Raw genomic sequence first — 56,227 nt, 5'->3', positions numbered from 1 at the left:
GTGCTGATGGGTGAGGACATCGGGCGGCTCGGCGGCGTGTTCCGGGTGACCGACACCCTGCAGAAGGACTTCGGCAACAATCGCGTCATCGATACGCCGCTGGCCGAATCGGGCATCATCGGAACGGCATTCGGCATGGCGCTGCGCGGATTCCGGCCCGTGTGTGAGATCCAGTTCGACGGATTCGTCTACCCGGCCTTCGATCAGATCGTCTCCCAGGTCGCCAAGATCCACTACCGCACCCAGGGCAAGGTCCGGGCGCCGATCACCATCCGTATCCCGTTCGGTGGCGGGATCGGTTCGGTCGAGCACCACTCGGAGTCACCTGAGGCCTATTTCGCACATACCGCCGGGCTGCGGGTGGTGTCGCCCAGCACGCCTGCCGACGCCTATCAGCTACTGCGCCAATCGATTTCGTGCGACGACCCGGTGATCTTCTTCGAACCGAAGCGCCGCTACTGGGACAAGGCCGATCTGGATTTCGCGGCACTGGACGCCGACCCGCTACCACTCGACCGGGCTCGCATCCGCCGCGCCGGCCGCGACGCCACCGTGGTCGCCTACGGCGGAATGGTCTCCACCGCCCTCGCCGCCGCGGAAATCGCCGCCGGTGAGGGGCATTCGCTGGAGGTCATCGACCTGCGCAGCCTGTCGCCGATCGATTTCGACACCATCGAGGAGTCGGTGTGCCGCACCGGCCGGCTGGTCGTCACACACGAGGCGCCGGTATTCGCCGGGCTCGGCGCGGAGATCGCCGCCCGGATCGCCGAGCGATGCTTCTACTATCTCGAGGCGCCGGTCCTGCGCGTCGGAGGCTTCGACATCCCGTATCCCCCCGCTAAGCTCGAACGGCATCACATACCGGACCCCGACCGCATTCTCGACGCGGTCGACCGAACGCTCGCTGCCTGAGGGAGTGAGGCCCGAAGGCGGCAGCGGAGCACCATCAGGCCGGGCCGCGCGCGGGCCCGGCCACACCGACGCTCGTTCAGACATACGCTCGTTCAGACAGAGGTGCCCGTTGGAAGACCCCGCTGCCGATGACAACAGCCGCATACTCGAGTTCCGCCTGCCCGATCTCGGAGAGGGACTGACCGAGGCCGAACTCGTCTCGTGGGCGGTGGCCGTCGGCGATACCGTCGAACTCAATCAGACCATCGCCGAGGTGGAAACCGCCAAGGCGCAGGTGGAGCTACCGTGCCCGTTCACCGGAGAGGTGACCGAACTCCTGGCCCGGCCCGGCGAGACGGTCGCGGTGGGCGCGCCACTGATCCGCGTGCGCGTCGATGCGGCCACCGCGCCCGCCGAGCCGCCGGAACGGACATCGGTGCTCGTCGGCTACGGCCCCGAGTCCGAAACGGCGACCCGTCGCCGCCGCCCGGGCGCGAAAAACGGTGCCACCCCGCAGCATTCGGGTACCGACGAGATGCCGCCGGAATTTCCGGGCCGGCCACCGGCCACCCCGGCCGCGCGGCAATTGGCGCGTGAGTTGGGCATCAATATCGCATTCGTGGCCGGGTCGGGGCCCGGCGGCGCGGTGACGGTCGAGGATGTGCGCCATGCCGTGCCGGTCTCGGCGCCGCCGCGCCGGGTGCGCGCCGAGGAGGAAGGAGCGGACGCGCCGCGGCCGACCGCCCCGCCGGTTCCGACCATGCGGCCCGACGGCGGGATCATCCGGCCGGCGCCCAGCGAGCGGGAGACCCGGACACCGGTCAGCGGCGTCCGCAAGCGCATCGCCGCGGCCATGACCACCAGTGCGCGGACGATTCCGCAGGCCAGCGCCTTCGTGACCACGGATTTCACCGCCTCGATGGAACTGCTCGACCACCTGCGCAACACCGATTCCTTCACCGGGCTCTCCCTGACCCCGCTGGCCCTGGTGGCCAAGGCGACGCTGGCGGCGATCGCGGAATTCCCGGGGATCAACTCCTACTGGGACGCCGAGGCGAATCAGATCGTCACCAAGCACTACGTCAATCTCGGCATCGCGGTCGCCACCGAACGCGGGCTGCTCGTCCCGAACATCAAGGAGGCACACTCCCTGAGCCTGCGCGAACTGTGCCGGGAGATCGGATGGCTCGCGGATGTGGCGCGGGCCGGGTCGGCCACCCCGGCCGATCTGCGCGGCGGCACCTTCACCATCAGCAATGTCGGCGTATTCGGCGTGGATACCGGTGTGCCGCTGGTGAATCCGGGTGAGGGCGCGATTCTGTGCCTCGGTTCGATCCGCAAACGCCCGTGGGTGTATCGGGACGAACCGGCGATCCGCTGGATCACCACGCTCGGGGTGAGCTTCGATCACCGCATGATCGACGGCGAACTCGGCGCGCGTTTCCTGTCGACGGTGGCCGCGCTGCTGGAGGATCCGCTGACGCTGCTGGGCCGGGTCTGAACCGTCCCTAGTCCTCGGTGACCAGGGTGGCCGCAGCCGCCCTGATGACCGCCGGAATCTCGACGGATTTGCGGGTCTCGTTGTCGACGTAGACGTGCACGAAGGTGCCCTTCGCCGCGAGTTCCAACTCCGCCCCGGCGGTCGTCCCGGCGTCGCCCGGGTCGAGGACGCGGAAGATCGCCAGGTCGTAGGTGATGCTGGAGCGTCCCAGCCGGGTGATCCGCAAGCCGACCCGCAGTTCGTCGGGGAAGCTCAGCGATCCCAGGTACTGACAGGACGTCTGTGCCACCACCCCGATGGCCGGCAGCTCGCGAATATCGGTGCCGGTAGCGGCCATCAGCCAGGCGTTGACCGCGGTGTCGAAGTACGAGTAGTAGGTGACGTTGTTGACGTGGCCGTAGTGGTCGTTGTCGGCCCAACGCGTCGGCACCGGCCAGAGCACCGGATAGTCCTGCTGTGTGGTCACCGGGACGACTCTAGCGATCGGAGCGACGCGGGCGGAGGCGGCAGCCCGCGTCACCACGAAGCCCGCCGCGCAGATCGCCGGCCAACACAGCGATCGGAGCGACGCGGGCGGAGGCGGCAGCCCGAGTCACCACGACAGTGAACCCGGCGCGTCGCAGAAACGTGTCGGTGGTAGGTCATACACTCGAATCGAAACCGGTTACATCCGGGGCCCGTGCGGTGACGTCGACGATGCCGTGATCGTTCGGGATACGGGGAGCCGCCGGCCGCGGCCGGCGCCGCCGAATCGACGACGCTTCGACGCACTCCTCCGCTCCGGAGTCGTACTCGCGGGGCAGGCGCTTCGGGTGTTGGGCCCCAATGGGTTCCGCGCCATCCGGCGCGGTGTGTCGAGCCGCGGCGTGTCCTGAACATTCGGTGCGCGCCCGGTACCGTCGAATCGGTGAATTCATCGGTGGAGGTGGCGCGGCGCGGTCCGGTAGCTCCGGCCGCCCGCCGCGCACGAGCGGCTGTCTTCGCGGTTTTCGCGCTCAACGGATTCCTGGCCGCGATGTGGGTGGTCCATATTCCGGTCATCACCGAGCGCACCGGAGTCGCACACGGGACGCTGGGTCTGCTCATTCTGGTGATGGCAGGCAGTGGCATCGTCGGCATGCAGGCGGCGGGGCCGCTCGCCGACCGCTTCGGCAGCCGGATTCTGGTCGGCGCGGCCGCGCTGTGGCTGACGCTGGCCGTGAACGGGCCGGCATGGGCGACCGGTCCGATCCAACTCGGCATCGCGCTGGCGCTTTTCGGCTTCGGCAACGGCGCGCTCGACGTGTCGATGAACGCCCAGGCCGTCGAGGTCGAGCGAGTCTACGGCCGGCCGATCATGGCCGCCTTCCACGCGCTGTTCTCCTGCGGCGGGCTGGTGGGATCGCTGGCGGGCGCGGCGGCGATGCACGCGCAGGTGGATATTCGGGTGAGTTTCGCGGTCGCGGCGGCCGGGAGCCTCGTGGTCGTGGCGGTGACAGTGCCCGCGCTACTCCCCCGTCTCCGGGCGACATCGCAGCCGGAACGGGCCGATGCGGGAGCCGACGCACCGGTTGCCTCCCGCCGTGCGGCAGCCCCGCGGTACGACGCCGGAGGAACCGGATTCGTCTCCGCTGCTGGGCAACTGGTGCACCGCTGGTTGCCGCCCCGGGTGCTGGCCCTGGCCGCGATCGCCTTCGCCATGTTGATGGCCGAGGGGGTGGCCAATGACTGGAGCGCACTGCAAACCCATGAGCACCTCGGGGTCAGCGATGCGACGGCCGCGTTGTCGTTCGGCGCGTTCTCCGTCGCCATGACCGTCGGTCGCTTCGGCGCGGATCGGGTCAGCGGCCGATTCGGGCGCATCGCCGTCGTGCGTTGGGGTTCGGTGCTGGGAGCCGCCGGGCTCGCGGTCATCATGGCCGCACCGTGGCTACCCCTGAGCCTCGCGGGTTGGGTTCTCGCCGGGCTCGGCCTGGCCGGCGGCGTGCCGCAAATCTTCACCGCGGCCGGCAATCTCGGTACGGCCACCGCCGCCACCGATATGTCGAAGGTCTTCGGGCTCGGCTATCTCGGCTTTCTCGCCGGCCCCTCGGTGATCGGCTGGCTGGCCCAACTCACGTCCCTGACCGTCGCCTTCACCTTCCCCCTCGTCGCCGTCCTGCTCTGCGCCTGGTTCGCCGGCACGGTGGGCGACCGAGAATAATTGTTGACCTTGAGGACAAAAACTCGTAGAGTCCTCGATGTGGGCAGGCCGCGGAAGTTCGAGACCGATGCAGTGGTGGATCGGGCGATGGACGCGTTCTGGACGCACGGATACGCCAACACCTCGCCCGCGCAGCTGGCCGAGGCGACCGGAATCGGGAAAGGGAGTCTGTACCACACGTTCGGCAGCAAACGGGAGCTGTTCGAACGGGCACTGGACCGATACGACCGCATGGGTGCGCAACTGGCCGGGGAGTTCATGGCCCGGCCGGGGACCGCGCGCGAGTGCATCGGCGAATTCCTCCGCTTTCTGGTGGATTCCGATGTGGCGCAACCGGTTCGACGCGGCTGCCTGGCGGTGAACACCGCCACCGAGTTCTCGGGCCAGGATGCCGAGATCACGCGCGCGGTGCGGACCATGCAGGAACACACCATGTCGGCACTGGCCGAGCGGATCGAGCGGGGCCGGCGGGAGGGTGACGTCGGTCCGGAGGTCGACCCCCGGACCACGGCGGAGTTCCTGATGAACACCATCGTCGGTTTGCGGGTCATGGCACGAACCAGCGATGCCGAGACACTGCATCGGATCATCGACACCGCGCTGCACACACTTTGAGGCCGGACCGCTGTCGCGGCCTTTTTTCACACCACAATTTTTGACCTGTAGTTCAAGAAAGGAACGTTCATGGAACTCGAACTGACCGGCAAGACCGCCGTCGTCACGGGCGCCGGCCGCGGCATCGGACTGGCGATCGCCGAGGCGCTGACCGCCGAGGGCGTACAGGTGGTCGGCGCCTCCCGGAATGTGACGCCGGAGCTCGAAAAGGCCAGCGTCGCAGCGGTTTCCGCCGACCTCAGCACCCCCGAGGGAGTCACCTCGCTGATCGATACCGCCCTGCGCGAGCTCGGCGGTATCGATATCCTCGTCAACAACGTCGGCGGCGGCGATGCCGATCGCCTGGGGCTGGGCGGATTCCTCGACACCAGCGACGAGCAGTGGAAGACCCTGTTCGACCTCAACTTCTTCAGCCAGGTCTGGACCACGCGGGCAGCGCTGCCCAGTCTGCTGGAGCGGCGGGGCTCGATCGTGAACATCTCCTCGATCAATGCGCAGCTGCCCGGAGCCGGCCCGTTCGGCTACAGCGAGGCCAAGGCCGCCCTCACCGCGCTGAGCAAGCACCTCAGCGAGGAGCTGGGGCCGCAGGGTGTGCGGGTCAACACCGTCTCCCCCGGTGTCGTCGGGAGCTCGCTGTGGCGGTCCCCCACCGGCTTCGGCGCGAAACTCGCCGCGGCACAGGGGGTCTCCCACGAGGATCTGCTGGCAAGCATCGGGGAGAGCTTCGGCATCGCCTCGAAGCGCATCTCCGAGCCCGAGGAGGTGGCCGCGTTGGTCACCTTCCTCGTCTCGGACCGGGCCGCCAATATCGTCGGCGCGGATTTCGTGATCGACGGCGGGACGTTGAAGCAGTCCTGATTGCTACCGTTCGTGCTTGTGCCGCAGTCCGTTGCCCAGGGCGACGGCTGCGGCCAGGAACGCGCCGACGCTGAGCACCGCGAAGCTGATCACATAGGCGTGCAGCGACGGCACCCCCGTGTGTCCGATGGTGAAGGCGCTGAGGATCGACGCGGTGATCGCGCCGGCGATACTGCCGCCCGCGGTCCGCACCAGCGAGTTGATGCCGCTGGCGATTCCGCTCTCGGTCATCGGAACATGTTGCACGGCAAGCGTTCCCAGCGCGGCGTAACCGATCCCGAAGCCGATGCCCTGCAAGGTGTTCGAGATGATCATGTCGTAGCCGTGCGCATTCGACAGCGCCAGCCATCCGGTTGCCGCGCAGGCGAATCCGGCGCCGATGGCGAGGGTGTAGGCCGGGCCGATCCGGGCGACGATCCGCCCGGTACGGAAGGAGAAGAAGGTCATCAGTACCGAGCTCGGAATGCCGTAGAGACCCACCGCCAGCACCGAGCCGGACAGGCCGTAGCCCGCCTTGTCCGCCGGGGTCTGCACGAAATTCGAGATCAGCGTGAAGGATCCGAACATCGCGAAGCCGAGCAGCGCCGAGGCGAGATTGGCCGACAGGGAGCGCGGGCCGACCAGCAGCGGCAGTCGCACCAGCGGCTGGGCGACGGTGCGCTCCACCAGTACCCATGCCACCGCCAGCACGGCGGCCGCCGCGAAGAGCCCGATCACACTGGTCGCACCCCAGCCCCAGCGCGGCCCCTCGCTGATCGCCAGCAGCAGGCACACCAGCAGCGCCGCGAGCAGGATCGCACCGAGGAAGTCGGGACGCCCGCCGTGACGTTCCCCCACATCCCGGGCACTCACCCCGACCAGCACCGTGGCGACCACGGCCAGTGCGGCGGTCATCCAGAACACCGGATGCGGATCGGTGGTCTTGTCCGCGATCACCCCCGTCACCAGCATGCCGATGGTGCCGCCGACGCCCATCGTGCCGCTGATGACGCCGATCGCGGTGGTCAACCGCTCCCGCGGGAAGGTATCGCGAATGATGCCGATGCCCAACGGAATCAGGGCCGACGAGGTGCCCTGGAGCGCGCGGCCCACGATGTAGACACCCAGCGAACCGGCCAGCGCGCAGATCACCGAACCGATGATCAGCAGCCCCATACAGAACATCACCATGCGCTTCTTGCCGTACATATCGCCGAAGCGCGACAGCAGCGGGGTGGCGACGGCTCCGGTGAGCAATGCCGCGGTGAACAGCCAGGTGACGCCCGCGACGTCGGTGTGCAGTTGCCCGATCAGCCTGGGCAGCAACGGAATTACCACGGTCTGCTGCAGTGAGACCACCAGGCCGGCCGCGCACAGCGCGAGCAGCGTCAAGGCCAGGTGCGCCGGCGCCCCGGATGTGGTCTGGGTACCGGTGGATCGGCCGGTGACGGTCGACGTCATCTGTTTCCCTCATCCCTAAACTTACCTAACTTAAGTAAGTTGGGTTGTAGGATAACCTTGTGCCGCGTTCCGAAGGAAGCCCCGAAACCCTGGTCGATGCCGACTACATCGTGGAGCTCGAACGCGCCCTCACCCGCATCGCCCATCTGCTCACCCGCGCCCGGCGCCACGACCGGACCGTGGCCGCGGCGGGGGTGAATCTCGACCGGGCCAATGTGCCCCTGCTGCGGATGCTCGCCGATGCCGAGGAACCGATGCGCATGGGCGAACTGGCAGCGTGTCTGGATGTGGAGGCGCCGCACGTCACGCGGCAGATTCAGCGCCTCGAACGCGAGGGCCTCGTCGACCGGGTGGTCGACCCGGACGACCGCCGCGCCCAGCGGGTGCGGATCACCACCGAGGGTCGCGCGTCGGTCGACGCGATCCGCCGCGTCAGCCGCCGGCACATGCGGGAGGCATTGGCGTCCTGGTCGATCGAGGACCTACGGCAACTGGCGGCGCTCAACCACCGGATGGTCGACGACTTTCTCGCGAATGCCGAACGCACCGAGGCGTTCGACCGGCGCTGGACCCGGACTACTACGACGCCGGCCGGTCCCGATGCACCGACACGGTGACATCCGGCCACGGCGGACGCCGGACCACCGCGGTCAGCGACAGCGCCGTCGCCACCAGGCCGACGGTGATGCCGAGCAGCGCGATCGCGGTGTCGTTGGTGACCGCATGCCAGGACGCCTTGCCGTCGGCGACCACGAAGACACCGAGCGGCCGGGCCCGCCGCCACCTTCCGCCCGGACGCGTCACCGGGATGACCGTCGCGCCCTCCGGTGTCCGGTACGGGTCTCCGTAGATCGCCGAATCCTCGTCCACCGCAGGCAGATCGAACTGCTCCCGCACTGTCATTCCGGTCCCTTCCCTGCTGCGCGGCGCGCCCACCCAACCGCGGCGCGTACCCGAGCCACTGTAGCCCGGTGCGCGGGCTCGGGAACCACACCGAGCCGCTTCGGCCCTGCGCGGTCACGAACGGCCGGGAAACGACGGCGGCCCGCGACATCCTTCGTCGCGGGCCGCCGAGCGGATCCGTTATCCGCCGATCACGGCTGCACAGTCGTCACAGCTCCGCGGTCGGCACTGCGCCACAGCCGGCATTGCGGTCACAACGCCTTGAGTTCCTCGGTGACGGCGCCGACGGATTTCTTGGCGTCGCCGAACAGCATGGAGGTGTGGTCGGCGTAGAACAGCGGGTTGTCGATGCCGGCGAAGCCGGAGTTCATCGACCGCTTCAGCACGATCACGCTCTTGGCCTGATCGACGTTGAGCACCGGCATGCCGTAGATCGGGCTCGAGGAGTCCTCGCGCGCGGCGGGGTTGGTGACGTCGTTGGCGCCGATCACCAAAGCCACATCGGTGCGGGCGAATTCGCCGTTGATGTCGTCCATTTCCTTGAGCGCGTCGTAGGGCACCTCGGCCTCGGCCAGCAGCACGTTCATATGACCGGGCATGCGGCCCGCCACCGGATGGATAGCGTATTTGACCTCGACACCCTTGGCCTCCAGCAGCGACGCCATCTCCTTGACCGCGTGCTGGGCCTGCGCGACGGCCATACCGTAGCCGGGCACCACGATCACCTGGTTGGCATAGGCCATCTGGATCGCGGCATCCGCGGCGCTGGTGGCCTTGGCCTGCTTCTGCTCACCACCACCGGCCGCGGCGGCACCGCCGCCGCCACCGAAACCACCCGCGACGATGGCGGGGATGGACCGGTTCATCGCCTTGGCCATCAGGTTGGTCAGGATGGTGCCGGACGCGCCGACGATCATGCCCGCGACGATCATCGCGGTGTTGTTCAAAGCCAGACCGGCGGCCGCGGCCGACAGACCGGTCAGCGCGTTCAGCAGCGAGATCACCACCGGCATATCCGCGCCACCGATCGGCAGCACGACCATCAGGCCCAGCACACCGGCGAGCACCAGCAGCAGGATCATCCACCACCACGGCGCACCGTCTTTCGTGGCGCCGATGCCGATCACCACGGCCGAGGCGACCGCGCCCGCGAGCAGCAGCAGGTTCAGCGGCTGCTGCAGTTTGCCGACACCGATCGGGCGGCCGGGCAGGATCTCCTGCAACTTGCCGAAGGCGATCAGCGAACCCCAGAACGACACCGAACCGATGATCGCCGCGAACAGCGAACCGATCACGATATGCACGGTGGGCTGTTCGTGCAGCGACGAGAATCCGTCGCTGTTCAGGAATTCCGACCACGCGATCAACGCGACCGTGCCACCACCGACACCGTTGAACGCGGCCACCAGCTGCGGCATCGCGGTCATCTTGGTGAACCGCGCCGGCGGAACACCCAGCGCCACACCGACAACCAGGCCCGCGACGATGATGATCCAGTTCGAGGTGTCACGGATCGAGATGAACGTCGCGATCACCGCGATGCCCATACCGACCGCCGCGATCCAGTTACCCCGCACCGCGGTCTTCGGGCCCGTCAAGCCCATCAGACCGTAGATGAACAGCGAAAAGGCAACGATATAAAGGATATTGACCAAATTATCCATGACTCAGCGGCCCGCCTTCTCAGTGCTTCCGGAGCGCTCCGCGCCCGACGCAGCGGGCTTCTTACCCTTGAACATCCCCAGCATCCGGTCGGTCACCACGAAACCACCGATCACGTTCAGCGTTCCGAACACCACCGCGACGAACAGAATGATCTGCGTGATCACCGACGGGTGCTCGACCTTGCCCAGCGTCACCAGCGCGCCCAGCACCACGATGCCGTGAATCGCGTTGGTGCCCGACATCAACGGGGTGTGCAAGGTGTTGGGCACCTTGGAGATCACCGCGAAACCCACGAATCCGGACAACACCAGAATCGCGATATTGGCCAACAGCTCGGTATACATCAGCCCTGCTCCTCGGAGTCGGCGGGACGGCTCGGCGCACCGGCCACACAGGAATCGGCGAGCACCTGATCGGAGAAGTCCGGCTCGAGTTTGCCGTCGGTCAGCATCAACTCCAGCAGTGCCGCAATATTCTTCGAGTACAGCTCCGACGCGTGCTCCGGCATCGTGGCCGGCAGATTCAGCGGCGAGCAGATCGTCACACCGTGCTTGACCACCGTCTTACCGGGCTCGGTCAGCTCGCAGTTACCGCCGGTTTCACCCGCGAGGTCGACGATCACGCTGCCGGGCTTCATCCCCTCCACCGCGGCCGCGGTCACCAGCCGCGGCGCCGGCCGACCCGGTACCAGCGCGGTGGTGATCACCACGTCGAAACCCTTGATCGCGTCTTCCAAAGCCTGCTGCTGCTGGGCCTTTTCGTCCTCGGTCAGCTCGCGGGCGTAGCCGCCCTCACCGGCCGCGTCGATACCCAGATCCAGCCACTGCGCGCCGACCGACCGCACCTGGTCGGCCACCTCGGGCCGCACGTCGTAACCGGTCGTGCGCGCTCCCAGGCGCTTGGCGGTCGCCAAAGCCTGCAGACCCGCCACACCCACACCGAGCACCAGCACGGTCGCCGGCTTCACCGTGCCCGCAGCCGTGGTCAGCATCGGGAAGAACCGCGTCGACTCCGATGCCGCCAGCAACACCGCCTTGTATCCGGCGACGTTCGCCTGCGACGACAACGCATCCATCACCTGCGCCCGCGAGATCCGCGGAATCGCCTCCACCGCGAACGCCCGCACGCCCGCACTCTGCAGCGCGCCGATCTTGTTGTCCGCGTTGCGCGGAGCCAGGAAACCGATCAACGTCTGGCCCTGCGACAGCTTGGCGATCTCGGCATCGTTGGGCGGGGCCACCTTCACCACGACCTCGGCCTGCCACGGATCACCGATCGTCGCGCCCGCCGCCTCGTAGGCTTCGTCGGGGATCAGTGCCCCGACACCCGCGCCGGCTTCCACGACTACTTGCACGCCCTGCTTCACCAGGCTCGGGATGATCTTCGGCACCAACGCGACGCGTCGCTCGTCGGCACCGGTCTCACGGACCACACCGACACGCGTGCTGTGCGAAGCACGACCGTCGTCGCTGCGCGGCGCCCCCTCGTTCGCGCTTTGCGTTGTCTCCACTGGTCAACTTCCTTACTTGTGACGGGCAAGCTGGCCCCCTGACAGTCAGGTGGGCCGCCTGTTACCGGTCTGGCCGAGCAGAACTTACTCTGCAGTAAGTTCCGAAATAATTCTCGCAACTGTACCCGGCAGGCCGGTGAGATTAGTTGAGATCAACATCACACCATATGGCCGCTTTCCTCCCGAATGCCCGTTCACGCAGCTGAGGCGCGGGTCTATACCCGTTGCCTCGTACGCCGTAATGTCTGGCGGGTGAGTGGCTGTATCTTCTGCCGGATCGTCGCCGGCGAGGCCCCGGCGACCCGGGTCTACGAGGACGAGCGAGTGCTCGCCTTCCTCGATATCCGGCCGATCACCCGGGGCCACACCCTGGTCGTGCCCAAGCGTCATGCCACCCACCTCGACGATCTCGATGCCGAGCTCGGCGCCGACCTGTTCCGGGTCGGTCATCGCCTCGCAAAAGCGTTGCGCCGCAGCGATTTGGCCGCCGACGGCGCCAACCTCGTTCTCAACGACGGTACGGCGGCATTTCAAACGGTGCACCACGTCCATCTGCACGTGGTGCCGCGACGAGGTGGCGATCTGTTCACCTTCGCACGCGGGTTTCTGCTGCGCCGCCCGCACGAGCCGGTCGGTACCGCGTCCGCGATCCGTGCCGGACTGGATCGCCTGGCCGCCGACCCGGAGCCGCGCGACCAACCCGCGCCGGAATTCGACGATACGAATCGGGAGACTCGCTCATGACCGCACCCGCACTCGACCGCACCGAATTGACCCGCGCCCTGTCCGATCAGTGGGATGAGCTGGCGCGCGTTACCGCCGGGCTCGACGAGGATCGGTGGCGGCTACCCTCACCGCTTCCGGGCTGGACGGTCTTCGATGTGCTCGCCCACGTGGTCGGCACCGAATCGATGCTGCTCGGCGAGCCGCTGCCGCAAGCCGGCAATGACGTGCGCGCCTTCGACCATGTCCGCAACGACACCGGCGCGCTGAACGAGATGTGGCTGGAATCGCTGCGGCCACTGCCCGGCGAACAGCTGCTGCGCCGTTTCGTCGAGGTGACCGACCGCCGCCGCGCCGCGCTGGCCGCCACCGACGACGACGCCTGGCAGGCCGATATCCGCTCCCCGATCGGGGTGGTGCCCTACGGCCGATTCATGCGGGTGCGCCTGTTCGACTGCTGGATGCATCAACTCGACATCACCGACGCTCTCGGTGGTGATGCCGCGGCGCTCGGAACGAACGAGGGCGGACGGCGCGCCGAGCTGGCCGTGGACGAGATCGAACCCTTCCTCGGGCGGGTGGTGGTCAAACGCGGTAAGGCTCCGGACGGGGCCCGCATCACGATCGAATTGACCGAGCCCGTCGCCCGCGCGATACACATTCGAGTCGACGGCCGCGCAGAGGTCGTCGCGGAGTTGGATCGCCCGGCCGACACCACCATCCGGCTGGGTTCGAGCCTGTTCGCCCGGCTGTGCGGCGGGCGGAGCACCGCGGCGGACCACCGCGCCGAGATCGAGATCGCCGGCGATCGTGAACTCGGCGTACGGGTCGCGGACAATCTCGCCTTCACCCTCTGACCGGCCGTGCGGCTTTTCCTGTCCAGCTACCGCTTCGGCGCCCACTACGACCGGTTCGCCGAACTGGTCGGCGGCCCCGGGCCGATCGCGGTGATTCCGAATGCCTGCGATGCCTGGCCGGCCGCCTGGGCCGGTGCGGTGAACAGCGACCGGGCTCCCTTGCGCCGCTGCGGATTCCGTCCCGACGTGGTCGACCTGCGCGACTATATCGGCCGTACCGCGGAGTTGGAGCGCGTGCTGCGGCGGTATCCCGCACTCTGGGTGCGCGGCGGGAACACCTTCGTCCTGCGGGCCCAATTCGCCCGCAGCGGAGCGGATCTCGTGCTGCCCGCACTGCTGGCGGAGGACGCGCTGGCCTACACCGGCTACAGCGCGGGCGCCTGTCTGTTGGCCCCCGATCTGCACGGGTTGGAGGACGCGGACGATCCCGCCGAAGTGGCGCCCGCGTGTGGCATCGAAACCCGATGGGACGGTTTGGGTTTGGTGGACCGCCCGATCGTGCCGCACGTCGATTCGCCGGGCACCGATCCGGAGGGCCACGGCACCCGCCTGGCCGCGCGCCTGCGGGCGGCGGGAACTCCGCACTGGGCGCTGACCGACGACGATGCGGTGGCGGTCCATGGTGATCGCCTCGAGGTGCTGACCGGCGCCTGATACCGGTCCGCGTCGGCTCCGAACTCCGGCTACCTCAGCCGAGCGCGATACCGGCTCGCTCGCATCGCTTTTCGCCCCATTCGTACAGGGCCGTCAACACCGGTACCAGACTGCGGCCCTCGGCGGTCAGATCGTATTCCACCTGCGGCGGAACCGTGTCGAAGACGGTCCGGCTGATCAGACCGTCGGCTTCGAGCTCGCGCAACTGCTGCACGAGCATCTTCTCGCTGGTCGAGGGCATGGCCCTGCGCAGTTGCCCGTAGCGCCGCACACCCTCTTTGAGATGCGCGAGGATCACCGGTTTCCACTTCCCGCCGATCAGATCGACAGTGACCTCGACCGGGCAGTAATACCGCCGCTGCGACATCGCGCTCACCTACTTACCGAAAAGTGCGCTCTTGTAACACTGTAATCACCGGACTTGCATGGACTCATGAAAGTTATCGCCTTCGACCGCTTCAAACCGGGGGTCACCCTCGAGACCATCACACCGTATCTGCCCGAGGAGGTCGCCAATGTGTGGCGCCTCTGGAAGGCCGGTATCGTCCGGGAGAACTACGCCCGTGCGGACGAATCGGGCGTGGTGATCGTCTTCGAGGTGGACAGCGTCGCGGAGGCACGTCGCTATGTGGACGATTTCCCCTTGTCCAAGAAGGGCTTTCTGGATTGGACCTACATTCCCGTGACCGCCCCGCTTCCGCTCGAGGCGCTCATGGACGCCTCGGTCGACACGGCCGAGCCCTACGATCGGACCAGGTGAGCACATGCGCCATGCATTCGGACTCGACATCCCACTGACTGTGGCGGACGCCTGCGATCCGGCGCGGACCGCAGTGCTGATCTACGACATGCAGGTCGGCATCGTCAGTCAGATCAGCGCGGGACAGCAGATCGTCGATGCTTGCGTCCGGCTTCGAGACACCGCGCGAGCCAACGGTTTTCGCGTGTTCTACACCCGGCACATGTCACTGCCGCCGGCCGCGTCCGGGGTGGCGCAGCTGCGGACGGCCATGGCGTGGCAGCACGTGGACGATCCCAGCCGGGTGCGATCGATGTTCCCGCAGGGTTCACCGCAGTATCAGCTGGTGCCGGAACTGACCCCCGGCCCGGACGAGGTGGTCTTCGACAAGATCACCATGTCGGCCTTCGCCGGCACTCCCCTGGATATCGCCCTGCGCGACCTGCGTCTCGATACCGTCGTGATCGCGGGGATCGCCCTCGAGGTCGGTATCGAGCCGACGGTGCGGCATGCCATCGATCTGGGCTATCTGCCGATCATGGTGACCGACGCCTGTGGCGCCGGACATCCCGAAGCGGCCGAACGGTCGTATGCCGCAATGGCTTTCTCCGGCGGATCGCTGACCACGGACCTGGCCGGCCTCGAGACGGAGATCGCCGCGCGCCGTTAGCGAGCTCAGGCGTCCTCGCGCGGCGCCACGATCCGGCGCGCGGCGTCGCGCACCCAGTTGCGCAGCTCCGCCGGATCGTCGGGGCCGCCGACGACGAACCGCCGGGATTGGGGAAGCGCCTGCTGATAGTTGATCAATCCGGTCAGCAGGGTCAGCAGATATCCCGGCGGCATATCGTCGCGCAGCAGCCCGCGCCGCTGCGCGGCCTCGACCTTCTCGATCTTGTCCCGGTAGCGGCGCGCCCGGGCCTCGCCGGCGGTCACCTGATCCGGCGCGAGTTCCAGCGCCTCCCACATCTGGAGCCGGAGAAACTCCGGATGTTCGCGGTGGTAGGCGATATGGGCGTCCACCCAGGCGTCGATGTCGTCGATATCGGTCGACACCGCTGCGGCCACGTCGAGCATCGCCTTCTCCAGCACCTGCTCGAACAGGTGCTGTTTGTCGCCGAAGTAGGCGTAGATCAGCTGCTTGTTCGCCTTGGCCTTGCGGGCGATGCGATCGACGCGGGCACCGGCGATCCCATGGGCGGCGAACTCCTCGGTCGCCGCCTCGAAGATGCGGGCCTTGGTGGCCTCGGGATCGCGCGGGGGCATGACAACGATGCTAACCAACTAATCGGTTGACATGATGCGGTGGGCGCTGGAATAGTTCTAACCAACCGGTTAGTTACATCCTTCGCGGACACCGATCCGCATCCCTCGGCGCAGCGCGGCGCCATCGACACCCTCGACCGATTCCGGGGAGCTTCCTATGCCAATCCTCGAAACACCCACCGCCCCAACACTTCCGAGTCCACCGGCAACCGACCGCGTGCCCTACCCCGCGCGCTGGCGGGTGCTGCCGGTGGTGCTGAGTGCCATGTTCATGGCGATGTTCGATTGGTTCGTCGTCAATGTCGCCGCCTCGTCGCTGCAACACGATCTGAATGCCAGCGAAGCGGCGCTGGAACTGATCGTCGGCGGCTACGGCTTCGCCTACGCCTCCGGCCTGATCACCGGCGGCCGGCTCGGCGATCTGTTCGGCCACCGGCGCCTGTTCGTCATCGGCATGCTGGCCTTCACGCTGGCGTCGCTGCTCTGCGGCCTCGCACCCAACGCGTGGGCGCTGGTCGGGGCGCGCGTGCTGCAGGGCGGCACCGCGGCGCTGATGGTGCCGCAGATGCTGGCGCTGATCAACACGCTGTTCCCGCCGCTCGAGCGCCCGCGGGCGATGGCCGCGTTCGGCGCCACCATCGGACTCGGTGCGGTCGCGGGCCAGGTGCTCGGCGGTGTGCTGCTCGACGCCGACCTGTTCGGCTGGGGCTGGCGCACCATCTTCTACATCAATGTGCCGATCGGACTGGTCGCGGCTGTACTGGCCGCCCGCTGGCTCCCCCGAACCGGAAGCGCCCGCCGGGCGCGGCTGGATCCCGTTGGCGCCGTCGGGATTTCCGCGGCCCTGGCACTGCTGCTGATTCCGATAACGCTGGGCCGGCCGGAGGGCTGGCCGCTGTGGACCTGGATCTCCATGGCAGCCGCGGCGCCGGTCCTGCTGGCGACACTGCGCTACGAGAACCGGCTACGGCGCCGCGGCGGCGAACCGGTGCTCGACACCACCATGGTGCGCGAACGAAGCTTCAGCCTGGGACTGGTGATCGCGGGCGGGTACCTGACCTTCTTCGCCGGCTTCATGCTCTGCCTGACGCTGATGCTGCAGGGCGGGCTCGGCCTGTCGCCGCTGCGGGCGGGCCTGGCCTTCGCTCCGCTGGGTCTGTGCTTCGCGGGCAGCTCGCTGTTCCTCGCTCCTCGGGTCGCCAACCGGTTCGGCAACCGGGTCATGGCGATCGGGACCTGCACCAGCCTGACCGGCCTCGCGATCACGCTCGCCGTACTGGCCGGGATGGGTTCGCAGGTCGGCGCCCTCGCCCTGATCCCCGGCATGATGATCGTCGGCACCGGCAACGGACTGACCATCCCCTCCGTCGTCTCGGCGGTACTGTCCTCGGGCATACCGGCACCCCAGGCGGGAATGGCGGCCGGCGTACTCACCACTGCGCAGCAGTTCGGAAATGCCATCGGCGCAACGGTTCTCGGTGCCATCTTCTTCTCGACGCTCGGCGCCGGGCAGGCCACCGGCAGCTACGTCAGCGCCATGGAGGCGGCCGCGGCGGCCGGGGTCGCGGTGCTGGCCGCGGTGCTGGCCGCCGCGCTGGCGCTGCCTCGGCAGGCCCGTTGACGCACTCGCCCCCGGCCGCCCGGCCGGGGTCTCGGCCGTCCCGCAGACCGGAACAGGTTGCGGGGCGGTCGCGGCTACAAGTACAGGCCGGTGCCGTGTTCGGGTCGCTCGCTGGCGACCGCGTGCAAATCGCGTTCCCGCAGCACCAGGTAGGCCTGCCCCTGCACCTCGACCTCGAATTGGTCCTCGGCGCTGAACAGCACCCGATCACCGACGGTCACACTGCGCACATGCGAACCCACCCCACTGACCTCACCCCAGGTCAGCCGCTTGGCCACCTGCGCGGTGGCGGGAATCAGAATGCCGCCGCTGCTACGCCGTTCACCCTCCTCCGGCGAGACGCGAACCATGATCCGGTCGTGGAGCATCTGGATCTCTAGCTTGGCATCGGACACCGCGGCAGTGTACTGCGTACGGTCTCGGCTCCCGGCAGCGGTATCGGCTGCCGTCGGGCACCTTGATTAGGGGCAGAGGTGGTAAGGGCAAGAGGCGTTCCGTTGCCGTTCGCTTAGCGCGGTAATTTCTGCCCGATCGCACCGGTTTTGCCTGCAGACTGGAACCGCAGCGACACCCGGCAGCCCATAGACTCTGGGACCGATGCCGCCGACGGAGGGGAACTCATGAAGCTCGGACCGATCGCGATGGCCACTGCGTGCGCCGCAGCCGCATTCCTGGCGGGGTGCTCGTCCGATGGGACGGCAACGCCTGCCGCATCGCCCACGGCGGCCGGCCCGGCCACCTCATCGGCAGCGGCTGCCACGGCCACCACAAACACCAAGTGGAATCCGTGTTCGATCCCCGATGCCGACATCGCAGCAGCCGGACTCAACCCTGCCAAGCGTCACACCGATACCGACAAATACGCGGTCAAGTTCCCCGGTTGGGACGTGTGCGCGTGGGACTCTGGCAATTGGATACGACTGCAAGTCTTTTCGACAAACACACACACGTTCGACGAGGTGCGTAACAACACCGTGCTGTTCAACAACCCGCGCACGGTGAGCATCGGCGGGCGCGATGCGGTGATGATGGGCCGCAATGCAATTCCGGACGGATGTGTAGTTGCCTTCGACGTTCCCGGTAATCCGGTGACTTTCGAGATCAACCCCAGTCTTGCCGCCGACTCGACAGGCGACGCGTGCGCCGAATTGACCCGCATTGCAACAGTTCTCGTGAAAGATCTACCGTCCGGAAAGTAGGGGGAGGCCGTGTCCGATACGGGCGTCTGGCGGCAGCTGGCTACCGAAGTCGATGCAGGAAATCTGTCGCTGCGCGTCGACAGAGAATCACTCGATGCGGCAATCAAGGGACTGCAGGATTTCATCGACCACGTCAACGACCTGAGTATCCACGTCGAAACGGTCGGCTTCGTCACGGGGTTCGGCGGGTTCAAAATGGGCCAAGACCTGGCCGCCAAGTTCACCCAAAAGGGCAGCGGCGAGGGGTCTATTCGGCAGCGGCTGAAAGAACTCATCGAGGAAGCCAAAGCCGCGCAGGACGTGCTGCGTAAAGCTGCAGCAGCCTACGCTCAGGCCGAGCACGACAATACGCAGGGAATAGCGGGAACCGCACCGACATGAGACGCGCGGCGGAATGCCGCCGGAACTGGCCCTTGCCATCGGCTCAGCACCGGGTATGCGCTTCGCTGCATCGCCGCAGGTCGGCGAGCTGCACAGCAGTAGCGGAGTTGCTTGCAGCTGCCCCAGGCGCGGCGGCAGGGGGACCTCTTCTTCGGCTTCGATGACATGTCGATCTTCTTCGGGGTGTACGCCGTTCCCTTAGCGTTCCCTCCAGGAGTTGATTTGTGGCCGTTTGTGGCCACCTACGAGCGGTGGTGTCCCGAGGTGTTTCTGCTGGTCAGGGACTGTTTTAGTGTACCTACCTGCGGCGACGGGTAGACCCCTTCGGCAGCGGTATCGGCTGCCGAGCACGGCCCCGAGCACGTAGGTTCGCACTGTGGATATCGCAACGCTCGCCGCCCAGCTGCCCGACGGCATGGTCGTCACCGATCCCGACATCCTCGCCGGCTATCGCCACGACCGCGCTCTCGATCCGCATGCGGGTATGCCCGCCGCGTTGATTCGGCCGCTCACCACCGAGCAGGTCGCCACCGTGGTCGCCTGGGCACACGAACGCCGCGTTCCGCTGGTTCCGCGCGGGGCCGGTACCGGCCTGTCCGGCGGTGCGACGGCACAGGACGGCGCCCTGCTGCTGAGCACCGAGCGGATGCGGGCCATCACCGTCGACCCGGTGACCCGCACCGCGGTCACCCAGCCCGGGCTGCTGAATGCCGAGGTGAAGCGGGCCGCCGCGGAACACGGGCTCTGGTATCCGCCCGATCCGTCGTCGTTCGAGATCTGCTCGATCGGCGGGAACGCCGCCACCAACGCGGGCGGGCTGTGCTGCGTGAAATACGGCGTCACCACCGACTACATCCTGGGGATGGAGGTGGTACTCGCCGACGGCACGGTGGCCCGGCTCGGTGGACCGCGGCTGAAGGACTCCGCCGGATTGTCGCTGACCAAGCTGTTCGTCGGCAGTGAGGGCACGCTCGGCATCATCACCGAGTTGACGCTGCGGTTACTGCCCGCACAGCCGCAGCAGAGCACCGTGGTCGCCACCTTTTCCACCCTCACCTCCGCCACCGCGGCGATCGAGGCCGTCACGGCCCGGCTCCGGCCCTCGATGCTGGAATTCATGGACGCGGTGGCGATCAACGCCGTCGAGGACGAGATGCGGATGGGGCTGGACCGCGGCGCCGCCGCCATGCTCGTCGCACGTTCCGACGCGCCCGGCGAATACCGCACGCAGGAGGCGGCGATCATCGCCGCCGCCTGCGAAAGCGCCGGGGCCACCGAGGTGTTCAGCACCGAGGACCCGGACGAGGGCGAAGCCTTCTGCGCCGCACGGCGATTCGCGATCCCGGCAGTGGAACGCAAGGGGCCGCTCCTACTCGAGGACGTCGGCGTCCCGCTGCCCCGACTGGGCGATCTGGTGACCGGTATCGCCGAGATCGCCGAGCGCCGCGCGGTGCTGATCTCGGTGATCGCGCACGCCGGTGACGGCAACACCCATCCGCTGATCGTCCACAACCCGGCCGACCCGGACGAGACGGCCCGCGCCCACCAGGCTTTCGGCGAGATCATGGACCTGGCCATCGCGCTGGGCGGCACCATCACCGGCGAACACGGGGTCGGCCGCTTGAAGAAGGCGTGGCTGCCCGACCAGGTCGGCCCGGAGGTGATGGAGCTGACGCGGCGCATCAAGGACGCGCTGGACCCGCACGGCATCCTCAATCCGGGCGCGGTGCTCTAGTCCGGGCGCGGAACAAACAGGGGTGCGAAGGGAGTTCTACCGGACATGACGACCAGGCTCGAGCACAACACGACCGCCGGCCGCTACGAGATCTACATCGACGACACGCTCGCCGGCTACGCCGACTACACCGAGACCGTCGACGGGGACAAGCGGATCCGCGATCTCAACCACACCCTCACTTTCCCGGAATTCCGCGGACGCGGGGTGGCGGCCCAGGTCGTCGAGTACGCGCTCACCGATTGCCGGGCGTCCGGCTTCGCGGTCGTACCGACCTGCTGGTACGTGGAGCAATACATCGGCGACCATCGCGAGTACGCCGACCTGGTGGCCTGACGCCGCTCGCGCGGTGCTTCAGGCGCGGCACCGCCACACCAGGAACTGACGGTCGCCGACGGTGCCCATCGCGTCGATCACCTTGGCGTTGTCGAAGCCGGGGAGCTTCTGCAGCCGGCCCAGGAACTCGTTGTCGGCGGCGGAATGCGGGACCACACAGCCGTTCCCGCGGGCACCGATGAGCACGAAGAAGACGTCGTCGGCAAACGGGCCGTCGGCCGTGGTGATGATGCGCACCTCGGCCAGTTCCTGCCACGTCACCTCTTCGATCCGACCGTTGTCCAGGGTGCGGCGAACGAACCTGTCGGTGATCTCGACGCCAGCCATGCATCAATATTGCGCTGCGAAAGCCGTTGGGACAATTCCGAATTCGCCCGATTGCGACTGAACGAACATTTGCGATTGCAGATGTTCGTACTCTTCGGACTCCTTCGCGGCAACACCGTTCTACCAGCGAAAATTGCCGGTAGTTCACTGGAATTCGACGGTTCGGTACCGTAACGCACCCCGGCGAACGGGCCCGGCGTGACGCGCCGCGTGCTGTCACACTTCGGTCGATGTCACAAGGCGTCGACATCGCAGCGGCGCGGCCGGGCCAACGGCCTCCGAAATACGTTGTGGCAGTTGCGGTCAGCTCACTCGGGTACAGTAGGCACACCTCCAGCCGAGGGGCGGTGGACCTGGTCCACACACCGCGCCCAGGAAGGAGGTGGTGGGGATGGCGAAACATCGCCGGAAGAAGAGCAAGGCCCCGGTCGACTACGGCATCATCTTGACTGCTGCTGCCGTGATCGCCGGGGCGCTCATGCTGGTCCGCTGGATGTGGACTAGGTAACCCACCAGGTGGGGCGTCGTTCCCGCGGCGTCCCACCGCCAGCATCACTTGCGTGACCACATCATGCTATCAACGAAGCATGCTGTCATGCCAGCATGATTTGTACGCCGGGATCAGCGCAGCAGCTGACGCGACATGACCAGACGCTGAATCTGGTTGGTGCCCTCGTAGATCTGGGTGATCTTGGCGTCGCGCATCATCCGCTCCACCGGGAAGTCGGTGGTGTAGCCGGCGCCGCCGAACAGCTGCACGGCGTTGGTGGTGACCTCCATGGCCACATCGGAGGCGAAGCACTTGGAGGCGGCGGAGATGAAGCCCAGGTTCTTCTCACCACGCTCGGCGCGGGCGGCGGAGGTGTAGACCATCAGGCGCGCGGCCTCGACCTTCATGGCCATATCGGCGAGCATGAACTGGGTGTTCTGGAAGTCGGCGATGGCCTTGCCGAACTGCTTGCGATCCTTGGTGTAGGCGATCGCGGCGTCCAGCGCACCCTGGGCCAGGCCGACGGCCTGCGCGCCGATGGTGGGCCGGGTGTGGTCGAGGGTCTGCAGCGCGGTCTTGAAACCGGTGCCCTCGGCGCCGATGATCCGGTCGCCCGGGATGCGGCAGTTCTCGAAGTACAGCTCGGCGGTCGGCGAACCCTTGATACCCAGCTTGTGCTCGAGCGGGCCGACCACGAAGCCCTCGTCGTCCTTGTGGACCATGAACGCGGAGATGCCGTTGGCGCCCTTCTCCGGGTCGGTCACGGCCATCACGGTGTACCAGGTGGACTGGCCGCCGTTGGTGATCCAGCACTTGGAGCCGTTGATGACCCAGTCGTCACCGTCGCGGCGGGCACGGGTGCGCATGGACGCGGCGTCCGAACCGGCCTCGCGCTCGGACAGACAGTAGGAAGCCATCTTGCCCGCGACGATATCGGGCAGCACCTGCTGCTTGAGCTCCTCCGAGCCCTGCAGGATCAGACCCATGGTGCCGAGCTTGTTGACCGCCGGGATCAGCGAGGACGACCCACAGACGCGGGCAACCTCCTCGATCACGATGCAGGTGGCGACGGAGTCCGCGCCCTGACCGCCGTAGGTCTCGGGTACGTGCACCGCGTTGAAGCCCGCGGCGTTCAGCGCGTCCAGGGCCTCCTGCGGGAACCGGGCGTTACCGTCGACATCCTTCGCGTACGGCGCGATCTCCTTCTCGGCCAGGCCGCGAATGGCCTCGCGCAGCTCGTTGTGGATGTCGTCCAGTTTGAAGAGATCGAAATCGGGGTTGCCCGCCATGGGTTCACTCCTGGTCGTCGGATTTCGGATTACGCCGCGAATTCCAGTACTGCCACGCTGCGGCACTCAGTGCCAGTCGGCTTTCAGTATACGCCGCGAAGTAGCGACAACATGAGAGGATACCCCCACACTAGCGTGGCACTCAGTGCCAGTTGCGGCGATGCGCTCACAGATTATCGAGTCGATCGGCCAGCAGCTCCGCGACCTGCCGCGCGGGCATCTCCCGGGGGAATACGGCGACCACCATCTCGCTCGACGCCGAAGCCGACGATGCGGATGCCGATGCGGGCACGATCGCTCGCACGGCCGCCCGCAGATCCGCCACGCTCGCATCCGACCGCCCCCGCACCATCCGTCGCAGCAGATAGTTGTGGGTGGCGGTCACCGCCGCGCTGAACTGGATGAGCTCCAGATCGGCCACCTCGGGCAGACGACTGCGCAGATAGTCGGTGAACAGCCGCTCGTACCGGAACACGGTGACGATCTCGCGATCGCGCAGCGCCGAAGCCTGCCGGACGACCCGATAGCGGCGCGCCGCCAGCTCCCTCGTCTCGGTGAAACGCTCGAAGATGCCGACCACCGCCTCCCGCACGGCTTGCCACGGATCACCCTGCGCCGCAGCGAGATACGCCTGCGCACGGGCGAGCTGCTCCTCGTGATCGGCGAAGACCACATCCTCTTTCGATCGGAACTGCCGGAAGAACGTCCGCCGCGAAATCCCCGCCGCCTCCGCTATCTCGTCCACGGTCGTCGCCTCATAGCCCTGTTCGGCGAACAACCGCAACGCCTGGCCGACCACGGCCAGCCGGAACTCCGCGGAGTCGGCGGCACGAACGGGAGTCGAATTGTCGCTGGGCACTCCCCAACGGTAGCCGTGCGGCCTCCCGCGAAACTCCACGTGTCGTCGGCGCGGGGGCGAGTGCCGGCGCGCAAGAACTGTCCCCACCCCAGGGAACTGCGGATAATAAAACAGTTCGGGACATAAACGGATGGGCGCGGATCATCGCGGGTGACCGATCGCGACTGTCGCCGCCCGTGGAGGTGCGGATGATCGTGTACGTGCCACACTGCAGCACTGGGGGGCGGCGATGAGTCCCACGGATCACTATTGGGTCGTTCCGAAACTGGAAGACCTGCTGCCCAGCTATGCCTCGCCGACGTTGAAGGCGATCGTCGCCACCACCCGTTCCGCCATCCAGGCCAATGTCGACAATCTGGGGGCGGGCACACCCTCACGCGCCCCGAAGTACATCAAAATGCTGCGGGACAACAACCTGATCGACGAGAACAACCGCGCCACGTCGACCGAGGATCACAACGCCGTCGTCCGGTCGCTGACCGAGATGAAAACCACCCTCGACAACAACGACAAGGGCGTCGACAGCTCGACCTTCGGAACCTACTCCGCGGCGGGATCGGCCAACGAAGACATCCAGGATGCGGTCGAACGCCTCCGAAACACCATTTCCGACACCGCTCGCGCCAACGGTCCGAGTGTGAATCGCGATACCGGCGAGCAGTTCTGGCCCGAATCGGTGGAGGGCCCGCTGCGCACCGCCTGTGCCACCGCCGCGGCCGATGTGGAGGACGCCATCGAGACCGCGACGACCGATATCCGCCGGCACGCCGACCACATCACCGGGTCACGCCCGGACAACCCGACGCCCGTCGGTTACGGCGGCACCGCCGTCCCACTGACGACCCCGTGGAGCGGCCACAACTACGTCCCGCCCCCGAATGCCGACACGCTGCAGAAGATCGAGGGCTTCGCGCGCAACGAACTGGGTGTCACCGAAGGGCCGAACAACCATGTGGACCGCCCGTACAACATCGACGACGCCTGGTGCTCGTCGTTCGCCACCTGGGTCTGGAAACAGGCCGGCATCGACGTGCCGTGGACGAACAAGAATCTGGTGTCCGCCGTATGGTCGGATGCGGTCGCCCGCCGGCTGGCCGACAACATCGCCGACGCCCGCCCCGGCGATCTCGTCGTCTTCGGCGGGCAGAACCACATCGGCGTGATCGTCGCTCGTAACGGCAACACCATCACCACGATCGAAGGCAACTCCGGCGACGCGGTCCGCCAACACACCTACGACCTGTCCAGGAGCAATTTCACCGGCGTCGTTCACCCGCCGGCCGACGCTCGCGTCCCGGTCACCGCCTGACGGTTCCGCGCTGTTCGAACCGACCGGGCTAACCCAGCAGGCGGGTGCGCAGGGCCTCGTCCTTGTCGAGGACGAGCTTCTCCAGGTCGGACTGGAACCGTTCCATGCGGCTGCGCAGCTGGGGGTCGGCGGCGGCGAGGATGCGGACCGCCAGGAGCCCGGCGTTGCGGGCACCGCCGATGGAGACGGTGGCGACGGGGACACCGGCCGGCATCTGCACGATCGAGAGCAGAGAATCCATACCGTCGAGGTGTTTCAGCGGCACCGGGACGCCGATCACCGGCAGCGGGGTGGCCGAGGCGACCATACCGGGCAGATGGGCGGCGCCACCGGCACCGGCGATGATCACCTTGACGCCGCGACCGGCGGCCTCACGGGCGTAGTCGAGCATGCGCTGCGGGGTGCGGTGCGCGGAGACGACACCGACCTCGAAGCGAATTCCGAACTCCGCCAACGCTTCCGCGGCCGCCTCCATCGTGGGCCAGTCGGAGTCGCTGCCCATGATCAAGCCGACCGCCGGAGCGGAGCCCGCGGAGCGACCATCGATTCCGTTACTCATGGGGATCCCATCCATCGGTCCACACCGCGTGCGACATCCAGTGCGCCGCCCGTTCGGCCTTCTCCCGCACCTCGGCCACATCGTCGCCGAGGATGTTCACATGCCCGATCTTGCGCTTCGGGCGCTCGCCCTTGCCGTAGAGGTGCACCTTCGCCTCCGGGATCCGGGCGAACAGGTGATGCAGTCGCTCGTCCATCGACATCGTCGGCGCCTCGGGGGCGCCGAGGATATTCGCCATCACGGTCACCGGCGCCAACGGTGTGGTGGCGCCGAGCGGATAGTCCAGAACCGCGCGCAGGTGCTGTTCGAACTGGCCGGTGACGGCACCGTCCATACCCCAGTGGCCGGAGTTGTGCGGGCGCATGGCCAATTCGTTGACCAGCAGCTCACCGCCGTGGGTTTCGAACAGCTCGACCGCCATCGCGCCGGTGACGCCGAGTTCGGCGGCCAGCCGCAGCGCGAGCGATTCGGCCTCGGTCGCCGCGTCGTCGGACAGGTCCGGCGCCGGCGCGATCACCACGGCGCACTGCCCTTCGCGCTGCACGGTCTCCACCACGGGCCAGGCCGCGGCCTGCCCGAACGGCGAGCGGGCCACCATCGCGGAGAGTTCCCGCTTCAGATCCACCCGCTGCTCGGCGAGCAGCGTCACCCCGCGCCCGAGCTGATCGGTGACCAGACGCTCGGCCTCGGCGGCCTCGTCGATCATCCACACCCCACGCCCGTCGTAACCGCCACGGACGGCCTTGAGCACGAACGGTCCGTGCTCGGCGAGGAAGCCGATGGCGTCGGCGACCGACTCGACGGCGGTGAACGCCGGAACCGGCACTCCCATCTCGGCGAGTTTGCGCCGCATCGCGAGTTTGTCCTGCGCGTACACCAGCGCGGCCGGCGGCGGCTGCACATTGACGCCCTCGGCTACCAACGCGTGCAGATGTTCGGTCGGCACATGTTCGTGATCGAAGGTCATCGCGTGGGTTCCGACGGCAACCTTGCGAAGCGCCGCGAGGTCGGTATGCGATCCGAGCACGACCTCGGGGCTGACCTGAGCCGCCGGATCGTCGGGCCGCTCGGCCAGCACCCGCAGGCACTGCCCCAACGCCACCGCGGCCTGATGCGTCATCCGGGCCAGCTGGCCGCCGCCGATCATCGCGACGGTCGGCATGCCACCACCCTCGAAACTACGCGAAACCGGCATCGGTTCACCTTCGGCAACTCCTTGCACCCCGGTGGAGGGGTCCATCGATGGCCCACTACGCTCGCTCACAGCCCACCATGTTGTCATGGCCGCCGAAGTCACAACGAGTGCGGGTTGATTGCCCGCGGGAGCGCGGACGTAGACTCGTCGGGTGTCATTTGTCGACGATGTGGTCAACATCCTGCCCAAAGCACTCCGGGACCTGGCAATCCGCCATCACGAGCTGATCAAGTTCGCGATTGTCGGAGCGACCACCTTCGTCATCGACAGCGGCATCTTCTACATTCTCAAATTGACGGTGCTGTCGCCGAAACCGATCACCGCCAAGATCATTTCCGGCGTTATCGCGGTCATCGCGTCCTACATCCTCAACCGGGAATGGTCCTTCAAAGGCCGGGGTGGGCGGGAACGTCACCACGAGGCGCTGCTGTTCTTCGTCGTCAGCGCCATCGGCGTGCTGCTGTCGAATCTGCCGCTGTGGATCTCGCGCTACGCCTTCCACCTGCACGTTCCCGATGTCAGCCTGACCGTGGAGAACATCGCCGACTTCGTCAGCGCCTTCATCATCGGCAACATCCTGCAGATGGTGTTCCGATTCTGGGCGATGAAACGCTGGGTGTTCCCCGACGAAATCGACGCGCTGGTCGAGGAATTCGAGGATCTGTACGAGGAAGAAAGGCCGCTCGGCAGCAGCTGAGCCCCGTCGCGGAAACCGGATGATTACCGGACGATCCGCGTATCCGTCGGCATATTTCCGGGCCTGCGATATTCGTCACGAATGCGCGCAACGGCCGGTTGGACCACATTCGTTCAGCGCGGTTCGCCGACCACTCCGTTACCGGATCGCCCGGCCGTCGGCTTTCCCAGAAATACCGCGAACAGCGCCGGCCGTCGGCGTTGCAGTTCCAATCGACCGCCGTCGGCCTCGATCAGCGCACGCGCCAGCGCCAGCCCCACCCCGGTCGATCCGGCCCCGGAAAAACCACGGTCGAAGATGTGCGGAGCGAGCTCGTCGCTGACTCCCTCGCCCTCGTCGGCGACCTCGACCGCCACCAGCGGCTCCCGATCCGGACCGCCGTAGACCGTGCGGACCGACACCGTGCAGTCGCCGCCACCGTGGACCAGGGCATTGTCGACCAGCACCGCCACCGCCTCGCGCAGGCGTGAACCGGTCACCGGCGCCCGCAGCGCGGGATCTCCGGACAGGACGAGTTTGCGCCCGGCCTCGGCGAACGGATGCCGCCACTCGGTGACCACCGCGCGCAGCTCCGCCACCACCGGCACCGGTTCGTGATCGGCGGCATCCTGATCCCGGGAGTCGCGGACCAGTTCGTCGATCGCCTCGGTGAGCCGGTCGACCTGCGCCATCGCCTCCTCCGCCTCCTGCACGACCGCGGGATCGGAATGCGCCGACAACTCGTCCAGCCGTAGCCGCACGGCGGTCAGCCGGCTGCGCAACTGATGGGAGACGTCGGCGACCAGCGCGTGCTCACGCTGCAGCCGGCCCGCGATCTCCACCGTCGCCGAATCGAGAACATCGGACACCCGGTCCAGTTCGGTGATGCCGTGCCGTCGCGGGTCCGGCCGGAAATCGCCCTTGGCCAACCGCGCCGCCCGGGCGGCCACGTCCCGCAGTGGGTCGGCCACCCGCCGCGCGGTCACCACCGCCACCGCGGCGCCCGCCGCCAGGGAAGCCAGCGCCACCAGGGCGACCGCGCCGACGGCCTGCCGCTGCATCGAATGCATCGGGGCGGCGGGCACCTCGAGCCGCAACGAGCCGGAGGTGCCCATCGACAGCGATTCCACCACCGGGTTCTCGACCTCCGGCGCGCCGGCGTCCACCCGCAGTGCCGCGTCCTCCGGGGTGGGATAGATGATCGTCAACCGGCCGTCGGGCGGGATCAGCGGACGCACCGACCGCAGATCCAGCACGCCGTGGACCAGGCCGTCCTCGCGTTCCTGCCCGACGATCTCCACCGACATCCGGTCCAGCCGGGCACGCAGATCGCTGCGCGTGATGTCGGCGACCCACTGCCACGCGGTGAACGCCAGCGGAATGCCCAGCACCACCGTGGTGAGCGTCAATGCCGCCAGCATGGACAGCAGAATCCGGCGTCGCATGCGTGATCAGTCGGTATTGAAGCGGAAGCCGACACCGCGGACGGTGACGATGCGCCGCTCGGCCACCGGGCCCTCGTCGCCGATCTTGCGCCGCAGCCAGGACATGTGCATATCGAGGGTTTTGGAACCACGCAGATCCGCGTCGCCCCACACCTCGCGCAGAATGGTCTCGCGCGGCACCACCTGCCCGGCACGGTCGATGAGCACCTTGAGCAGTTCGTATTCCTTGTTGGCCAGGTTCACCTCGTGCCCGTTGACCAGGACCCGCCGCGCCGCGGGTTCGAGCCGCACCCCGCCGATCTCGACGGCCTCGTCGCCGATTCCGCTGCGCCGCAGGAGCGCTCGCACCCGGGCCAGCAATTCGGCGAGCCGGAAGGGTTTGCCGACGTAGTCGTCGGCGCCCGCGTCGAGGCCGACGACGAAATCGACCTCGTCGGTGCGGGCGGTCAACATCAGCACGGCCAGATCGGCACCGCGAGCGCGCACCTGGCGGCACACCTCGAGGCCGTCCATACCCGGCAAGCCCAGATCCAGGATGAGCAGATCGTGTTCACCCTCGAGGGCCCGGCGCAGCACGGCGGGACCGAAACTCTCGACGGTCACCGAATAGCCCTCACGCCCGAGCGCTCGCGAGAGCGGAGCGGCGATGGCCTCGTCGTCCTCGGCCAGCAGTACGGCGGTCACTGCACCAGATTACTGGCGAACCGGGCCGATCGGGCCGAGCGGGCATCGCGGACTCGCTACCGAGCGGTCCTACGGGCGGTGGCCGTACCGCGGGTCTTGAAATTGGTCGTAGCGCGGATCGCCGTGCGGATTGTCGAACACCTGGTGGTACAGCAGCGAATGCACCCGCTGCACATTCGGAATGTCGTCGTACTCCAGCGGATCACCCGAGGCGGCATCGATGATCAGGGTGCCGGTGCCGAGCAGACGGTCCGACAGTCCGTGGCGGAACTGCACACTGGAGATCCGATTCATCGGGATGTCGATGCCGGTATGGGTCAGCACCCCTTCGCGCACGAGCACCCGCCGGTCGGTGATGATGAAATGCGTTGACTTCCAGCGAATCACCGGGCCCAGACAGCGCCACAGCACCAGCAACACCCAGACCGCGACGATCACCAGCAACACCACGGTGCGGGTGCTGCCCTCCGTGTTCCGCCACGCCAGCCCGCTCAGGAACCCAGCCAGCGCAGTGGCGAGGATGAAGGTGAGCGCCGGCAAGAACAGCATCTTCCAGTGCGGATGACGGTGCAGTAGCAGCTGCTCGTCCGGCGCGAGCAACTCCTCCGGATAACCCATACGCGAACCCTACCCCCTGTCGATGCGGGAACGGCTGACAGCGAACGCCGTTGTGCTGCACAATCAGCAGCTGTCTCGGTCGACGGTACCGGACCCACGGGTCCGGCGAACCGACAACGCCCGTGGCAGCGGTTCCGGGCCGCGGCGCTGCTTCGATGCGGCCGGCCCGAGGTGTTACCGGAAGTCCCCCTTTGTGAACGTGTGATGTGCGACAGCGGAGGCGTGTGTGACCAAGGATCTGACCCAGCTGGAAATCCTGACCGAGCTCGAGCCGGTGGCCGAGCAGAACCTGAACCGGCATCTGTCGATGGCCAAGGAATGGCATCCGCACGACTACGTGCCGTGGGACCAGGGCCGCAATTTCGCCGCGCTGGGCGGCGTGGACTGGGCGCCGGAGCAGTCGAAGCTCAGTGAGGTCGCCAAGGTCGCGATGATCACGAACCTGCTCACCGAGGACAACCTGCCCTCGTACCACCGTGAGATCGCCGAGAACTTCTCCCAGGACGGGGCGTGGGGCACCTGGGTCGGCCGGTGGACCGCCGAGGAGAACCGGCACGGCATCGTGATGCGCGACTACCTCGTCGTCACCCGCGGCGTCGACCCGGTCGCCCTGGAACAGGCCCGCATGGTCCACATGACCAACGGTGTGCACTCACCGGAGGACTGGGGTGGGTTCCTGGAAAACGTTGCGTACGTGACCTTTCAGGAACTCGCGACACGGGTGAGCCACCGCAATACCGGCAAGGTGTGCGACGACCCGATCGCCGACCGCATGCTGCAGCGCATCGCCGCCGACGAGAACCTGCACATGATCTTCTACCGCACGCTGTGCGGGGCGGGCCTGGATCTGGTGCCGGATCAGGCGATGGTGGCGATCACGAAGGTCCTCACCAATTTCGTCATGCCCGGTGCCGGGATGCCGAACTTCCGCCGCAACGGCGTACTGATGGCCAAGCACGGCATCTACGATCTGCGCCAGCACCTGGAGGAGGTGGTCCAACCGGTGCTGAAGAAGTGGAATATCTTCGACCGCAACGATTTCGGTGCACGTGGCGAGCGGGCACGCGACGAATTGGGCGCCTTCGTCGCCAAACTCGAACGCGATGCGGCGCGTTTCGAGGAGCAGCGTGACCGGCTGCTCGCCCGGGAGGCCGCCCGGGAACTGGCGAGCGTCTGACCGGCGGCGGCCATCACCTCCGCGTACGCAGGCGAGGTCCGCCGATGTGCCTGCGCCCCAGGTCTAAGAGGGCGTCTGAGATCTCATTCGCTTGGCCCGCTGGTGCGGGCCAGGCGACGTGTGAGGGTGTGGATGGCGGCGATGTAGACCATGGCTTCGTGGTGGTCGGGCCGGGTTTCGTAGTCGCGGACGCATCGGCGGTGTTTGACCAGCCACCCGAACGTCCGTTCTACCACCCAGCGGCGGGGCAGGACTTCGAACCCGGTCGCGGTGTCGCTGCGTTTCACGATCTGGATCGTCTGGGAGAGCACAGTTTTCGCCCAGATGACCAGTCGTCCGGTGTAGCCACCGTCGGCGAACACGTGTGTGATGGTGGTAAAGCGGGACGCCACAGCGGCCAGCAGCCGGTGCGCGGCATCACGGTCCTGGATCGAGGCGGCGGTGATCACGACGGCCAGCAGCAGCCCGCTGGTATCGGTGGCGATATGCCGTTTGCGGCCCTTGATCTTCTTGCCCGCGTCGTACCCGGCCGTGCCCGCGGCGACAGTATCGGCGCCGCGGACGGTCTGCGAGTCGATCACCGCCGCCGTGGGCTGCGCATTACGCCCAGCGCGGACCCGGGCGCGATCACGCAGCGCATCGTGGATGCTTTGCCACGCACCGGTTTTCGTCCACCGCCGGTAGATGTCGTACACGGTTTTCGCGGGCGGGAAATCGTGCGGCAGCAGCGCCCAGGCGATCCCGCCGCGCGAGAGGTAGAAGATCGCATCACACACCAGCCGCCGCGGCCACTTCTCCCGCCGACCACCCTTGCCGCCGCAATTCCCAGGTGGCGGCAGCAGCGGCTCCAGGATCGCCCACTCCTCGTCGGTCAGCGACGAGGACGGATAGAACGGGCACTTCGGCGCCTGGCCGTGGGCCGGGCACGACAAGCACAAGCAGGTAAGCGACACTGGCACAGGGACTCTCGGATAGCGGCTACAGGTGTGGTAACCCCAGTCGTACCGGGAGTCCCTCTACACACCTGCCGTCACACGCCGACCAGTGACCGAGATCTCAGACGCCCTCTAACGATCAGACCGGGCGCAGGTGCGTGACATCGCCGGCCGTGACCGCCCGATCGCCGATGATCAGCCGGCCGCTCGGGTCGATATCGGTGGCGACCCCGGTGAGGACCTCGCCGCCCGGCAATTCCGCGCGCACCTGAGCGCCGAGCGTGGCGCAGCGGTCCCGGTAGGCGGCGGCCAGTGCCGTGACATCCCAGTCCGCCGTGCGCCATTCGTCGAAATGCTTCGCGAACGCACGCAGCAATGCCAGCGCCAGTTCGGTCCGGTCGACGTCACGAGCACCGGCCAGCTCGAGCGAAACCGCATGCGGCACCGGCAATTCCGCTTCGGTCAGGCTCACGTTCAACCCGACCCCGACGACCACGGCGGGCTCGCCCGAACCCGACGCCACCTCGGCCAGGATGCCCGCCACTTTCCGGCCCTCGATCAGAACATCGTTGGGCCATTTGAGATTGGCGTCCAGACCCGTGGTGGCGCGGACCGCGTCCACGACGGCAACGCCGGTCAGCAACGGCAGCCAACCCAACACGGCCGCATCGATTCCCCCGAGCCGGACCAGAATCGACATCGCGATCTGGGCGCGGGCCGGGCTCACCCAGGAGCGCTCGTGCCGGCCACGGCCGCTGTCCTGGAATTCCGCGATCAATACGCGGCGGTCCAGTTGCGGGTCCACCGCCCGGGCGATCAGATCCGCATTGGTCGAGCCGGTCGACTCGACGACCTCGACATCGGAGAAGAACGACAGATCGAGTTGCTCGGCGACAGCGCGTCGCAGGGTTTCGACATCCAACGGTGGCCTCTGCACGCCTGCAGGCTACTCCTGGGTCCCGGCGTCACCGCTACGCCGCTCCGCTCTCGGTCCGCCGGCGGCGGACCGGCCCGGTCCCGAGCCGGTCCGCCGCCGGTTACGTCATCGAACCAGGCCGTAGCCCGTCTCGAGGCGGTCCCCGATCGCCATATCGTCGTACGCCGGTTCGTCGAGCTCGGCGCCGAACTCCGCGCCGGGCTCGGACCGGACGTCCGGGTCCACCACGGTCGGCGTGGATTCCCCGGCCGACCGGGTCCATGCGGTGGCCGCACCCCGCTCCGCGACCGCCCTACTCCATTCCCACATCGCGCACCTCCTCCCCGGTGCTGGTTCGGAGTCTTCACGGTACGGGGCCCTACCCGCGGCAGGCCACCGATTTTCCGCGTAACAGATGCGCGGCACGGCGAAAACCACTGTGCCGCAGCTGGTTCGGCGACTATTACAGCGGTTGCAGGCCGAGCGCACCGGCGACGAACCGGCTCACTGCCGTACGCCCGGACTCGAGCGCGGAATCGAATCCGTCGCGCGCCCAGCCGGAGATTTCGGCGGTACCGTCGGGTTTCGGGGTCACCACGATCTCGGCGACCATTTCGGCGGTGGTCGGCTCACAGACCGCCCACGAATATCCGGTCTGCTCGGCCCATTCCCGCGCCCGCCGCTCGACATAACCGGGGTCGGTGATACCACCCGCGGCCAGGGCGGGACGGTCGTCGATCCGCTCGTCGGCGCGCAGCGCGCGCAGATACCAACTCCCGGCGTTGATCTCGATCGGTTCCATCAGCGCCCCCGTCGCCGGTCGCGTCGTTGCCGGCGTTCCAGCCGACGCTGCTCGCGATTGCACTGCTGCAGACCACCGGTGATGATGCCCACGGCCGGAATCAGCAGGAACCACAACCACGTGTGGGTGGTGAAGAACAGCACCAGCGCGATGATGACGACCAGGCCCATCGCCGGTCCGGCGAATTCCCGGCGCCCGCCGGGCTGCGCGGCCGCCGGTTCCGCGGGCTCCGGAGCCGGGATCGCCGCCGGCAGATCGCTGAACACCGGCGCCAGGTCGCCACGGGTGACGGCGTTGGCGATCAGGCCGCTTCGCTCGTCGAATTCCGCGACCGACAACCGCCCGGCGGCGAAATGCTCCGACAACCGCTGCATCGCCTGCTCACGCTCCGCGGTGCCGATGCGGACGTCGGGAGAATCAGCCATGGCACGAGATTACCGCGCGATATCCCCGTGAGCGGGCCGACCGCCGGCCGCCCGGCCACCCACCGCCGGCCGTGCCCCCGGGTACCGCCGGCGGCCCGACCGCACTATGGTCGGGTTATGTTCGGCCACCGCGGCATCGGCTCCGCTGTCGCAGCGTCCGTCGCGGTCGCACGGCCCCGGTTCGGGGGTGGACGCGCGCGCGGATTTCGCCCGGCGCGGCTGTGGCGGCGAGACCCGGTCCGCCGGGTTCGCCACCGCGACTCGCGTTCGACCGTTACGTTGCGGCGGCTGCGGTGAGCGCGCGGGAATTCGGCCGGTATCGGCTCGATCGGCGGCTCGGCCGTGGGGCGGCCGGCGAGGTGTGGTTGGCCTACGATCCCACCGACGCCCGCACCGTCGCCCTGAAGATCCTGTCGGGCAGCGCCGCCGAGGATGCCGATTACCGACGACGCTTCGAGCGGGAAGCCCGCATCGGCGCCCGCCTGACCGATCCGCATATCGCACCGATCCATCACTTCGGCGAGTACGGCGGCCGGCTGTATCTGGATATGGCCTACATCCCCGGTCTGGACGTGGCCCGGTTGATCCGCTCGCGCCCGATGTCGGTGGCCGAGGCCGTCGACATCGTCTCGCAGGTCGCCGAAGCGCTGGATGCCGCACACGCCGCCGGGCTGGTCCATCGGGATGTGAAGCCGGCCAACATCATCGTGCACACCAGCGGTTTCGCCTACCTCATCGACTTCGGCATCGCCCGGGCGGCCGGCCAGACCACCATCACCGCAACGGGTTTCACCGTCGGCACGCTCGCCTATATGGCGCCGGAACGCTTCACCGGACACGGCGACGGGCGGTCGGACGTCTACTCCCTCGCCTGTGTGCTCTACGAATGCCTCACCGCGCGTAGACCTTTCGGCGACACCGATGCGGTGCAGCAGTTGCACGCCCATCTGCATCAGCCGCCGCCGCGCCCGTCCGCGGTCGACGGCCGGATTCCGGCCGCCCTGGATGCGGTGATCGCGCGCGGGATGGCCAAGCGACCGGACGACCGGTACCGCACGGCCGGTGAGTTGGCGGGCGCGGCCCGGGCGGCGATCGGCGCGACCCCGGTCCCCCGCACACCCCCGGTCCTGCAACCGGAGTCGGCGGCGGATACCACCGCTGCGCTGCCGCCCGAGCCGGTCGGCCCCCGGCCGACCCTGGTCCTGCCCGGAGCCGTCACCGAGGGTGGAGCGCAGGCCGCGCCCCGCCGACGCGGCACGCCGCCGACCGCCCCCGGACCGGCCGGCCACCACGACATCCCGGTACCGCGAGGTCCGGTTCCGCCCGTTACCCGACACCCGCGACCGGCCCCGGCGCGCAGCGGCACGGCCACACCGGAAACGCTTGGAGCACAGAGTTTTTCACGTCCGGCCCGCCGACGGCCGCGGTTCGCTCCGGTCGTCGCGCTGATCGGCGCCGCCATCGTGCTCCTCGCGGTCGTCGCCGGGTGCACCGCACTGCTCAACGGTGGCGGAATCTACGTCCGCACCCCCTCCGATCCGGGTGCGACCACTCTCCCCGCGGCCCCGCCCACCGAGGCACCGACCACACCCGAGCCGGAGTACACGACGGCGGTCGTCCCGCCCCGCTGGACCATTCCGCTACCCACCGGAATACTGCCGCCGTTCCAAATCCCCGGCGCCGCGGCACATCCCGCCGATCGGTGACGCCACCGGGCGTAGCGACGGCCCGGCTCGTACGGCGACCATGGCCGGCGCGACGGGCGGGTCTCCCGAAACTGCCGCGGCCCCGCTCCTTCCGGAGCGGGGCCGCGGTCGAAATCCCTCGGACTACTTGATTTCGGCGAGCACGGTGCCCTGGGTGATGGCGGCGCCGGCCTCGACGGCCAGCCCGGTCACGACACCGGACTTGTGGGCGTTGACCGGGTTCTCCATCTTCATGGCCTCGAGCACCGCGATCAGGTCGCCGGCCTCGACCGACTGGCCCTCCTCGACGGCGACCTTCACGACCGTGCCCTGCATCGGCGCGGTCACGGCGTCACCGGACGCGGACGACGCGCCCGCACCGCCACGCTTGCGCGGCTTCGGCTTCTTGCGCACGACACCGTTGGCGCCACCGGCGGGCACACCCGTGCCGACGGTGAACTGACCGGGCAGCGAGACCTCGAGCCGGCGGCCGCCGACCTCGACGACCACCTTCTGCCGGGCGGCCTCCTCCTCGTCCTCGATGGGCTGACCACCGGTGTACGGCTCGATGGTGTTTTCCCACTCGTTCTCGATCCACTTGGTGTAGACGTCGAATTTGGTGCCGTCGCCGATGAAGGCCGGGTGCTCGACGATGTGCCGGTCGAACGGCAGCACCGTGGCCAAGCCCTCGATCTCGTACTCCGCCAGCGCGCGTCGCGCCCGCTCCAGCGCCTGGGTGCGGGTCTCACCGGTGACGATCAGCTTGGCCAGCATCGAGTCGAACTGTCCGCCGATCACGCTGCCCGCGACCACACCGGAATCGACGCGCACACCCGGACCGGACGGCTCCTTGTAGACCGTGACCGGACCCGGTGCGGGCAGGAAGTTGCGGCCGGCGTCCTCGCCGTTGATGCGGAACTCGATCGAGTGCCCGCGCGGGGTCGGGTCCTCCTTGATGGTCAGCTCCTCGCCGTTGGCGATCCGGAACTGCCAGCGCACCAGGTCCAGACCCGAGGTCTCCTCGGTGACCGGGTGCTCGACCTGCAGACGGGTGTTGACCTCGAGGAACGACACGGTCTCGCCCTGCACCAGGTACTCCACGGTGCCGGCGCCGTAGTAACCGGCCTCCTTGCAGATCCGCTTGGCGGACTCGTGGATCTTGGCGCGCACCTCGTCGGACAGGAACGGCGCGGGCGCCTCCTCGACCAGCTTCTGGAACCGGCGCTGCAGCGAGCAGTCGCGGGTACCGGCGACGATCACGTTGCCGTGCTGGTCGGCCAGCACCTGGGCCTCGACGTGGCGAGCCTTGTCCAGGTACTGCTCGACGAAGCATTCACCACGGCCGAAGGCGGCGGTGGCCTCACGGGTGGCCGAGTCGAAGAGCTCGGGGATCTCCTCGATGGTGTGGGCGACCTTCATGCCGCGGCCACCACCACCGAAGGCGGCCTTGATGGCCACCGGAACGCCGTACTGCTTCGCGAATTCGATGACCTCGTTCGCGTCCTTGACCGGGTCCTTGGTGCCCGCGGCCATCGGAGCCTGCGCCCGCTCGGCGATGTGGCGGGCGGTCACCTTGTCACCCAGGTCGCGGATCGACTGCGGCGACGGGCCGATCCAGATCAGCCCGGCGTCCAGGACGGCCTGCGCGAAATCGGCGTTCTCGGACAGGAAGCCGTAACCGGGGTGGATCGCGTCGGCGCCGGACTTGCGCGCGGCGTCGAGGATCTTGTCGAACACCAGGTACGACTCGGCGGAGGTCTGGCCCCCGAGCGCGAATGCCTCATCGGCCAACTTGACGAAGGGCGCGTCCGCGTCCGGTTCCGCGTACACGGCAACGCTGGCGATACCGGCATCCTTGGCGGCCCGGATCACACGCACCGCGATCTCGCCCCGATTGGCGATCAGGACCTTCGTGATCTGCGCGCTGGCATGGCTGGCCACTGAGCCTCCTGTGCTTTGGAACTAACGTCTCGGCTGAGTGTAGGCAGTGTGCCAACAGACGCCGAACATGGATAGGGCTACCGAGCGGTAGGACCTACCCGTGAGGTGAACAACACCTTAGACGGACTGTGTCGCCGCCGACACGCCGACCGGGGCGGAACCCGGTTCACTTCCCTTGACGATGGGACTGCGCACAGCGTTGCTCCACTCGGTCCACGAACCGTCGTAATTGCGCACATTTTTCACGCCCAGCAGCGCGGTCAGCACGAACCAGGTGTGCGCGGAGTGCTCGCCGATGCGGCAGTAGACGATGGTGTCGTCGGCATCGAGCAGACCGGCGTAGATGTCCTCGAGTTCGGCCCGGCTGCGGAATCGGCCGTCGCCGTTGACGGCGGCAGTCCAGGGAATGTTCACCGCGGTCGGAATGTGGCCCGCGCGCAGCGCCTGCTCCTCGGGACGGTCCAGGATACGGTCGCATTCACCGGTGTATTCGACCGTTGCCCGCACGTCGACCAGCCCCGTCCCGGCGGCCGAGCGACTCAGCCGCGCGCGCACATCGTCGAGGAATGCCCGGGTGCCGTGGTCGTCGCGCTCGATCACCGGATAGTCACCCAACCCGACATCGGGGACCTCGAAGGCGGTATCGCGCGCTTCGGAGATCCAGGCGTCGCGTCCCCCGTCGAGCAGCCGCACATCGGGGTGACCGAACAGGCCGAAGACCCAGGCGGTGGCGGCCGCGGTGCCGTTCGCCTTGTCGCCGTAGACGACGACGGTGTCGTCGCGCGCAATCCCCTTGGCGCGCATGAGTTCCGCGAACCGGGAGCCGTCGATCACATCCCGGGTCAGCGGGTCGGTAAGCTCGGCGCGCCAATCGATCTTCACCGCCCCCGGCACATGCCCGATGTCGTAGAGCAGGATGTCCTCGTTGGACTCCACGATCGCGAGGCCGGGCGCACCGATGTTTGCGGACAGCCACTCCGTGGTTACTAGTCGTTGTGGGTATGCATGGGAGCCGAAGGATGGATGAGGGTCCGGGGCGACGGGCACGGTGGAAGATCCTTCATGCGTGGTAGACGGATGGTCGGCTGTGCAGTACCGATCGTAGGTGCGAAGAATGAGCGTCGGCGGTTTCACATCACGAATCGGATGAACAGCGATTAAGTCGCAGCGTCGTCCGATAAAGTCACACGGGAGGAGGGGTGAGCTATGTCCGATTCTTGGCCACGACGGCGCCTGCTAGCGATCCTACGCGGCGCCAGCGAGCCTCTCGATGCCCAGGAACTGGCGAGAATCACCGGACAGCACGTCACCACCGTTCGTTTCCATCTGGATGTGCTCACCCGCGAATCCCTGGTGCGGCAATTTCAGCAGCCCCCGCGGGGCCGGGGACGGCCCCGGATCGGCTACACCGCCGTGCAGCGATCGGTGGGTTATCAGGACCTCGCGCAGGTGCTCGCCGACCAGCTCGGCAGTGACCCCCGCCGCCGCTCCGATCTGGCCGTCGCCGCGGGCCGCGCCTGGGGCGCCAAGGTGGAACAGCTCGAACAGCCGATCGCCACGCTCGACGACGCTCGCGACGTCGCGGTGACGGTGAGCTCGGAGCTGGGCTTCGCGCCCGAGCGCGACCCCGCCTCCGAAACGGACGAACAGCTCAACATCCGGCTCACCGCATGTCCCCTGCGGGAGCTGGCCCGTACGCATTCCGAAGTGGTCTGCGGTGTCCATCAGGGCCTGATGCGCGAGGTACTGGACCGCAACGGCGGCCGTGACGTGGTGAATGTCCGGCTGCACCCGTTCGTGGGCCCGGAACTGTGTGTGATCCGCCTGGAGGCGCTGGCGAGCTCGCTGGTGCCGGATCCGGCGCAGATCCCGGATCAGGCCGCCGGGGCCCCTCGGATTCCGACGCCGTCAGCCAACCGCGTCGGCCCGCAACTGCGCACCGACCCACAGCTGCGCAATGCCGACGCCCACCTCGCCCAGGAGGCGACGCAACAGCGGTAGGCCGATTCCGATGACGCTGGACGGGTCGCCGTCGATCCGATCGACGAACCAGCCACCCATTCCGTCGAGCGTGAACGCCCCGGCCACCTGCAACGGCTCACCGGTGGCGATATAGGCGTCCAATTCGGCCGGTTCGGGCTCGGCGAAATGAACGGTCGTCGTGCTGCAATCGCGCGCGTCGGCGACGATCGCGCCGTCTCGCAACCGCAGCACGCAATGCCCGGTGAGCAGATCGGCGCTGCGCCCGGCCATCTCGGCCCAGCGCGCCCGCGCCACCTCGGGCGTATGCGGTTTGCCCTGCAATACCCCGTCGACCAGCAGCATCGAATCACAGCCCACGACGACGCAGTCGTCGATCAGCCGGGAGGCCGGGGCGGCGAGCACACCCTGCAGATCGGGAGCCGCGGGGTTCCGGTCGGCCGCCGCGGCATCGGCCGACAGCGCCGCGGCCACGGTCCGAGCCTTGGCCTCGGCCAGCGCGGTCACCACACCCGCGGGCGGGGTGTCGGCGGGCAGGGCCGCGGCGATCGCGTCCTCGTCGACGTCGGATATCCGCACCACGGGATCCAGCCCGGCCGAACGCAACACCTGTAGTCGCGCCGGCGAGGCCGAACCGAGAACGAATCCCGTCACGTCAGCCGCGGATGTGCGACAGGTAGGGGAAGGTGTACGGGGAGAACGGCGAGGTACCGCGGTGCATCATGGTCGGCCGGCCCCAGTTGTCGACCGGACCCTGCTCCTGCGGCGCACCGGAATTCGCGGCCGCGGCAGCGAACACGGTGACCAGCGCGGCGAGTTCCTCGTCCGTGGGCGAGCCCTTCAGGATCCGGATGACCGGGCCACCGTGCGGCTCGGCCTCGGGGGCAACGGTTTCGGCGACCTTCGCGTCGTCCTCGAAGCCGTCGACCGCCAAATCCAGTTCAGCGGCGCGCAATATCTCTTCGTCAGCCACAGCCGTCACAGCGCCAACTCCTCCTGTCCATGTGCCGGACCGCGAGGGCCCGGCGTTCGCGGTGCGAGGCGCGCCTCGCGCCGCGAACGGTATTCGTTGCGGCTCTCATCGAATGAGGGCCTGTTCCTACCATCTTCACCCGGATGAGGCAATCGTGCGCGGTACGGCCGCACCGCTCATCCAGAAAGTGTGCCTCCGCTACCGCACATATCGTCGGATCAGAGCGGAATGTTGCCGTGCTTCTTCGGCGGAAGAGTAACCATCTTCCGTTCGAGCAAGCGCAGCGCGGCGACGATCTGGCCGCGGGTGTGCGAGGGCGGGATCACCGCGTCGACGTAGCCGCGCTCGGCCGCCACGTACGGGTTGACCAACGTGTCCTCGTACTCGTTCTGCAGCTCGAGGCGCAGTGCGTCGACATCGGCGCCCTCCGCGGCCGCTTGCTGCAGCTTCTTGCGGTAGACGAAGCCGACCGCGCCCGAGGCGCCCATGACGGCGATCTGGGCGGTGGGCCACGCCAGGTTCACATCGGCGCCCATGTGCTTGGAACCCATCACGTCGTACGCGCCGCCGTAGGCCTTGCGGGTGATGACCGTGATTTTGCCCACAGTGGCCTCACCGTAGGCGTAGAGCAGCTTCGCACCGCGGCGGATGATGCCGTTGTACTCCTGGCCGGTGCCCGGCAGGAAGCCCGGAACGTCGACCAGCGTGATGATCGGAATGTTGAACGCGTCGCAGGTGCGCACGAACCGCGCGGCCTTCTCCGAGGCGTCGATGTCGAGGCAGCCGGCGAACTGGGTGGGCTGGTTGGCCACGAAACCCACGCTGCGGCCGTCGATGCGGGCGAAGCCGACGATGACGTTCATCGCGCGCTCGGCCTGGATCTCGAAGAACTCGTCGTCGTCGACCAGACGCCGGATGACCTCGTGCATGTCGTACGGCTGGTTCGGCGAGTCCGGGATCAGGCTGTCGAGCTCGAGGTCCTCCTCGGTCAGCGAATCCTCGATCGCGCCGACGATCGGGTCGCTGGCCGGGAAACGCGGCGCCTCGGCCCGGTTGTTGCTGGGCAGGTAACTCAGCAGGTCCTTCACCCAGTCCAGCGCGTCCTGCTCGCCGGAGGCGACGTAGTGCGCGGTACCGGACTTCACCATGTGGGTGTGGGCGCCGCCCAGCTCCTCCATGGTGACCTCTTCACCCGTGACGGTCTTGATGACGTCCGGGCCGGTGATGAACATCTGGCTGGACTGGTCGACCATCACGACGAAGTCGGTCAGCGCCGGGGAGTACACGTGCCCACCGGCCGCGGCGCCCATGATCAGCGAGATCTGCGGGATAACACCGGAGGCCTGAATGTTGCGGTGGAAGATCTCGCCGTAGAGGCCGAGCGAGACCACGCCCTCCTGGATGCGAGCGCCGGCGCCGTCGTTGATGCCGATCAGCGGGCGGCCCGTCTTGAGCGCGAGGTCCATGACCTTGACGATCTTCTCACCGTAGACCTCACCGAGGCTGCCACCGAACACCGTCGAGTCCTGGCTGAAGATGCAGACGTCGCGGCCGTCGATGGTGCCGTAGCCGGTGACCACGCCGTCGCCGAGCGGACGGTTGTTCTCCAGGCCGAAGTTGACGCTGCGGTGCCGGGCCAGTGCGTCCATCTCCACGAACGAGCCCTCGTCGAGCAGGGCCAGGATGCGCTCGCGCGCGGTCAGCTTGCCCTTGGCGTGGACCTTCTCGACCGCGGCCTCACCCATCGGGTGCTTGGCCTCTTCCAGCCGATTGCGCAGATCAGCCAGCTTCCCTGCGGTGGTGTGGATATCGGGGGCGCCCGCCGAACCCGGCGAAGGCTGACTCTGGACACTCGTCATGCCCCGGAGTGTAACCAGTGGTAGGGCTGCGCGGAATTCCAGTGGGGGCTACTCATGAGTACCGCTATTGGCTGCTTGCCAGCGCAAAACCCCTGGTGAAATGCCACAATGGCCACCCGCGCAGCCCCGTCCGGGGCTGCGGATTCGTCACCGATCCGACAGCCGGGTGAGTACTCGATCGAGGGCTTCGACGGCCCGGTCGAGTTCCTCGGCGGTGACGGTCAGCGGTGGCCGGAAGCGGATGCCACGGGCGCCGGTGCCCAGGAACAGTACGCGTTCCCGATCGCGCAGCTCGGCCAGCACGGCGTCGCGCAACGACGCGTCGCACAGCGTGATCGCACACATCAACCCGCGACCGCGTGGTTCACTCACCGCCTCGTGCCGGTCGGCCAGGTCGCGCAACCGGCCGAGCAGCACCGCGCCCAACTCCCGAGCGCGGGCGGCGAGGTCCTCGCTCTCGACCACCTCGAGAATCCGCCTGGCCCGCACCATGTCGGCGAGGTTGCCGCCCCAGGTCGAGTTGAGTCGCGAGCTCACCGCGAAGACGTTGTCGGGCACCTCGTCGACGCGACCGCCCGCCATGATCCCGCACACCTGGGTCTTCTTGCCGAACGCGACCACATCCGGCCGGAGGCCGAATTGCTGGTACGCCCAGGTCGATCCGGTCATCGCGACACCGGTCTGCACCTCGTCGAGAACGAACAGCGCGTCGTGGTCGTGGCACAGGGCCTGCATGCGCTGCAGGAATTCCGGCCGCAGATGCCGGTCACCGCCCTCGCCCTGAATCGGCTCGGCGATGAAACAGGCGATGTCGTGCGGATACTCGGCGAAGGCCGCGCGCGCCTGGGCCAGTGCGCGTTCCTCGGCCGCAACGATATCGACGTCGGAGCGCAGATACGGGGTCTCGATCCGCGGCCAGTCGAATTTCGGGAAACGATCGGTCTTCACCGGATCGGTGTTGGTCAGCGACATGGTGTAGCCGCTGCGGCCGTGGAAGGCCCCGGTGAGATGCAGGACCCGGGTGCCGAGTTCGGCCGGCCGCCCGTGCGCGGCGTTGTGCCGGCTCTTCCAGTCGAAGGCGGCCTTGAGCGCGTTCTCCACCGCCAGCGCGCCACCGTCGATGAAGAACAGATGCGGCAGCGCCGGATCGCCCAGGACACGCGCGAAAGTGTCGACGAACCGGGCCATTTCGACCGTGTAGACGTCGGAATTGCTGGGCTTGTTCAGGGCGGCCACCGTCAGTTCGGCGGTGAACTGCGAGTCCTCGGCCAGCGCAGGGTGATTCATCCCCAGCGCCGAGGACGCGAAGAAACCGAACATATCCAGATAGACGGTGCCGTCGCGAGCGTCGACCAGGTCACGGCCGCGTGATCGGCGCAGATCCAGGACCAGATCGAAACCGTCGGCGAGCAGGTGGGCGGACAGGATGTCGTGTACGCGCGAGGCGGCGACCGACGCCGGGTTCGTGACCTCCGCGTCGGCCGTTCCGGGGCGCTCCAGTTCGAGGGTCACATTGGCAGGATACGTAAATATTTACGGTTTCACTACGAGCAATCGTATAAATTACGATCAGGTATCACCTGTCATAGAATGTCTGCAGAATGATGGTGCTTCGGGTTCTGACGTTGGCGGTGGCGCGGATCTCCTGCAGCAGCTGTTCGAGATGGCGCGGCGAGGCCACTCGGACGAGCAGCATGTAGCTCTCCTCCCCCGCCACCGAATGGCATTCCTCGATACCGGGGATGTGCTGCAGTAGCGCCGGAGCGTCATCGGGCTGCGAGGGATCGAGAGGAGTGATCGCGACGTATGCCGACAGCAGCTGCCCCAGCGCCTCCGGATCGACCTTCGCCGTGTAGCCCCGGATCACGCCGCGCGCTTCGAGCCGGCGCACGCGCGATTGCACTGCCGAGACCGACAGGCTGGCCTTCTCCGCGAGATTGGACAGCGTTGCCCGGCCGTCGGCCATCAATTCGCGGATCAGAAGCCGATCGATGTCGTCCAGAACAGGTTTCGCAGGTGCATCCGCCATCAGCGAAGGCTAACCCAGCGGGCGGTGGCCGGGGCCGGAAACGATCTCCCACCGGTGCGAAGTCCACCGCGAACCCATCTCGGAAACGGAGCAGCACATGACAACCGCCCCCGTTCTGCCCAGCACCGACGAACTGCGCGACCGCGCCGCACGCCTGCTGCTCGAACTCGGCGTCGACCCGGTCGAATCCGGTGATCTGCCGGCCCGCACCCCGATCACCGGCGGGGAGCTCATGCGGGTGTGGTCCAGCACCGAACGCGACGTCGCGGACGCAATCGACCGCGCGCACACGGCTTTTCGGGATTGGCGGATCGTGCCGGCGCCGCAGCGCGCGGCGGTGATCCGCCGGCTCGGCCGATTGCTGAGCGACAATCTCGACGCCCTCGCCGAACTGGTGACGCTGGAGGCGGGCAAGATCGGCGCCGAGGCCCGCGGCGAGGTGCAGGAGATGATCGACGTCTGCGAATTCGCCGTCGGTCTCTCACGCCAGCTCTACGGCCGCACCATGGCCTCGGAGCGGCCCGGCCACCGGCTGATGGAAACCTGGCATCCGCTCGGTGTGGTCGGGGTGATCTCGGCGTTCAACTTCCCGGTCGCGGTCTGGTCGTGGAATACCGCGATCGCGCTGGTCTGCGGTGACACCGTGGTGTGGAAGCCGTCGCAGACAACACCTTTGACCGCGCTCGCCTGTCACGCGCTACTGCGCCGGGCGGCCCTGGACGTAGGTGCCGATCCGCAGATCCATCAGCTGGTGCAGGGCGATGCCGAGGTCGGGGCGCGCGTGATCGACGACGAACGCGTCGCGCTGGTGAGCGCGACCGGGTCGGTGCGGATGGGGCAGGCGGTGGCGCCGCGCGTCGCCGCCCGGTTCGGGCGCTGCCTGCTCGAGCTGGGCGGTAACAACGGCGCGATCGTGACACCGTCCGCGGATCTCGAACTGACCACCCGGGCGGTGGTGTTCGCCGCTGCGGGCACGGCCGGTCAGCGGTGCACCACGCTGCGGCGAGTGATCGCGCACGTGGATGTGGTGGGCCCGCTGCTGGACCGGATCGCCGCAGCGTACCGGCAACTGCCGGTGGGCAATCCGTTCGACGACGGCGTGCTGGTCGGACCGCTGATCGACGGCCGCGCCCACGCCGCCATGCGGTCGGCGATCGAGCGCGCGATCGCCGACGGTGGCGAATTGATCTGCGGCGGTGAGCGAGTCGATGTCGGAGGCGCGGATTCGTACTATGTCCGCCCGGCCGTCGTCCGGATGCCGGCACAGACCGCGGTGGTACGGGAAGAGACCTTCGCGCCGATTCTCTACGTGCTCACCTACCATGATTTCGACGCCGCGATAGCCCTGCACAACGGTGTGCCACAAGGGCTTTCGTCCGCGATCTTCACCGGCGACCAGCGCGAGGCCGAACGCTTCCTCGCCGCGGACGGTTCCGATTGCGGTATCGCCAATGTGAACATCGGCACCTCGGGAGCGGAGATCGGCGGCGCGTTCGGCGGGGAGAAGCAGACCGGCGGCGGCCGGGAATCGGGATCCGATTCCTGGAAGGCCTATATGCGCCGGGCCACGAACACCGTCAACTACTCCACCGAACTCCCACTGGCCCAAGGTATTCGGTTCGGCTGAGCGAATTCAGCGCTCGGGCTCCCGGGCGATGGCACGGACCTGTTCCTCGTATGCCGCGCGCACGGCGACATCGCCCGGATGCAGCGCACGGTCACCGTCGAACAGGCCCCGGACCATTCGCACGACCGACTCGGGCGCGGCCGCCAGGGCGATGTCCAACGGATCGAGGTATTGCGGCACCGCGACTTCGGCCCGCCGCGTCCGGCAGGTCTTGACGATCGCCGCCGCGACATCGACCGGGTCGACGGTGGGCAGCCCGCGCCCCAGGGTCAGCCCGGAGGAAAGCCGGGTACGTACCGCCGAGGGCAGGACGCAACTGACACTGACCCCGGAGTCGGCGAATTCCAGCCGGGTGGCGGCGGACAGTCCGACGGCGGCGAACTTGCTCGCGTTGTACACCGCCAGGCCGGGCAGCGGGATCTTGCCCGCCAACGAGGCCACATTCACGATATGGCCGCGGCCGCGCTCGATCATCGCCGGCGCGACCGCCCGCATCCCGTGGATGACGCCCCAGACGTTGACGTCGATCGTGGTGTGCCCCACCGCATCCGGCTCGGCCAGGAACGGACCCGCGGGCATCACGCCCGCGTTGTTGACCAGGATGTCGATGCGTCCCAGTTCGGCGACCACCCGATCCCACTGCTCGCGCTGCCGCACATCGAGTTCCACCGCGCGGGCGCCGAGCGCCGCCGCGGCGGCTGTCGCCGCGGCCGCGTCCACATCGGCGATCACGACGTCGGCCCCCTTGCCCGCGAACAATTCCGCGGTAGCCTGCCCGATCCCCCGGCCGGCGCCGGTGATCAGGACCCGCGCCGCGGTGAGATCGATCTCCGGATAGGCCGGGGCCAGTGGATTGCGGATCGAACGAAAAGCCGGAACTCTCATACGAATTCACTCCGTTCCAGGGCGCGGCGCGTACTGCGCAGGCTGTGTTCGAAGGTGTCGCCGCGGCGGCGACCGTCCATGAAGTTCGGTCCCATGATCGCCAGGTCGTCGGCGGTGACCGCCAGATGCAGCACCCGGGTTCCGGCCGCGCGGGCAGCGGCGATCTCGGATTCCAGCTGTGCGCTCATCGGGCGGCGGAGCCGGCGTTCCAGCCAATGCCCCGGGCCCGCGGCCGGAACCGCTCGCGTCGACGCCATCGGCGTCAACACAACCAGTTCGTCCAGGCCCAGGGGTCGCAGCAGATCCACCGAGGCGGTGGAGGCGGCGCCGCCGTCGACATAACGGCGGCCCTCGATCGAGACCGGCGGAAACCAGCCCGGAACGGCCCACGACGCGCGCAACGCCTGCCCGACCGTCGCCGCGGGCGCGCCGGGCGAGCCGAACGCGACCCGCCGGCCGGAGTCGTAGTCCATCGCCACCAGCCAGGCGTTGGGATGGTCGAGCCAGTCCCGATCGCCGGTCAACTCGGTGGCCAGCCGCTGCAGCCAGCTCGCATCACCACCCCCGACCGGCAACAGGCGGCTACCGGCCGACAGCAGAGCCTGCCGGGAACGGTTGCCGTGCAACGCCATTCGCGGCGCTCCGAGGCGCGGTCGCGGCAGCGGCGGAAAGCGCCCGGGCGCGTCGGCCATATGACGGGACAGGATCGGGTCGCCGATGGTGCCGCGCTGCATCGCGACCAGATCGTCGACCGATACCCCGGAGGCCAGCATCGTCACCATTTCCGCACCCGCGGAGGTACCGATCATGGCATGAGCCGTCCGCGGATCCCACTGCAGCACGTCGCGCACCGCGGCCAACGCCGCGACGATCCACGCCGCACCGACGGTGCCACCGCACCCGATCGCCAGGCCACGTCGCTGTAACCCGTTACTGTTACTCATAGTCGCAAACACTAGCGGCAGCGAACGCCGCGCTGCTAGCGCCACGGCATGTGCTGCAGGCACCAGGTGTTGCCGTCGGGATCGGCGAAGTAGGCGTACAGCACGCCCATCCCGACATCCTCGATCTCGCCGACCGCGACACCGCGTCCGACCAGCTCCGCACGTGCCGCCTCGATATCGGCGACCACCAGGTGCAGGGCACGCAACGTCCCGGCGGGCATCGCCGCGGAGGGCAGCCCTTCGGACAGCAGAATCGAACAGGCCGAACCGGGCGGGGTCAGTTGCACGATCCGCACCCCGGGTTCCGGGCTCACGTCGACGTCCAGGCGGAAGCCGACCTGCTCCCGATAGAAGGCCGCCGCCCGGTCGATATCGGCGACCGGAACCGGAACGAGTTCCAGGAGCAGGGCACCGGGCAGGACGGGCGGGTTGTTCGGATCCTTCGCGACCTGGTCCATATCGGTCGGGATCTCGGTAACCGGTTCGAAGCTGTCGCTCATATTCGTCCTGTCGTCTTCGTCCTGTCGTCGCAGGCTCCGCCGGACTCGGCGACCAGCCTAACCGCGGGGCGGGCCGCGCGAACCGAATCGCGCCGCTCGATCCGGGTGTCGTCGTCGTGTCGGTGCCACCGTGCACACTGATTCCATGCAGCAGTTCTCCCGGCCGACGCAGGAGTGGTTCGACGGCGCGTTCCCGGCGCCGACAGCCGCTCAGCTCGGCGCGTGGAATGCCATTTCGGCTGGAGAACACACCCTGGTCATCGCGCCGACCGGGTCGGGCAAGACGCTGTCGGCCTTTCTGTGGGCGATCGATCGACTCGCCACCCGAGAGCCGCTGGACGGGCCGCAACGCACGACGGTTCTCTACATCTCACCGCTGAAGGCCCTCGCCGTGGACGTCGAGCGCAACCTGCGGGCTCCGCTCGTGGGCATCACGCAGACGGCTGCCCGGCTCGGCCTGCCCGCACCGGAAATCAGCGTCGGCGTGCGATCGGGCGACACCACGCCCGCGGATCGCCGCAGCCTGCAACGCAAGCCACCGGACATTCTGATCACCACGCCGGAATCGCTGTACCTGATGCTGACCTCGGCCGCACGGGAAACGTTGTCCCAGGTCAGCACGGTCATCGTCGACGAAGTCCATGCGATCGCCGGGTCCAAGCGCGGCGCGCATCTGGCCTTGTCGCTGGCCCGCCTGGATCAACTCACCGAACGGCCGGCGCAGCGAATCGGCCTGTCGGCCACCGTACGGCCACCTCAGGAGGTGGGCCGGTTCCTGGTCGGTTCGGCGCCGATCACGATCGTCTCGCCGCCGGCCCCCAAGACCTTCGATCTGTCGGTCCGGGTGCCGGTGGCCGATATGACCGAACCCGGCGATTCCGAACAGCCGGGTTCGATCTGGCCGCATGTCGACGCCGCGATCGTCGATCTGGTACTCGCGCATCGGTCCGCTATCGTCTTCGCCAATTCGCGCCGCCTGGCCGAGCGGCTCACCGCCCGGTTGAACGAGGAGTACGCCGAGCGGATCACCCCGCCCGAGGCCGACACCCCCGGTCTGCGTGACCACGGTCCGCCCGCGCTGCTCGGGTCGACCACCGAGGTCAACCACGGCGCGGCGCCGCTGCTCGCCCGCGCGCACCACGGGTCGGTGAGCAAGGAGCAGCGGGCGATCATCGAGGACGACCTCAAGAGCGGCCGGCTGCGCTGCGTGGTCGCGACGAGCAGCCTCGAGCTCGGTATCGATATGGGCGCGGTTGATCTGGTCGTGCAGGTGGAGGCGCCGCCGTCGGTCGCGGGCGGGCTGCAGCGGGTCGGGCGCGCCGGACATCAGGTCGGTGAGATCTCCCGCGGCGTGATCTTCCCCAAGCACCGCACCGACGTCGTGCACTGCGCGGTGGCCTCGATGCGGATGACCGCCGGGCAGATCGAGGAACTGAAGGTGCCCGCACATCCGCTCGACATTCTTGCGCAGCAGACGGTCGCCGCCTGCGCACTCGAGCCGATCGACGTCGACGAATGGTTCGACACCGTCCGCGGCACCGGGAGTTTCGCGACGCTGCCGCGCTCGGCCTACGAATCGGTGCTCGACCTGCTCTCCGGCCGCTACCCCTCCGACGAGTTCGCCGAACTGCGTCCGCGCGTGGTGTGGGATCGCGATGCCGGCACCCTGACCGGGCGGCCCGGCGCCCAGCGGCTCGCGGTCACCTCGGGTGGCGCCATCCCCGACCGCGGTCTGTTCCCGGTCTTCATGGTCGGCGAAAAGGCTTCGCGGGTGGGCGAACTCGATGAGGAGATGGTCTACGAATCCCGGGTCGGCGATGTGTTCGCGCTCGGCGCGACCAGTTGGCGGATCGAGGACATCACCCATGACCGGGTCCTGGTCTCGCCCGCCTTCGGGCTGCCGGGACGGCTGCCGTTCTGGCACGGGGATTCGCTCGGCCGGCCGGCCGAATTGGGCGCCGCACTGGGCGAATTCGTGCGCACCGCCGGACAGGCCGTCGACCGCGCGCCCACCGACCGGATCGAGAAACTGGTACGCAGCGCGGGCGGCACGAACGACGCGGGCCCCGAAACGGCCCCCGCGGGCACGTCGGCGACCGCACGAACGGCGCGACCGAGCGACGGGAAGTCGGCGAAGGGTGACGAACTGACCGAACTCGAACACCTCGTGCACGCGGCGGGGCTGGACGATTTCGCGACGGCGAACCTCGTCTCGCTGCTGGCCGAGCAGCGGCAGGCCACCGGGCAGCTGCCGACCGATCGCACCCTGCTGGTCGAGCGATTCCGCGACGAGCTGGGTGACTGGCGCTTGGTTCTGCATTCGCCGTACGGTCTGCCGGTGCACGCGCCCTGGGCGCTGGCCGTCGGATCGCGGTTGCGCGAGCGGTTCGGGGTGGACGCCGCGCCGACCGCCTCCGACGACGGCATCGTGGTACGGCTGCCCGATACCACCGACGAGCCGCCGGGCGCCGAACTGTTCGTGTTCGAACCGGACGAGATCGACGACGTGGTCACCGAGCAGGTGGGCGGTTCGGCGCTGTTCGCCTCCCGCTTCCGGGAGTGCGCGGCCCGGGCGCTGCTGCTGCCGCGACGCGATCCCGGCCGCCGCGCCCCGCTGTGGCAACAGCGGCAGCGGGCGGCCCAATTGCTCGACGTGGCCCGGAAATTCCCGGACTTCCCGATTCTGCTGGAGACGGTGCGCGAATGTCTGCGCGACGTCTACGACCTACCCGCCCTACGCGACCTGCTGACCGGTATCGCGCGCCGGAAACTGCGCCTGGTGGAGGTGGAGACCGCCGCGCCGTCGCCGTTCGCCAATGCGTTGCTGTTCGACTACATCGGCCAATTCATGTACGAGGGCGACAGTCCGCTGGCGGAACGGCGCGCCGCCGCGCTGTCGTTGGATTCCGGTCTGCTCGCGGAACTGCTGGGCCGCGTGGAGCTGCGCGAACTACTCGACGCCGAGGTGCTGGAACAGACCGAGCGCGAACTTCAACGCCTGACCCCCGACCGACAAGCGCACGACGCCGAGGGCCTGGCGGATCTACTGCGGCTGCTCGGCCCGCTCACCCCGGCCGAAGCGGCCGCGCGCTGCACCGCGGACCCGGCCCCGTGGTTCGAAGAACTGGCGCGGGCGCGGCGGGCGTTGGAGGTGTCCTTCGCCGGTTCGCAGTGGTGGGCGGCGATCGAGGATGCGGCGCGCCTGCGCGATGCTCTCGGCGTCCCGTTGCCGATCGGCACCCCGGCGGCGTTCATCGAACCGGTCGCCGACCCCCTCGGCGATCTGGTGGGCCGCTACGCCCGCACCCACGCTCCCTTCACGGTGGAGGCCTTGGCGCGGCGATTCGGTCTCGGCACCGCCGTCGCGGTCACCGCACTGCATCGCCTGGGCGCGGAGAAGCGCGTGGTGGAGGGCGAATTCACACCCGGTGCGGCGGGCGCGGAATGGTGTGACGCACAGGTGCTGCGCCGGCTTCGCCGCCGCTCGCTGGCTGCGGCGCGCAAAGAGGTGGAGCCGGTGTCCACCGCCGCCTTCGGCCGGTTCCTGCCGGCCTGGCAGCACGTCGGCACCTCGACGCTACGCGGGGTGGACGGGGTGGCGGCGATCGTGGAACAGCTTGCGGGCGTGCCGATTCCGGCTTCGGCGTGGGAGTCGCTGATTCTGCCGTCCCGGGTGCGCGACTACGTACCGGCCATGCTGGACGAATTGACCGCTTCCGGAGAGGTGATCTGGTCCGGTCACGGCGCGCTGACCGCCAAGGACGGCTGGATCGCCCTGCATCCTGCCGATCAGGCGCCGGTCACGCTGCCGCCGGCCCAGCAGATCGACTTCACCGACGTCCAGCTGCGGCTGCTGACCGCATTGGGCGCGGATGCGAGCGCATTGCGTTCTCCGGTTCCCGACCTGGACGGCGAGGGGCGCACGGGGCAGCCGCCGTCGGCACCCGGCGGCGCCTACTTCTTCCGCCAATTGTCCGATGCCACCGGACTTCTCGACGATGCCGCGGTGGCCGCCGCGCTGTGGGAGCTGGTATGGGCCGGCTATGTGGCCGGCGATACCTTCGCTCCGGTGCGGGCGCGACTGTCCGGAACATCGCGCAGCACCACCACCCATCGCACCCCGCGTCGCGCACCGCGCGGACGGATGTATCTCCCCCGGCCGGCCATGCCGACCCGCACCGGACCGCCGGCGGTCGCGGGCCGCTGGTCCTTGCTGCCACAGCGGTTGCCGGACAATACGGTTCGCGCGCACGCCACCGCGGATCTGCTGCTGGAACGGTACGGAGTGCTGACCCGGGGCTCGGTGCAGAACGAGGACGTCCCGGGTGGTTTCGCACTGATGTACCGGGTGCTGACCGAATTCGAGGATCGGGGACGCTGCCGGCGCGGATACTTCGTCGACACCCTCGGCGGTGCCCAGTTCTCCACCACCGATGTGGTGGATCGGCTGCGCGGGTTCGATTCCGAACGCCGCGAGCAGCATCCGGACACCCTCGCGCTGGCGGCCTGCGATCCCGCCAATCCGTACGGTGCCGCCCTGCCCTGGCCGAAGTCCGCGAGCGAAGGCGCCGGACATCGCCCCGGACGGAAGGCCGGCGCGTTGGTCGTCCTCACCGACGGCGAGCCGGCGCTGTATCTGGAGCGTGGCGGCAAGACTCTGCTCACCTTCACCGAGGATCCCACGGTCCGGGCGCGGGCGGCCGCGGCCTTGGCGGCGCTGGTGCACGAACGGCGGGTCGATTCGCTGGTGATCGAGCGTGTGGATGGGGAATCCGTGCACGGCAACACCTTCGCGGCCTTCCTCACCGAGGCCGGGTTCGCGGCCACACCGCGGGGTTTCCGGCTCCGGAGCCGACCGTGAACGGGTGGTGAGCGGCGGTGCCGGAAGGGGATACGGTCTACCTCGCCGCCGCGCGGCTGCGGTCCGCGCTCGCCGGAAAGACCTTGATCCGCAGTGATTTCCGGGTTCCGCGCTACGCCACGCTGGATCTGAGCGGTCACCGGGTCGAGAGCGTCGGCAGCTACGGCAAGCACCTGTTCGTGCGCACCGACACGCTGAGCATCCACACGCATCTGAAGATGGAGGGCACCTGGCGGGTCTACCGCCCCGGCCAACGCTGGACCAAACCCGGTTTCACCGCGCGTCTCGTACTGGCCACCTCCGATGCCGAGGCGGTCGGGTTTTCCCTGGGCCTGGTGCAGGTGCTGCCCCGCGCCGAGGAACACACCGCCACCGATCATCTGGGCCCGGATCTACTCGGCCCGAAGTGGGATTCGGGCGAGGCCGTCCGGCGGCTGCGGGCACAACCGGAGCAACCGATCGGGCTCGCGCTGCTCGACCAGACGAAGCTGGCCGGCATCGGCAACATCTATCGCAGCGAGATCTGTTTCGCGCGGCAGGTCCACCCGGCCACTCCCGTCGAGGCCGTCGCCGACCTGCCCGGTCTGGTCGACACCGCGCACGACATCCTCACCCGCGCCGCACACCAGCCACCCTGGCGCGCCGCGGTCTACGGGCGGCAGCGACAGCCGTGCCGACGCTGCGGCACCGCGATCGTGGTGCGGATGCTGGGCTCGGCGACGTCCTCCGGCTCCGCCGCCGAGCGTGGGATCTACTTCTGTCCTCGGTGCCAACCACCGCCGGAAACCGGCACACCCGGACAGTCCGGCCGCTCCGGCGAATAGTTTGCCGATCGATAGCCATCTTTATTGCAGTGGCTAACGTTTTCCGGCCCGCCCACGACATAGAGGCGACCTATCACTTCGTCACCGGTCGGGGAGCAGGGCAGATGACAGACGCAAGGGCCGCGGTGTGCCGCGGCGCCCGCCTTGCCATCCAGTTGGTGATCACCGCCATCGCCATCGCGGCGACCGTGCTGTTCAGTTGCGCGCTGCAGCGTTCGGCGCCTACCGGCACCTCGCACTCCGGACATACCCCGACCGCGACCTCCACCGCGCGTACCTGACCGCGACCGGCCGAGGACCCGACGCCGCCGTACCTCCTACCCCTGCGGCAGCGGTACCGGCTCCAGGATCTCCGGGCGGGGTTCCGGTGCGGCGGCGCGCAGTGCGTCGGCGGATACGTCGTCGGGCTGGGTCTGGGAGCGCACCTCGGCATCGACCCGGGCGGTGTAGGTGCTCACCTCGTGCCGGATCCGCTCGTCGTCCCAACCCAGGACGGGTGCCACCAGGCGGGCGACCTCGTCCGCACAATCGGTCCCGCGGTGCGAGAACTCGATGGAGATGCGGGTGCGCCGGGCCAGGATGTCGTCGAGATGCAGTGCGCCCTCGGCGGCCGCGGCGTAGACCGCCTCCACTCGCAGATAGGTCGGTGCGTCGGTAATCGGTTGCAGCAGTTCGGGTTTACCCTCGGCCAGATCGAGGACATCGGTGATCAGCGAACCGTAGCGGTTGAGCAGGTGCTCGATGCGATAGGGATGGACGCCGTAGGCCTGAGCCAGCTGGGGGGTCTGGTTCAACAGCGCGAAGTAGCCGTCGGCGCCCAACAGCGGCACCTTGTCGGTGATCGACGGCGACACCCGCTGCGGGATGTCGTGGGCCGCCGCGTCCACGGCGTCGTAGGCCATCACCCGGTAGGTGGTGTACTTACCGCCCGCGATGGCGACCAGGCCGGGGGCGATCCGCGCGACCGCATGTTCGCGCGACAGCTTCGAGGTCTCGTCGCTCTCCCCCGCCAGCAGCGGCCGCAGGCCGGCATAGACGCCCTGAATGTCGTCGTGGGTGAGCGGTGTAACCAGGACCTCGTTGATCCGGTCGAGCAGATAGTCGATATCGGCTTTGGTCGCGGCCGGATGCGCGAGATCCAGATTCCAGTCGGTATCGGTGGTGCCGATGATCCAGTGGTTGCTTCCCCACGGGATCACGAACAACACCGAGGTCTGGGTGCGCAGGATCAGCGCGGCGTCGCTGGCGATCCGATCCCGGGGCACCACGATGTGGACACCCTTGGACGCGCGCACGTGGAACCGGCCGCGCACATGCGACAACGCCTGCAGTTCGTCGGT

General features: G+C 68.2%; 57 protein-coding genes and 1 pseudogene (2 of these 58 cut by a window edge). 25 read left to right on the top strand and 33 right to left on the bottom strand.

The genetic code is table 11. The features are described from left to right. Together ON37_RS05455 and ON37_RS05450 are read left to right on the top strand one after the other, a co-directional pair. On the top strand, nucleotides 1-912 hold the 3' portion of the coding sequence (locus ON37_RS05455; RefSeq protein ID WP_040717368.1) for an alpha-ketoacid dehydrogenase subunit beta. The gene continues 69 nt to the left of window position 1, outside the view; only the last 912 of its 981 coding nucleotides appear in the window; its start codon lies off the left edge, out of view; it ends in the stop codon at nucleotides 910-912. A 109-nt stretch (nucleotides 913-1,021) separates the two neighbouring features. Continuing rightward, entirely contained in the window at nucleotides 1,022-2,392 is a 1,371-nt protein-coding gene (locus ON37_RS05450; RefSeq protein ID WP_051031230.1) for a dihydrolipoamide acetyltransferase family protein, read from the top strand. A 7-nt stretch (nucleotides 2,393-2,399) separates the two neighbouring features. On the opposite strand, the gene ON37_RS05445 is transcribed toward ON37_RS05450, so the two are convergent. After that, nucleotides 2,400-2,858, bottom strand: coding sequence for an acyl-CoA thioesterase (locus ON37_RS05445; RefSeq protein ID WP_083892739.1), 459 nt, complete (start codon nucleotides 2,856-2,858; stop codon nucleotides 2,400-2,402). 441 nt (nucleotides 2,859-3,299) lie between these two features. On the opposite strand from ON37_RS05445, the gene ON37_RS05435 reads away from it, so the two are divergent. From ON37_RS05435 to ON37_RS05425, 3 genes are all read left to right on the top strand, one after another. Next, nucleotides 3,300-4,574: an MFS transporter gene (locus ON37_RS05435; protein ID WP_245553056.1), complete on the top strand. Its 1,275-nt coding sequence runs from the start codon at nucleotides 3,300-3,302 to the stop codon at nucleotides 4,572-4,574. 39 nt (nucleotides 4,575-4,613) lie between these two features. After that, nucleotides 4,614-5,189, top strand: a complete 576-nt coding sequence (locus tag ON37_RS05430; protein WP_040717361.1) for a TetR/AcrR family transcriptional regulator — start codon at nucleotides 4,614-4,616, stop codon at nucleotides 5,187-5,189. Nucleotides 5,190-5,258: 69 nt separating this feature from the next. Next, the gene (locus ON37_RS05425) at nucleotides 5,259-6,047 is read left to right on the top strand and encodes an oxidoreductase (RefSeq protein ID WP_040717358.1); all 789 of its coding nucleotides are present in this window, start codon (nucleotides 5,259-5,261) and stop codon (nucleotides 6,045-6,047) included. Nucleotides 6,048-6,050: 3 nt separating this feature from the next. On the opposite strand, the gene ON37_RS05420 is transcribed toward ON37_RS05425, so the two are convergent. Beyond that, nucleotides 6,051-7,487, bottom strand: a complete 1,437-nt coding sequence (locus tag ON37_RS05420; protein WP_040717355.1) for an MFS transporter — start codon at nucleotides 7,485-7,487, stop codon at nucleotides 6,051-6,053. Between the two features lie 59 nt (nucleotides 7,488-7,546). On the opposite strand from ON37_RS05420, the gene ON37_RS05415 reads away from it, so the two are divergent. Next, entirely contained in the window at nucleotides 7,547-8,104 is a 558-nt protein-coding gene (locus ON37_RS05415) for a MarR family winged helix-turn-helix transcriptional regulator (RefSeq protein WP_083892736.1), read from the top strand. Here ON37_RS05415 and ON37_RS05410 read toward each other — a convergent pair. From ON37_RS05410 to ON37_RS05395, 4 genes are all read right to left on the bottom strand, one after another. Next, nucleotides 8,067-8,390, bottom strand: a complete 324-nt coding sequence (locus ON37_RS05410) for a hypothetical protein (RefSeq protein WP_051031229.1) — start codon at nucleotides 8,388-8,390, stop codon at nucleotides 8,067-8,069. The two genes, ON37_RS05415 and ON37_RS05410, sit on opposite strands and share 38 nt — an antisense overlap. A 251-nt stretch (nucleotides 8,391-8,641) precedes the next feature. Beyond that, a complete protein-coding gene (locus ON37_RS05405) occupies nucleotides 8,642-10,054 on the bottom strand; it encodes an NAD(P)(+) transhydrogenase (Re/Si-specific) subunit beta (RefSeq protein WP_040717348.1) in 1,413 nt (470 codons plus the stop codon). 3 nt (nucleotides 10,055-10,057) lie between these two features. Then, nucleotides 10,058-10,399, bottom strand: a complete 342-nt coding sequence (locus ON37_RS05400; protein WP_040717347.1) for an NAD(P) transhydrogenase subunit alpha part 2 — start codon at nucleotides 10,397-10,399, stop codon at nucleotides 10,058-10,060. Then, nucleotides 10,399-11,565 (bottom strand): Re/Si-specific NAD(P)(+) transhydrogenase subunit alpha, encoded by a 1,167-nt coding sequence (locus tag ON37_RS05395; protein WP_040717345.1) that lies wholly within the window; start codon nucleotides 11,563-11,565, stop codon nucleotides 10,399-10,401. The genes ON37_RS05400 and ON37_RS05395 overlap by 1 nt, the downstream gene beginning before the upstream one ends. A gap of 252 nt (nucleotides 11,566-11,817) precedes the next feature. Here ON37_RS05395 and ON37_RS05390 point away from each other — a divergent pair, with 252 nt between their 5' ends. The 3 genes from ON37_RS05390 to ON37_RS05380 are packed head-to-tail and all read left to right on the top strand — an operon-like array spanning nucleotide 11,818 to nucleotide 13,799. Next, nucleotides 11,818-12,309, top strand: coding sequence for an HIT family protein (locus tag ON37_RS05390; RefSeq protein ID WP_051031227.1), 492 nt, complete (start codon nucleotides 11,818-11,820; stop codon nucleotides 12,307-12,309). Beyond that, on the top strand, nucleotides 12,306-13,145 hold the full coding sequence (locus ON37_RS05385) for a maleylpyruvate isomerase family mycothiol-dependent enzyme (RefSeq protein WP_040717343.1): 840 nt from the start codon (nucleotides 12,306-12,308) through the stop codon (nucleotides 13,143-13,145). Before ON37_RS05390 ends, ON37_RS05385 begins: the two co-directional genes overlap by 4 nt. Before the next feature lie 6 nt (nucleotides 13,146-13,151). Next, nucleotides 13,152-13,799, top strand: a complete 648-nt coding sequence (locus ON37_RS05380) for a Type 1 glutamine amidotransferase-like domain-containing protein (protein ID WP_040717340.1) — start codon at nucleotides 13,152-13,154, stop codon at nucleotides 13,797-13,799. 34 nt (nucleotides 13,800-13,833) lie between these two features. Here the strand turns inward: ON37_RS05380 and ON37_RS05375 are convergent, their stop codons facing one another. Continuing rightward, on the bottom strand, nucleotides 13,834-14,166 hold the full coding sequence (locus tag ON37_RS05375) for a winged helix-turn-helix transcriptional regulator (protein WP_040717338.1): 333 nt from the start codon (nucleotides 14,164-14,166) through the stop codon (nucleotides 13,834-13,836). A gap of 66 nt (nucleotides 14,167-14,232) precedes the next feature. Here ON37_RS05375 and ON37_RS05370 point away from each other — a divergent pair, with 66 nt between their 5' ends. Together ON37_RS05370 and ON37_RS05365 are read left to right on the top strand one after the other, a co-directional pair. Then, the gene (locus tag ON37_RS05370; RefSeq protein WP_040717336.1) at nucleotides 14,233-14,559 is read left to right on the top strand and encodes a YciI family protein; all 327 of its coding nucleotides are present in this window, start codon (nucleotides 14,233-14,235) and stop codon (nucleotides 14,557-14,559) included. Between the two features lie 4 nt (nucleotides 14,560-14,563). Next, complete coding sequence (locus tag ON37_RS05365) at nucleotides 14,564-15,208, top strand: cysteine hydrolase family protein (RefSeq protein ID WP_040717335.1); 645 nt, start codon at nucleotides 14,564-14,566, stop codon at nucleotides 15,206-15,208. 5 nt (nucleotides 15,209-15,213) lie between these two features. On the opposite strand, the gene ON37_RS05360 is transcribed toward ON37_RS05365, so the two are convergent. Beyond that, nucleotides 15,214-15,801 carry a TetR/AcrR family transcriptional regulator gene (locus tag ON37_RS05360; RefSeq protein ID WP_040717333.1) on the bottom strand — a complete coding sequence of 196 codons (588 nt, stop codon included), beginning with the start codon at nucleotides 15,799-15,801 and terminating at the stop codon, nucleotides 15,214-15,216. 157 nt (nucleotides 15,802-15,958) lie between these two features. Between ON37_RS05360 and ON37_RS05355 the strand changes: the two genes are divergently transcribed. Then, a complete protein-coding gene (locus ON37_RS05355) occupies nucleotides 15,959-17,422 on the top strand; it encodes an MFS transporter (protein ID WP_040717331.1) in 1,464 nt (487 codons plus the stop codon). Between the two features lie 74 nt (nucleotides 17,423-17,496). On the opposite strand, the gene ON37_RS05350 is transcribed toward ON37_RS05355, so the two are convergent. Then, nucleotides 17,497-17,817, bottom strand: a complete 321-nt coding sequence (locus ON37_RS05350; RefSeq protein ID WP_040717328.1) for a GroES family chaperonin — start codon at nucleotides 17,815-17,817, stop codon at nucleotides 17,497-17,499. A 225-nt stretch (nucleotides 17,818-18,042) separates the two neighbouring features. Between ON37_RS05350 and ON37_RS31510 the strand changes: the two genes are divergently transcribed. The 4 genes from ON37_RS31510 to ON37_RS05320 all read left to right on the top strand — a co-directional run bounded on the left by ON37_RS31510 (nucleotide 18,043) and on the right by ON37_RS05320 (nucleotide 21,073). Next, complete coding sequence (locus ON37_RS31510) at nucleotides 18,043-18,621, top strand: DUF3558 family protein (protein WP_083892734.1); 579 nt, start codon at nucleotides 18,043-18,045, stop codon at nucleotides 18,619-18,621. Between the two features lie 9 nt (nucleotides 18,622-18,630). Continuing rightward, on the top strand, nucleotides 18,631-19,002 hold the full coding sequence (locus ON37_RS05335; protein WP_040717321.1) for a hypothetical protein: 372 nt from the start codon (nucleotides 18,631-18,633) through the stop codon (nucleotides 19,000-19,002). A 415-nt stretch (nucleotides 19,003-19,417) separates the two neighbouring features. Beyond that, nucleotides 19,418-20,737 (top strand): FAD-binding oxidoreductase, encoded by a 1,320-nt coding sequence (locus tag ON37_RS05325; protein WP_051031236.1) that lies wholly within the window; start codon nucleotides 19,418-19,420, stop codon nucleotides 20,735-20,737. 45 nt (nucleotides 20,738-20,782) lie between these two features. After that, nucleotides 20,783-21,073, top strand: a complete 291-nt coding sequence (locus tag ON37_RS05320; RefSeq protein WP_040717311.1) for a GNAT family N-acetyltransferase — start codon at nucleotides 20,783-20,785, stop codon at nucleotides 21,071-21,073. 18 nt (nucleotides 21,074-21,091) lie between these two features. Here the strand turns inward: ON37_RS05320 and ON37_RS05315 are convergent, their stop codons facing one another. From ON37_RS05315 to ON37_RS05305, 3 genes are all read right to left on the bottom strand, one after another. Beyond that, nucleotides 21,092-21,400 carry a hypothetical protein gene (locus tag ON37_RS05315; protein WP_040717309.1) on the bottom strand — a complete coding sequence of 103 codons (309 nt, stop codon included), beginning with the start codon at nucleotides 21,398-21,400 and terminating at the stop codon, nucleotides 21,092-21,094. A gap of 621 nt (nucleotides 21,401-22,021) precedes the next feature. After that, on the bottom strand, nucleotides 22,022-23,179 hold the full coding sequence (locus ON37_RS05310; RefSeq protein WP_040717306.1) for an acyl-CoA dehydrogenase: 1,158 nt from the start codon (nucleotides 23,177-23,179) through the stop codon (nucleotides 22,022-22,024). 166 nt (nucleotides 23,180-23,345) lie between these two features. Beyond that, the gene (locus ON37_RS05305) at nucleotides 23,346-24,038 is read right to left on the bottom strand and encodes a TetR family transcriptional regulator (protein ID WP_040717304.1); all 693 of its coding nucleotides are present in this window, start codon (nucleotides 24,036-24,038) and stop codon (nucleotides 23,346-23,348) included. A 229-nt stretch (nucleotides 24,039-24,267) separates the two neighbouring features. Here ON37_RS05305 and ON37_RS30800 point away from each other — a divergent pair, with 229 nt between their 5' ends. Beyond that, on the top strand, nucleotides 24,268-25,347 hold the full coding sequence (locus ON37_RS30800; protein WP_051031226.1) for a C40 family peptidase: 1,080 nt from the start codon (nucleotides 24,268-24,270) through the stop codon (nucleotides 25,345-25,347). Between the two features lie 28 nt (nucleotides 25,348-25,375). Here the strand turns inward: ON37_RS30800 and purE are convergent, their stop codons facing one another. Then, complete coding sequence (gene purE, locus ON37_RS05295; RefSeq protein ID WP_051031225.1) at nucleotides 25,376-25,906, bottom strand: 5-(carboxyamino)imidazole ribonucleotide mutase; 531 nt, start codon at nucleotides 25,904-25,906, stop codon at nucleotides 25,376-25,378. Further along, nucleotides 25,899-27,101 (bottom strand): 5-(carboxyamino)imidazole ribonucleotide synthase, encoded by a 1,203-nt coding sequence (locus ON37_RS05290; RefSeq protein WP_040717431.1) that lies wholly within the window; start codon nucleotides 27,099-27,101, stop codon nucleotides 25,899-25,901. Before ON37_RS05290 ends, purE begins: the two co-directional genes overlap by 8 nt. Before the next feature lie 151 nt (nucleotides 27,102-27,252). Between ON37_RS05290 and ON37_RS05285 the strand changes: the two genes are divergently transcribed. Next, nucleotides 27,253-27,798, top strand: coding sequence for a GtrA family protein (locus tag ON37_RS05285; RefSeq protein ID WP_040717299.1), 546 nt, complete (start codon nucleotides 27,253-27,255; stop codon nucleotides 27,796-27,798). A gap of 113 nt (nucleotides 27,799-27,911) precedes the next feature. On the opposite strand, the gene ON37_RS05280 is transcribed toward ON37_RS05285, so the two are convergent. The 3 genes from ON37_RS05280 to ON37_RS05270 form a co-directional block, all read right to left on the bottom strand. Then, nucleotides 27,912-29,222: a sensor histidine kinase gene (locus ON37_RS05280; protein ID WP_040717296.1), complete on the bottom strand. Its 1,311-nt coding sequence runs from the start codon at nucleotides 29,220-29,222 to the stop codon at nucleotides 27,912-27,914. A 6-nt stretch (nucleotides 29,223-29,228) separates the two neighbouring features. Beyond that, nucleotides 29,229-29,906, bottom strand: coding sequence for a response regulator transcription factor (locus ON37_RS05275; RefSeq protein ID WP_030513615.1), 678 nt, complete (start codon nucleotides 29,904-29,906; stop codon nucleotides 29,229-29,231). Nucleotides 29,907-29,975: 69 nt separating this feature from the next. Next, complete coding sequence (locus tag ON37_RS05270; RefSeq protein WP_040717292.1) at nucleotides 29,976-30,524, bottom strand: PH domain-containing protein; 549 nt, start codon at nucleotides 30,522-30,524, stop codon at nucleotides 29,976-29,978. 226 nt (nucleotides 30,525-30,750) lie between these two features. Here ON37_RS05270 and ON37_RS05265 point away from each other — a divergent pair, with 226 nt between their 5' ends. Beyond that, the gene (locus tag ON37_RS05265) at nucleotides 30,751-31,701 is read left to right on the top strand and encodes an acyl-ACP desaturase (protein WP_040717290.1); all 951 of its coding nucleotides are present in this window, start codon (nucleotides 30,751-30,753) and stop codon (nucleotides 31,699-31,701) included. A gap of 83 nt (nucleotides 31,702-31,784) precedes the next feature. Here ON37_RS05265 and ON37_RS05260 read toward each other — a convergent pair. The 5 genes and pseudogenes from ON37_RS05260 to ON37_RS05240 form a co-directional block, all read right to left on the bottom strand. Then, nucleotides 31,785-32,662, bottom strand: a pseudogene (locus ON37_RS05260) (IS5 family transposase). A gap of 113 nt (nucleotides 32,663-32,775) precedes the next feature. Then, a complete protein-coding gene (locus tag ON37_RS05255; RefSeq protein ID WP_040717286.1) occupies nucleotides 32,776-33,573 on the bottom strand; it encodes a biotin--[acetyl-CoA-carboxylase] ligase in 798 nt (265 codons plus the stop codon). Between the two features lie 105 nt (nucleotides 33,574-33,678). After that, nucleotides 33,679-33,882 (bottom strand): hypothetical protein, encoded by a 204-nt coding sequence (locus ON37_RS05250; protein WP_040717285.1) that lies wholly within the window; start codon nucleotides 33,880-33,882, stop codon nucleotides 33,679-33,681. A gap of 133 nt (nucleotides 33,883-34,015) precedes the next feature. Then, nucleotides 34,016-34,354, bottom strand: coding sequence for a hypothetical protein (locus ON37_RS05245; RefSeq protein WP_040717284.1), 339 nt, complete (start codon nucleotides 34,352-34,354; stop codon nucleotides 34,016-34,018). Further along, on the bottom strand, nucleotides 34,354-34,779 hold the full coding sequence (locus ON37_RS05240; protein ID WP_040717283.1) for a DUF1707 SHOCT-like domain-containing protein: 426 nt from the start codon (nucleotides 34,777-34,779) through the stop codon (nucleotides 34,354-34,356). The genes ON37_RS05245 and ON37_RS05240 overlap by 1 nt, the downstream gene beginning before the upstream one ends. Nucleotides 34,780-35,072: 293 nt before the next feature. Between ON37_RS05240 and ON37_RS30795 the strand changes: the two genes are divergently transcribed. Further along, nucleotides 35,073-36,485 (top strand): serine/threonine-protein kinase, encoded by a 1,413-nt coding sequence (locus tag ON37_RS30795; protein ID WP_051031224.1) that lies wholly within the window; start codon nucleotides 35,073-35,075, stop codon nucleotides 36,483-36,485. A 123-nt stretch (nucleotides 36,486-36,608) separates the two neighbouring features. Here the strand turns inward: ON37_RS30795 and ON37_RS05225 are convergent, their stop codons facing one another. Next, entirely contained in the window at nucleotides 36,609-38,405 is a 1,797-nt protein-coding gene (locus tag ON37_RS05225; RefSeq protein WP_040717278.1) for an acetyl/propionyl/methylcrotonyl-CoA carboxylase subunit alpha, read from the bottom strand. Between the two features lie 117 nt (nucleotides 38,406-38,522). After that, nucleotides 38,523-39,452 carry a sulfurtransferase gene (locus tag ON37_RS05220; protein WP_040717275.1) on the bottom strand — a complete coding sequence of 310 codons (930 nt, stop codon included), beginning with the start codon at nucleotides 39,450-39,452 and terminating at the stop codon, nucleotides 38,523-38,525. Between the two features lie 159 nt (nucleotides 39,453-39,611). On the opposite strand from ON37_RS05220, the gene ON37_RS05215 reads away from it, so the two are divergent. Next, on the top strand, nucleotides 39,612-40,406 hold the full coding sequence (locus ON37_RS05215) for a helix-turn-helix transcriptional regulator (protein ID WP_040717272.1): 795 nt from the start codon (nucleotides 39,612-39,614) through the stop codon (nucleotides 40,404-40,406). Here the strand turns inward: ON37_RS05215 and ON37_RS05210 are convergent. From ON37_RS05210 to ON37_RS05190, 5 genes are all read right to left on the bottom strand, one after another. Further along, nucleotides 40,314-41,039 (bottom strand): nucleoside triphosphate pyrophosphatase, encoded by a 726-nt coding sequence (locus ON37_RS05210; protein ID WP_040717270.1) that lies wholly within the window; start codon nucleotides 41,037-41,039, stop codon nucleotides 40,314-40,316. The two genes, ON37_RS05215 and ON37_RS05210, sit on opposite strands and share 93 nt — an antisense overlap. 1 nt (nucleotide 41,040) lies before the next feature. Then, complete coding sequence (locus ON37_RS05205) at nucleotides 41,041-41,367, bottom strand: acyl-CoA carboxylase subunit epsilon (RefSeq protein ID WP_040717268.1); 327 nt, start codon at nucleotides 41,365-41,367, stop codon at nucleotides 41,041-41,043. A 209-nt stretch (nucleotides 41,368-41,576) separates the two neighbouring features. Then, on the bottom strand, nucleotides 41,577-43,217 hold the full coding sequence (locus ON37_RS05200) for an acyl-CoA carboxylase subunit beta (RefSeq protein ID WP_040717265.1): 1,641 nt from the start codon (nucleotides 43,215-43,217) through the stop codon (nucleotides 41,577-41,579). Nucleotides 43,218-43,364: 147 nt separating this feature from the next. Next, the gene (gene lat / locus ON37_RS05195) at nucleotides 43,365-44,717 is read right to left on the bottom strand and encodes an L-lysine 6-transaminase (RefSeq protein WP_051031235.1); all 1,353 of its coding nucleotides are present in this window, start codon (nucleotides 44,715-44,717) and stop codon (nucleotides 43,365-43,367) included. A gap of 76 nt (nucleotides 44,718-44,793) precedes the next feature. Beyond that, complete coding sequence (locus ON37_RS05190; protein WP_040717260.1) at nucleotides 44,794-45,246, bottom strand: Lrp/AsnC family transcriptional regulator; 453 nt, start codon at nucleotides 45,244-45,246, stop codon at nucleotides 44,794-44,796. A 97-nt stretch (nucleotides 45,247-45,343) separates the two neighbouring features. Here ON37_RS05190 and amaB point away from each other — a divergent pair, with 97 nt between their 5' ends. Further along, nucleotides 45,344-46,873 (top strand): L-piperidine-6-carboxylate dehydrogenase, encoded by a 1,530-nt coding sequence (amaB, locus tag ON37_RS05185; protein WP_040717258.1) that lies wholly within the window; start codon nucleotides 45,344-45,346, stop codon nucleotides 46,871-46,873. Nucleotides 46,874-46,879: 6 nt separating this feature from the next. Here amaB and ON37_RS05180 read toward each other — a convergent pair whose 3' ends face one another. The 3 genes from ON37_RS05180 to ON37_RS05170 are packed head-to-tail and all read right to left on the bottom strand — an operon-like array spanning nucleotide 46,880 to nucleotide 49,160. Further along, entirely contained in the window at nucleotides 46,880-47,758 is an 879-nt protein-coding gene (locus ON37_RS05180; RefSeq protein ID WP_051031223.1) for an SDR family NAD(P)-dependent oxidoreductase, read from the bottom strand. Further along, a complete protein-coding gene (locus ON37_RS05175) occupies nucleotides 47,755-48,702 on the bottom strand; it encodes a patatin-like phospholipase family protein (protein ID WP_040717253.1) in 948 nt (315 codons plus the stop codon). Before ON37_RS05175 ends, ON37_RS05180 begins: the two co-directional genes overlap by 4 nt. Before the next feature lie 35 nt (nucleotides 48,703-48,737). Beyond that, nucleotides 48,738-49,160: a VOC family protein gene (locus ON37_RS05170; RefSeq protein WP_051031234.1), complete on the bottom strand. Its 423-nt coding sequence runs from the start codon at nucleotides 49,158-49,160 to the stop codon at nucleotides 48,738-48,740. 187 nt (nucleotides 49,161-49,347) lie between these two features. Between ON37_RS05170 and ON37_RS05165 the strand changes: the two genes are divergently transcribed. The 3 genes from ON37_RS05165 to ON37_RS05155 all read left to right on the top strand — a co-directional run bounded on the left by ON37_RS05165 (nucleotide 49,348) and on the right by ON37_RS05155 (nucleotide 55,168). Beyond that, the gene (locus ON37_RS05165) at nucleotides 49,348-54,063 is read left to right on the top strand and encodes an ATP-dependent helicase (RefSeq protein ID WP_040717250.1); all 4,716 of its coding nucleotides are present in this window, start codon (nucleotides 49,348-49,350) and stop codon (nucleotides 54,061-54,063) included. 17 nt (nucleotides 54,064-54,080) lie between these two features. After that, nucleotides 54,081-54,887: a DNA-formamidopyrimidine glycosylase family protein gene (locus ON37_RS05160; protein ID WP_040717247.1), complete on the top strand. Its 807-nt coding sequence runs from the start codon at nucleotides 54,081-54,083 to the stop codon at nucleotides 54,885-54,887. A gap of 104 nt (nucleotides 54,888-54,991) precedes the next feature. Beyond that, nucleotides 54,992-55,168: a hypothetical protein gene (locus tag ON37_RS05155; protein ID WP_157171356.1), complete on the top strand. Its 177-nt coding sequence runs from the start codon at nucleotides 54,992-54,994 to the stop codon at nucleotides 55,166-55,168. Between the two features lie 36 nt (nucleotides 55,169-55,204). Here the strand turns inward: ON37_RS05155 and glpD are convergent, their stop codons facing one another. Next, nucleotides 55,205-56,227, bottom strand: partial view of a glycerol-3-phosphate dehydrogenase gene (gene glpD, locus ON37_RS05150; RefSeq protein ID WP_040717241.1) — the 3' portion only. Its footprint extends 726 nt past the window's final position; the window shows 1,023 of its 1,749 coding nt (coding positions 727-1,749); the start codon falls outside the window, past its right edge — the gene reads right to left on this strand; it ends in the stop codon at nucleotides 55,205-55,207.

It is taken from the genome of Nocardia veterana NBRC 100344 (assembly GCF_000308855.1).
GTDB lineage: Bacteria > Actinomycetota > Actinomycetes > Mycobacteriales > Mycobacteriaceae > Nocardia > Nocardia veterana.
Note: the sequence above shows the minus strand (reverse complement) of the source record. Positions and strands in the feature narration are given on the sequence as shown.

Bases quoted from the DNA above. Each gene is read 5' to 3' on its own strand.
- ON37_RS05425 (WP_040717358.1), top strand. From the start codon at position 5,259: ATGGAACTCGAACTGACCGGCAAGACCGCCGTCGTCACGGGCGCCGGC.
- ON37_RS05420 (WP_040717355.1), bottom strand. From the start codon at position 7,487: ATGACGTCGACCGTCACCGGCCGATCCACCGGTACCCAGACCACATCC.
- ON37_RS05410 (WP_051031229.1), bottom strand. From the start codon at position 8,390: ATGACAGTGCGGGAGCAGTTCGATCTGCCTGCGGTGGACGAGGATTCG.
- ON37_RS05405 (WP_040717348.1), bottom strand. From the start codon at position 10,054: ATGGATAATTTGGTCAATATCCTTTATATCGTTGCCTTTTCGCTGTTC.
- ON37_RS05400 (WP_040717347.1), bottom strand. From the start codon at position 10,399: ATGTATACCGAGCTGTTGGCCAATATCGCGATTCTGGTGTTGTCCGGA.
- ON37_RS05385 (WP_040717343.1), top strand. From the start codon at position 12,306: ATGACCGCACCCGCACTCGACCGCACCGAATTGACCCGCGCCCTGTCC.
- ON37_RS05375 (WP_040717338.1), bottom strand. From the start codon at position 14,166: ATGTCGCAGCGGCGGTATTACTGCCCGGTCGAGGTCACTGTCGATCTG.
- ON37_RS05370 (WP_040717336.1), top strand. From the start codon at position 14,233: ATGAAAGTTATCGCCTTCGACCGCTTCAAACCGGGGGTCACCCTCGAG.
- ON37_RS05365 (WP_040717335.1), top strand. From the start codon at position 14,564: ATGCGCCATGCATTCGGACTCGACATCCCACTGACTGTGGCGGACGCC.
- ON37_RS05360 (WP_040717333.1), bottom strand. From the start codon at position 15,801: ATGCCCCCGCGCGATCCCGAGGCCACCAAGGCCCGCATCTTCGAGGCG.
- ON37_RS05355 (WP_040717331.1), top strand. From the start codon at position 15,959: ATGCCAATCCTCGAAACACCCACCGCCCCAACACTTCCGAGTCCACCG.
- ON37_RS31510 (WP_083892734.1), top strand. From the start codon at position 18,043: ATGAAGCTCGGACCGATCGCGATGGCCACTGCGTGCGCCGCAGCCGCA.
- ON37_RS05325 (WP_051031236.1), top strand. From the start codon at position 19,418: ATGGTCGTCACCGATCCCGACATCCTCGCCGGCTATCGCCACGACCGC.
- ON37_RS05320 (WP_040717311.1), top strand. From the start codon at position 20,783: ATGACGACCAGGCTCGAGCACAACACGACCGCCGGCCGCTACGAGATC.
- ON37_RS05315 (WP_040717309.1), bottom strand. From the start codon at position 21,400: ATGGCTGGCGTCGAGATCACCGACAGGTTCGTTCGCCGCACCCTGGAC.
- ON37_RS05310 (WP_040717306.1), bottom strand. From the start codon at position 23,179: ATGGCGGGCAACCCCGATTTCGATCTCTTCAAACTGGACGACATCCAC.
- ON37_RS30800 (WP_051031226.1), top strand. From the start codon at position 24,268: ATGAGTCCCACGGATCACTATTGGGTCGTTCCGAAACTGGAAGACCTG.
- purE (WP_051031225.1), bottom strand. From the start codon at position 25,906: ATGAGTAACGGAATCGATGGTCGCTCCGCGGGCTCCGCTCCGGCGGTC.
- ON37_RS05290 (WP_040717431.1), bottom strand. From the start codon at position 27,101: ATGCCGGTTTCGCGTAGTTTCGAGGGTGGTGGCATGCCGACCGTCGCG.
- ON37_RS05280 (WP_040717296.1), bottom strand. From the start codon at position 29,222: ATGCGACGCCGGATTCTGCTGTCCATGCTGGCGGCATTGACGCTCACC.
- ON37_RS05270 (WP_040717292.1), bottom strand. From the start codon at position 30,524: ATGGGTTATCCGGAGGAGTTGCTCGCGCCGGACGAGCAGCTGCTACTG.
- ON37_RS05250 (WP_040717285.1), bottom strand. From the start codon at position 33,882: ATGTGGGAATGGAGTAGGGCGGTCGCGGAGCGGGGTGCGGCCACCGCA.
- ON37_RS05245 (WP_040717284.1), bottom strand. From the start codon at position 34,354: ATGGAACCGATCGAGATCAACGCCGGGAGTTGGTATCTGCGCGCGCTG.
- ON37_RS05240 (WP_040717283.1), bottom strand. From the start codon at position 34,779: ATGGCTGATTCTCCCGACGTCCGCATCGGCACCGCGGAGCGTGAGCAG.
- ON37_RS05215 (WP_040717272.1), top strand. From the start codon at position 39,612: ATGTCCGATTCTTGGCCACGACGGCGCCTGCTAGCGATCCTACGCGGC.
- ON37_RS05200 (WP_040717265.1), bottom strand. From the start codon at position 43,217: ATGACGAGTGTCCAGAGTCAGCCTTCGCCGGGTTCGGCGGGCGCCCCC.
- ON37_RS05190 (WP_040717260.1), bottom strand. From the start codon at position 45,246: ATGGCGGATGCACCTGCGAAACCTGTTCTGGACGACATCGATCGGCTT.
- amaB (WP_040717258.1), top strand. From the start codon at position 45,344: ATGACAACCGCCCCCGTTCTGCCCAGCACCGACGAACTGCGCGACCGC.
- ON37_RS05180 (WP_051031223.1), bottom strand. From the start codon at position 47,758: ATGAGAGTTCCGGCTTTTCGTTCGATCCGCAATCCACTGGCCCCGGCC.
- ON37_RS05175 (WP_040717253.1), bottom strand. From the start codon at position 48,702: ATGAGTAACAGTAACGGGTTACAGCGACGTGGCCTGGCGATCGGGTGC.
- ON37_RS05170 (WP_051031234.1), bottom strand. From the start codon at position 49,160: ATGGACCAGGTCGCGAAGGATCCGAACAACCCGCCCGTCCTGCCCGGT.
- ON37_RS05165 (WP_040717250.1), top strand. From the start codon at position 49,348: ATGCAGCAGTTCTCCCGGCCGACGCAGGAGTGGTTCGACGGCGCGTTC.
- ON37_RS05155 (WP_157171356.1), top strand. From the start codon at position 54,992: ATGACAGACGCAAGGGCCGCGGTGTGCCGCGGCGCCCGCCTTGCCATC.